Source organism: Pseudomonas parasichuanensis (genome assembly GCF_021601385.1).
Classification (GTDB): Bacteria; Pseudomonadota; Gammaproteobacteria; order Pseudomonadales; family Pseudomonadaceae; genus Aquipseudomonas; species Aquipseudomonas parasichuanensis.
Genome location: NZ_BQHO01000040.1, coordinates 1 through 45,527, shown reverse-complemented (window position 1 = coordinate 45,527; position 45,527 = coordinate 1). Strand labels below are relative to the sequence as shown.

General features: G+C 64.3%; 45 protein-coding genes, 4 tRNA genes and 1 pseudogene. 27 read left to right on the top strand and 23 right to left on the bottom strand.

What is annotated here, in order from left to right:
- Nucleotides 1-218: 218 nt before the first annotated feature.
- Nucleotides 219-674: a flavodoxin gene (locus L6D77_RS23980; RefSeq protein ID WP_232884900.1), complete on the bottom strand. Its 456-nt coding sequence runs from the start codon at nt 672-674 to the stop codon at nt 219-221.
- A gap of 174 nt (nt 675-848) precedes the next feature.
- Here L6D77_RS23980 and L6D77_RS23975 point away from each other — a divergent pair, with 174 nt between their 5' ends.
- The 5 genes from L6D77_RS23975 to L6D77_RS23955 all read left to right on the top strand — a co-directional run bounded on the left by L6D77_RS23975 (nt 849) and on the right by L6D77_RS23955 (nt 3,641).
- Nucleotides 849-1,466: a hypothetical protein gene (locus tag L6D77_RS23975; RefSeq protein WP_232884901.1), complete on the top strand. Its 618-nt coding sequence runs from the start codon at nt 849-851 to the stop codon at nt 1,464-1,466.
- Nucleotides 1,467-1,659: 193 nt separating this feature from the next.
- On the top strand, nt 1,660-2,232 hold the full coding sequence (locus tag L6D77_RS23970; RefSeq protein WP_232884902.1) for a putative antibiotic biosynthesis monooxygenase: 573 nt from the start codon (nt 1,660-1,662) through the stop codon (nt 2,230-2,232).
- Between the two features lie 76 nt (nt 2,233-2,308).
- A complete protein-coding gene (gene folM, locus L6D77_RS23965) occupies nt 2,309-3,001 on the top strand; it encodes a dihydromonapterin reductase (RefSeq protein ID WP_232884903.1) in 693 nt (230 codons plus the stop codon).
- A 9-nt stretch (nt 3,002-3,010) separates the two neighbouring features.
- The gene (locus L6D77_RS23960; protein WP_110991715.1) at nt 3,011-3,307 is read left to right on the top strand and encodes a DUF1244 domain-containing protein; all 297 of its coding nucleotides are present in this window, start codon (nt 3,011-3,013) and stop codon (nt 3,305-3,307) included.
- Nucleotides 3,300-3,641, top strand: a complete 342-nt coding sequence (locus L6D77_RS23955; RefSeq protein WP_232884904.1) for a HopJ type III effector protein — start codon at nt 3,300-3,302, stop codon at nt 3,639-3,641. The genes L6D77_RS23960 and L6D77_RS23955 overlap by 8 nt, the downstream gene beginning before the upstream one ends.
- A 142-nt stretch (nt 3,642-3,783) precedes the next feature.
- Here the strand turns inward: L6D77_RS23955 and L6D77_RS23950 are convergent, their stop codons facing one another.
- The 3 genes from L6D77_RS23950 to L6D77_RS23940 form a co-directional block, all read right to left on the bottom strand.
- A complete protein-coding gene (locus tag L6D77_RS23950) occupies nt 3,784-4,692 on the bottom strand; it encodes an alpha/beta hydrolase family protein (RefSeq protein WP_232884905.1) in 909 nt (302 codons plus the stop codon).
- 156 nt (nt 4,693-4,848) lie between these two features.
- The gene (gene fabV, locus L6D77_RS23945; protein WP_232884906.1) at nt 4,849-6,060 is read right to left on the bottom strand and encodes an enoyl-ACP reductase FabV; all 1,212 of its coding nucleotides are present in this window, start codon (nt 6,058-6,060) and stop codon (nt 4,849-4,851) included.
- A gap of 252 nt (nt 6,061-6,312) precedes the next feature.
- Nucleotides 6,313-7,173, bottom strand: a complete 861-nt coding sequence (locus L6D77_RS23940; protein ID WP_232884907.1) for a LysR substrate-binding domain-containing protein — start codon at nt 7,171-7,173, stop codon at nt 6,313-6,315.
- A 134-nt stretch (nt 7,174-7,307) separates the two neighbouring features.
- Here L6D77_RS23940 and L6D77_RS23935 point away from each other — a divergent pair, with 134 nt between their 5' ends.
- Genes L6D77_RS23935 through L6D77_RS23920 form a run of 4 tightly spaced genes read left to right on the top strand, consistent with a single transcriptional unit; the run spans nt 7,308 to nt 11,476 of the window.
- Nucleotides 7,308-8,363: an agmatine deiminase family protein gene (locus L6D77_RS23935; protein ID WP_232884908.1), complete on the top strand. Its 1,056-nt coding sequence runs from the start codon at nt 7,308-7,310 to the stop codon at nt 8,361-8,363.
- Nucleotides 8,360-9,256 (top strand): N-carbamoylputrescine amidase, encoded by an 897-nt coding sequence (gene aguB, locus L6D77_RS23930; protein WP_232884909.1) that lies wholly within the window; start codon nt 8,360-8,362, stop codon nt 9,254-9,256. The genes L6D77_RS23935 and aguB overlap by 4 nt, the downstream gene beginning before the upstream one ends.
- Before the next feature lie 2 nt (nt 9,257-9,258).
- Nucleotides 9,259-10,353, top strand: a complete 1,095-nt coding sequence (locus tag L6D77_RS23925; RefSeq protein ID WP_232884910.1) for an extracellular solute-binding protein — start codon at nt 9,259-9,261, stop codon at nt 10,351-10,353.
- 4 nt (nt 10,354-10,357) lie between these two features.
- Nucleotides 10,358-11,476 carry an agmatine deiminase family protein gene (locus tag L6D77_RS23920; RefSeq protein WP_232884911.1) on the top strand — a complete coding sequence of 373 codons (1,119 nt, stop codon included), beginning with the start codon at nt 10,358-10,360 and terminating at the stop codon, nt 11,474-11,476.
- Nucleotides 11,477-11,648: 172 nt separating this feature from the next.
- Here L6D77_RS23920 and L6D77_RS23915 read toward each other — a convergent pair whose 3' ends face one another.
- A complete protein-coding gene (locus L6D77_RS23915; protein WP_232884912.1) occupies nt 11,649-12,182 on the bottom strand; it encodes a cytochrome b/b6 domain-containing protein in 534 nt (177 codons plus the stop codon).
- Nucleotides 12,179-12,448 (bottom strand): PepSY domain-containing protein, encoded by a 270-nt coding sequence (locus L6D77_RS23910; RefSeq protein ID WP_232884913.1) that lies wholly within the window; start codon nt 12,446-12,448, stop codon nt 12,179-12,181. Before L6D77_RS23910 ends, L6D77_RS23915 begins: the two co-directional genes overlap by 4 nt.
- Before the next feature lie 198 nt (nt 12,449-12,646).
- Between L6D77_RS23910 and L6D77_RS23905 the strand changes: the two genes are divergently transcribed.
- Nucleotides 12,647-13,825, top strand: coding sequence for an acetyl-CoA C-acetyltransferase (locus tag L6D77_RS23905; RefSeq protein WP_232884914.1), 1,179 nt, complete (start codon nt 12,647-12,649; stop codon nt 13,823-13,825).
- A gap of 169 nt (nt 13,826-13,994) precedes the next feature.
- On the opposite strand, the gene L6D77_RS23900 is transcribed toward L6D77_RS23905, so the two are convergent.
- Nucleotides 13,995-14,702: an SDR family oxidoreductase gene (locus L6D77_RS23900; RefSeq protein WP_232884915.1), complete on the bottom strand. Its 708-nt coding sequence runs from the start codon at nt 14,700-14,702 to the stop codon at nt 13,995-13,997.
- A 76-nt stretch (nt 14,703-14,778) separates the two neighbouring features.
- Between L6D77_RS23900 and L6D77_RS23895 the strand changes: the two genes are divergently transcribed.
- Complete coding sequence (locus tag L6D77_RS23895) at nt 14,779-15,735, top strand: arsenic resistance protein (RefSeq protein WP_232884916.1); 957 nt, start codon at nt 14,779-14,781, stop codon at nt 15,733-15,735.
- 154 nt (nt 15,736-15,889) lie between these two features.
- On the opposite strand, the gene L6D77_RS23890 is transcribed toward L6D77_RS23895, so the two are convergent.
- Nucleotides 15,890-16,414 carry a histidine phosphatase family protein gene (locus L6D77_RS23890; RefSeq protein WP_232884917.1) on the bottom strand — a complete coding sequence of 175 codons (525 nt, stop codon included), beginning with the start codon at nt 16,412-16,414 and terminating at the stop codon, nt 15,890-15,892.
- Nucleotides 16,415-16,475: 61 nt separating this feature from the next.
- Nucleotides 16,476-17,522 (bottom strand): annotated as a pseudogene (locus L6D77_RS23885) (5-methyltetrahydropteroyltriglutamate--homocysteine S-methyltransferase); the annotation flags it as partial.
- Between the two features lie 319 nt (nt 17,523-17,841).
- Between L6D77_RS23885 and L6D77_RS23880 the strand changes: the two are divergent.
- Nucleotides 17,842-19,392: a methylenetetrahydrofolate reductase C-terminal domain-containing protein gene (locus L6D77_RS23880; protein ID WP_232884918.1), complete on the top strand. Its 1,551-nt coding sequence runs from the start codon at nt 17,842-17,844 to the stop codon at nt 19,390-19,392.
- 73 nt (nt 19,393-19,465) lie between these two features.
- Entirely contained in the window at nt 19,466-20,227 is a 762-nt protein-coding gene (locus L6D77_RS23875) for a S8/S53 family peptidase (protein ID WP_236170184.1), read from the top strand.
- Here the strand turns inward: L6D77_RS23875 and L6D77_RS23870 are convergent.
- Nucleotides 20,224-23,742, bottom strand: a complete 3,519-nt coding sequence (locus tag L6D77_RS23870; RefSeq protein ID WP_232884920.1) for a hypothetical protein — start codon at nt 23,740-23,742, stop codon at nt 20,224-20,226. The two genes, L6D77_RS23875 and L6D77_RS23870, sit on opposite strands and share 4 nt — an antisense overlap.
- A 22-nt stretch (nt 23,743-23,764) precedes the next feature.
- Nucleotides 23,765-25,372, bottom strand: coding sequence for a hypothetical protein (locus tag L6D77_RS23865; RefSeq protein WP_232884921.1), 1,608 nt, complete (start codon nt 25,370-25,372; stop codon nt 23,765-23,767).
- Nucleotides 25,373-25,710: 338 nt separating this feature from the next.
- Here L6D77_RS23865 and L6D77_RS23860 point away from each other — a divergent pair, with 338 nt between their 5' ends.
- The 3 genes from L6D77_RS23860 to L6D77_RS23850 are packed head-to-tail and all read left to right on the top strand — an operon-like array spanning nt 25,711 to nt 27,642.
- On the top strand, nt 25,711-26,730 hold the full coding sequence (locus L6D77_RS23860; RefSeq protein ID WP_232884922.1) for a hypothetical protein: 1,020 nt from the start codon (nt 25,711-25,713) through the stop codon (nt 26,728-26,730).
- Nucleotides 26,709-27,374 carry a hypothetical protein gene (locus L6D77_RS23855; protein WP_232884923.1) on the top strand — a complete coding sequence of 222 codons (666 nt, stop codon included), beginning with the start codon at nt 26,709-26,711 and terminating at the stop codon, nt 27,372-27,374. Before L6D77_RS23860 ends, L6D77_RS23855 begins: the two co-directional genes overlap by 22 nt.
- On the top strand, nt 27,367-27,642 hold the full coding sequence (locus tag L6D77_RS23850) for a hypothetical protein (protein WP_232884924.1): 276 nt from the start codon (nt 27,367-27,369) through the stop codon (nt 27,640-27,642). The genes L6D77_RS23855 and L6D77_RS23850 overlap by 8 nt, the downstream gene beginning before the upstream one ends.
- A 76-nt stretch (nt 27,643-27,718) precedes the next feature.
- Here L6D77_RS23850 and L6D77_RS23845 read toward each other — a convergent pair whose 3' ends face one another.
- Entirely contained in the window at nt 27,719-28,483 is a 765-nt protein-coding gene (locus L6D77_RS23845) for a carbon-nitrogen hydrolase family protein (RefSeq protein WP_232884925.1), read from the bottom strand.
- 133 nt (nt 28,484-28,616) lie between these two features.
- Here L6D77_RS23845 and L6D77_RS23840 point away from each other — a divergent pair, with 133 nt between their 5' ends.
- The gene (locus tag L6D77_RS23840; protein ID WP_232884926.1) at nt 28,617-29,210 is read left to right on the top strand and encodes a transglycosylase SLT domain-containing protein; all 594 of its coding nucleotides are present in this window, start codon (nt 28,617-28,619) and stop codon (nt 29,208-29,210) included.
- Between the two features lie 79 nt (nt 29,211-29,289).
- Here the strand turns inward: L6D77_RS23840 and L6D77_RS23835 are convergent, their stop codons facing one another.
- From L6D77_RS23835 to L6D77_RS23825, 3 genes are all read right to left on the bottom strand, one after another.
- Nucleotides 29,290-29,502 (bottom strand): hypothetical protein, encoded by a 213-nt coding sequence (locus tag L6D77_RS23835; protein WP_232884927.1) that lies wholly within the window; start codon nt 29,500-29,502, stop codon nt 29,290-29,292.
- Between the two features lie 801 nt (nt 29,503-30,303).
- Nucleotides 30,304-30,379: transfer RNA gene (locus L6D77_RS23830), tRNA-Thr, on the bottom strand.
- A 58-nt stretch (nt 30,380-30,437) separates the two neighbouring features.
- Nucleotides 30,438-30,848 (bottom strand): pilin, encoded by a 411-nt coding sequence (locus L6D77_RS23825; RefSeq protein ID WP_232884928.1) that lies wholly within the window; start codon nt 30,846-30,848, stop codon nt 30,438-30,440.
- A gap of 210 nt (nt 30,849-31,058) precedes the next feature.
- Here L6D77_RS23825 and L6D77_RS23820 point away from each other — a divergent pair, with 210 nt between their 5' ends.
- From L6D77_RS23820 to yacG, 4 genes are read left to right on the top strand one after another with little or no spacing between them, the layout of a single operon-like run.
- Nucleotides 31,059-32,267 (top strand): type II secretion system F family protein, encoded by a 1,209-nt coding sequence (locus tag L6D77_RS23820; protein WP_232884929.1) that lies wholly within the window; start codon nt 31,059-31,061, stop codon nt 32,265-32,267.
- A 2-nt stretch (nt 32,268-32,269) separates the two neighbouring features.
- Nucleotides 32,270-33,136, top strand: a complete 867-nt coding sequence (locus L6D77_RS23815) for a prepilin peptidase (RefSeq protein ID WP_232884930.1) — start codon at nt 32,270-32,272, stop codon at nt 33,134-33,136.
- Nucleotides 33,136-33,759 carry a dephospho-CoA kinase gene (gene coaE, locus L6D77_RS23810; RefSeq protein WP_232884931.1) on the top strand — a complete coding sequence of 208 codons (624 nt, stop codon included), beginning with the start codon at nt 33,136-33,138 and terminating at the stop codon, nt 33,757-33,759. Before L6D77_RS23815 ends, coaE begins: the two co-directional genes overlap by 1 nt.
- Complete coding sequence (gene yacG, locus L6D77_RS23805) at nt 33,756-33,956, top strand: DNA gyrase inhibitor YacG (RefSeq protein ID WP_046854173.1); 201 nt, start codon at nt 33,756-33,758, stop codon at nt 33,954-33,956. The genes coaE and yacG overlap by 4 nt, the downstream gene beginning before the upstream one ends.
- 253 nt (nt 33,957-34,209) lie before the next feature.
- Here yacG and L6D77_RS23800 read toward each other — a convergent pair whose 3' ends face one another.
- Complete coding sequence (locus L6D77_RS23800; protein ID WP_232884932.1) at nt 34,210-34,917, bottom strand: energy-coupling factor ABC transporter permease; 708 nt, start codon at nt 34,915-34,917, stop codon at nt 34,210-34,212.
- 86 nt (nt 34,918-35,003) lie between these two features.
- Here L6D77_RS23800 and L6D77_RS23795 point away from each other — a divergent pair, with 86 nt between their 5' ends.
- The 4 genes from L6D77_RS23795 to L6D77_RS23780 all read left to right on the top strand — a co-directional run bounded on the left by L6D77_RS23795 (nt 35,004) and on the right by L6D77_RS23780 (nt 37,805).
- Entirely contained in the window at nt 35,004-35,435 is a 432-nt protein-coding gene (locus L6D77_RS23795; protein WP_232884933.1) for a hypothetical protein, read from the top strand.
- A gap of 55 nt (nt 35,436-35,490) precedes the next feature.
- Complete coding sequence (locus L6D77_RS23790) at nt 35,491-36,120, top strand: DUF1780 domain-containing protein (RefSeq protein ID WP_232884934.1); 630 nt, start codon at nt 35,491-35,493, stop codon at nt 36,118-36,120.
- Nucleotides 36,121-36,251: 131 nt separating this feature from the next.
- Nucleotides 36,252-36,425, top strand: coding sequence for a DUF3094 family protein (locus L6D77_RS23785; protein ID WP_110991747.1), 174 nt, complete (start codon nt 36,252-36,254; stop codon nt 36,423-36,425).
- Nucleotides 36,426-36,509: 84 nt separating this feature from the next.
- Nucleotides 36,510-37,805, top strand: coding sequence for an NAD(P)/FAD-dependent oxidoreductase (locus L6D77_RS23780; protein ID WP_232884935.1), 1,296 nt, complete (start codon nt 36,510-36,512; stop codon nt 37,803-37,805).
- Nucleotides 37,806-38,029: 224 nt separating this feature from the next.
- On the opposite strand, the gene L6D77_RS23775 is transcribed toward L6D77_RS23780, so the two are convergent.
- The 7 genes from L6D77_RS23775 to rluD form a co-directional block, all read right to left on the bottom strand.
- The gene (locus L6D77_RS23775) at nt 38,030-38,566 is read right to left on the bottom strand and encodes a dihydrofolate reductase family protein (protein ID WP_232884936.1); all 537 of its coding nucleotides are present in this window, start codon (nt 38,564-38,566) and stop codon (nt 38,030-38,032) included.
- Nucleotides 38,567-38,668: 102 nt separating this feature from the next.
- Nucleotides 38,669-38,744 (bottom strand) — tRNA-Lys (locus tag L6D77_RS23770).
- 6 nt (nt 38,745-38,750) lie between these two features.
- Nucleotides 38,751-38,827, bottom strand: a tRNA-Pro gene (locus L6D77_RS23765).
- Nucleotides 38,828-38,831: 4 nt separating this feature from the next.
- A tRNA-Asn gene (locus L6D77_RS23760) sits at nt 38,832-38,907 on the bottom strand.
- Between the two features lie 448 nt (nt 38,908-39,355).
- A complete protein-coding gene (gene clpB, locus L6D77_RS23755) occupies nt 39,356-41,920 on the bottom strand; it encodes an ATP-dependent chaperone ClpB (protein ID WP_232884937.1) in 2,565 nt (854 codons plus the stop codon).
- Between the two features lie 266 nt (nt 41,921-42,186).
- Complete coding sequence (gene pgeF / locus L6D77_RS23750) at nt 42,187-42,927, bottom strand: peptidoglycan editing factor PgeF (RefSeq protein ID WP_232884938.1); 741 nt, start codon at nt 42,925-42,927, stop codon at nt 42,187-42,189.
- The gene (gene rluD / locus L6D77_RS23745) at nt 42,924-43,886 is read right to left on the bottom strand and encodes a 23S rRNA pseudouridine(1911/1915/1917) synthase RluD (RefSeq protein ID WP_232884939.1); all 963 of its coding nucleotides are present in this window, start codon (nt 43,884-43,886) and stop codon (nt 42,924-42,926) included. The genes pgeF and rluD overlap by 4 nt, the downstream gene beginning before the upstream one ends.
- A 149-nt stretch (nt 43,887-44,035) precedes the next feature.
- Here rluD and L6D77_RS23740 point away from each other — a divergent pair, with 149 nt between their 5' ends.
- Both L6D77_RS23740 and L6D77_RS23735 read left to right on the top strand, forming a co-directional pair.
- Nucleotides 44,036-45,055, top strand: coding sequence for an outer membrane protein assembly factor BamD (locus tag L6D77_RS23740; RefSeq protein WP_232884940.1), 1,020 nt, complete (start codon nt 44,036-44,038; stop codon nt 45,053-45,055).
- 94 nt (nt 45,056-45,149) lie between these two features.
- Entirely contained in the window at nt 45,150-45,380 is a 231-nt protein-coding gene (locus tag L6D77_RS23735) for a PP0621 family protein (RefSeq protein WP_153788160.1), read from the top strand.
- The last annotated feature ends 147 nt before the right edge of the window (nt 45,381-45,527 follow it).

Here is a 45,527-nt window from a genome sequence, read left to right as displayed (position 1 = left end):
CGTCCAGCACCATCTCGGCAGCTTGGACTTTGTATTCTCTTGAGTAAGATTTACGCACTGATTTTGCCTCCAATTGGGCGCCATCATAGCGCCCGAAGAAGGTGTCCAAAATCATTAGGCCAGTTCAAGGCCGCTCCTACAGAAAGCTGCGCAAATCAGCGGCCCTCGCTGGATGATGCGACCTATGAGGGTGCGACAGCTCGCCGTTGCAGGCGAAATCAGCCTTTCAGGGCAGCCGCAAACTCCGCCAGCCACGGCTCGGCATCGGTCTCCGGGGTCACGGTCTCGCTGGCATCCAGGCGCAGCATCGGCAGCACCTCACGCACGCCCAGCTCGGCAAACAGCTCGCGCAGCTGCTCGCCACCGCCGCAATAGGTATCGCCGTAGCTGGAGTCGCCCAGGCCGATCACCGCCCCCGGCAAACCACGCCAGGCGGCGGGCAGCACATCACGAATCACGCTGTACAGCGGCATCAGGTTGTCGGGCAGTTCGCCCATGCCGGTGGTCGAAGTCACCGCCAGCAAGGCTTGCGGGGCAAAACCCTCGATATCCTGCAGGGTGGCACGGCCTGCATGCCAGGCTTCATGGCCGGCAGCGTTGAGCAGCGAGGCGGCGTGACGGGCGACTTCATCGGCGGTGCCATAGACCGAACCGGAAATAATGGCGACTTTCATCGGTTGAGGATTCCGAAACTGAGTGAAAGCGTAGGATACTAGCACCCGACAGTGGCAAAAGGCCGCCTACCCCTAAAGTCACAACACGCCGACCAGTGACCTGAACCAAACGCATTCGCCATTGTCCACCGCCTTGACCTAATCACCGTTATCAACGGTACTTCGAGTTCGACCATGCAAGCAGACGCCCTTCTCTCCCAGGACGAACTGGATTTCATCCAGAACATGCAGCATTCGCCGCAGTTGAACCTGGCCGACCCGATGTCGAGCCTGCTGGTCAATGGCGACCGTCGTCTGAAGGACCTGCTCACCCGCCTGGTGGCCAATGAACAGGTCACGCTGCAGGCCAGCTTCAACAACCAGCAACTGAGCTTCCCCCTGCAACTGGTGGAAGACGAGTTCCACGCCCTGCACCTGCAACTGGGCTCACCGGACATCTACGAAGACGGGCCCATGCTGCGCCCGTGGCGCCTGTCGCTGGAGCAACCGGTGGCATTGCTGGATGACCACCACCAGGCCAGCGACCTGTGGGTACGGGATATTTCCTTCAAGGGCGTGCTGGTGGAGGTGCATGGGCAGAGCAAGGCACCGACGCATTTCGAGCTGCACTTCGCCGCCGAAGATATTCCGCCGATCGGCCTGCACGGCGTGTTGCGCCGGCGCATCGGCCCCAGGCTGGCGGCCTATGACCTGTCGCACACCCCGGCCGAAGAGATCGAGCGCCTGCGCGAGTACATTCTTCAGGCCCACCGCCAGGCGCACCCTGAGCTGCACGCGCAAGCGAACTTCTGACACGTTTTCACACGCTCCCAACCTGCTGGGGGGCGCCTTGCGCCCCGATCGCGGCACAAGGCCGCTCCTACAGTCATCGATGATCGGGCATAATCCGCGCCCGATTCTTGCAAGCATGCCTGCGCCGCCCACCACCCCGGGCCGCATGCCAAGGGGCCGGCTACCCGCCAGCCCCGTCGCCAGGAGATACACGATGTCTACCCACCCCGTCACCCTGATGGTGTCGCGCCGCGCCGCCCATGGCCGCTACCAGGACCTGCTGGCCTGGCTGCACGAAGGCGAACAGCTGGCCACCGACTTCCCCGGCTACCTGGGCTCAGGCATCCTCGCCCCGCCTGCCGAAGGCGATGACTTCCAGATCATCTTCCGTTTCACCAATGAACAAACCCTGCACGCCTGGGAGCATTCGGCCTCGCGCCGCACCTGGTTGCAGCGTGGCGACGGCCTGTTCGAACGCCCCAAAGAGAGGCGCGTAAGCGGTATCGATGGCTGGTTTGGCACCAACACGGTGCAAAAACCGCCGCGCTGGAAACAGGCCACGGCCATCTGGCTGGCGTTCTTCCCGGTCTCGCTGCTGTTCAACCTGCTGTTCGGCCACTGGCTGGCACCGCTCGACTTGCTGGCGCGGGTATTGCTCAGCACCCTGGCCCTGACACCGGTCATGGTGTACCTGTTCATCCCGCTGTCGACCCGCCTGCTGGCCGGCTGGCTGAACGCCGCGCCGCGCTCGGCCGCAGCCCGCGGCGAAGGCCTGCGCAGCCGCTGAGGCACGGGCTCGCAAGGCGGTGCAGTTCGGGTATGCTGGGGCATCACGCACGGACAGACGAACAGACCGCCCGAACATGAACAGCCCTATCCTCATTACCGGTGCCAGCCAGCGTGTCGGGCTGGCCCTGGCGCTGGAGCTGGCCCAGGCCGGCCATACGGTGGTCAGCGCCAGCCGCAGCCTCAATGCGCACGCGGCGCACCCGAACATCCAGCAGTTCCAGGCCGACCTCACCCACGCCGACGACCGCCAGGCCCTGATCGAGCACTTGCACAGCCACTACGACGGCCTGCGCGCGATCATCCACAACGCCTCGCTGTGGCTCGACGACGGCCTGGACAACCTCGACACCATGTTCCGCCTGCATGTCGAGGCGCCCTACCACCTCAACCTCGCGCTGGGTGAGCTGCTGGGCAAGGTAGACAAGGCCGACATCATCCATATCTGCGACGAAACCTCTTCGCGCGGCAGCAAGAGCCATATCGGTTATGCCGCGACCAAGGCCGCGCTGCAGAACATGGTGCTGTCGTTCGCCGAAAAGTACGCGCCCAAGGTGCGCGTCAACGGTATCCTGCCGGGCCTGCTGATCCTCAAGGAAGGTGGCGACGAGCACTATCGCCAGCAGACGCTGAAAAAAGCCCTGCTGGAGTTCGAACCCGGCGCCCGCCCGCTGATCGACGCCGTGCTGTTCCTGCTCAATAGCCAGTACAGCACCGGCAGCCAGGTGGTCATCAACGGTGGCCGCCATCTGAAGAACCGCATGACCTGAGAGACCGCCATGACTCCCCAGCAACAGCTCGAACTCGAAGCCGCCGCGTTCCGGCGCCTGGTCGACCACCTGCAAAAGCGCACCGACGTGCAGAACATCGACCTGATGAACCTCTCCGGCTTCTGCCGCAACTGCCTGTCCAAGTGGTACAAGGCCGCCGCCGACGAGCGCCAGGTCGACCTGAGCATGGACGACGCCCGCGAAGCGGTGTACGGCATGCCTTATGCCGAGTGGAAAGCCCAATACCAGAAAGAAGCCAGCGCCGAGCAACAGGCGGCGTTCGAACAAGGAAAACCCCGTGACTGACCTGAACACCCTGCGCAGCAGCCTCGCCAGCGGCGAACATGTGTTTGCCGACACCCTGGCGTTCATTGCCGCCAACTACAGCTACCAGCCGCAAGCCTTCGACAACGGTGATGTGCAAAACGCCGCCGGGCAGAACGAAGGTTCGTGCAAGACCCTGGGCATGGCCCTGCTGGAGGGTTTGAGCGACCAGGAAGCGCTGCTGGCCTTTGGCGAGCACTACCGCAGCGTGGTGGCCACGCCCGAGGGCAGTGACCATGGCAATATCCGTGCGCTGATCAAGCATGGGCTGGCGGGGGTGAAGTTTGCCGCGCAGCCTTTGGCGCGCCTGGCTTGAGACTGCTGGGGCCGCTTTGCGGCCCTTTCGCCGGCAAGCCGGCTCCCACATGGACCACGCCATCCTCAAGGGCTGCGCTGTACCTGTGGGAGCTGGCTTGTCGCAGCGGCGAACCGCAGCGATAGGGCCGGTACAAGCTACCTCAACTGACGATCTGACCGGTTACATCAGGCGCCAACCGCCCCTCCTGCAACCACCCCAACGCAATCGGCCAAAGGCTCTGGCGAAAGCGATCATGGAAGAACGCAAAATGGCCGATACCCTCAACGCCGACATCCACAGGCGCCACCCGCAGGTGCTTGCGCCCGCGCTCATCCAGATACCCCAATAACCGCTCGGTGGCCGCCACCGTGCCAAAGGGATCGTCCGTCAGGCTGATCGCCAGGGTCGACGCATTGACCTGGGCAAAAGGCCGCGCCTGCAGCAACCGCCCACTGGGCCGGTGCTCGAAGCGTGGCGTCGGCGTGCTCCAGTCATGCACCACCCCCGCCGGCGTGTCTTCCAGCCACCCCAGGCGCTTGCCGGGGAAATAGCCAAACACCCGGGTCAGCAGCGGCATCAGCACATGCCATTTGCCATACAGCTGCCAGCGCTGGTCTGTCGCATAGTCACGCCAGTAGGCGAACTGCGCGCCCACCAGCACTGCGTGCTTCACCTGCCCCGCCGAGGGCGCCAGCCCCAGCGCCCAACCGCCGAAACTGTGCCCCACCACATGCAGCGGCTGGCCCGGATGCTCGGCCGCGGCCAGTTGCAGCATGGCCTCGAAATCCAACCGCCCCCAGTCACTCCACGAGGCCTGGAAACCGCGCAGCGAGGCCGGGCGCGACTCGCCGATGCCACGGTAGTCGTAGCTCAGCACATCGAAGCCTTGGGCGAACAGGTAGTCGGCAAAACGCGAGTAGTAGCGGCAACGCACCGAGGTGGCGGCGTTGATGATCACCAGCGGGCGCTGGCTATCGGAGGTGGCGTGGCGCCAGCGGAAACCGCCGAGGCTGTAGCCGTCGGGGGCGTTGTGGCGAAAGGCGGTGGCGGGTTGGGTCAGGCTGCTCATGGCGCGCCTCTGTGTTGTTGTGCGCCAACGCTAGCAAAAAATCTGTCGTCTGTACCGGCCTCATCGCCGGCACGCCGGCTCCCACAGGATCACCACTGTCTTGAACATTGTGGAAGTCCCGTGGGAGCTGGCTTGCCAGCGATGGGGCCGACGCGATTACAGCTCGACGCAGTCGAACTTCACATCGGTGGCCACGTCTTCGTCGTAGTTGACGTCAGCGCGCTCGAAGCCGAACAGGTTGAGGAACTGCTTCTTGTAACCGGCGTAGTCGGTCAGCTCGAACAGGTTCTCGGTGCTTACCTGTGGCCACATGGCGATGCAGGCGTTCTGCACGTCGTCGCGCAGCTCCCAGTCGTCCAGGCGCAGGCGTTTTTCTTCGTCCAGTGCTGCCGGGGCGCCATCGGCGCGGTACATGCGGTCGCGGAACATGCGATCCAGCTGGTCCTGGGTGCCTTCGTGCAAGCCCTTCTCCTGCATGATCTTGAAGACCATGGACAGGTACAGCGGCATCACCGGGATGGCCGCGCTGGCCTGAGTGACCACCGACTTGAGCACCGCCACGTTGGCGCCACCTTTGATTTCGCCGGCCAGTTTCTCGTTCAGACGCTGGGCGGTTTGGTCGAGATCCTGCTTGGCCTTGCCCAGGGCACCGTGCCAGTAGATCGGCCAGGTGATTTCGGTGCCGATGTAGCTGAAGGCCACGGTGCGCGCGCCTTCGGCCAGCACGTTTGCACCGGCCAGGGCGTCGATCCACAGCTGCCAGTCCTGGCCACCCATGACGGTGACAGTGTCGGCAATTTCCTGCTCGGTGGCCGGCTCGATGCTGGCCTCGATGATGGTGTCCTTGTTGGTGTCGATGGCGGTCGACTTGTACGTCTCGCCAATCGGCTTGAGCGCCGAACGGATCAGCTCGCCGGTCTGCGGCAGCTTGCGCACCGGCGAGGCCAGCGAGTAGATGACCAGGTCGACCTTGCCGCCCATTTCGTTCTTGATCAGCTCGATGACCTTGGCACGGGCTTCGTCGGAGAAGGCGTCACCGTTGATCGACTTGCTGTACAGGCCCTCGGCCTTGGCGAACTTGTCGAAGGCGGCGGCGTTGTACCAACCGGCGGTGCCGGCCTTGGTCTCGGTGCCCGGCTTTTCGAAGAACACGCCCAGGGTGTCGGCCTTGAAGCCGAATGCCGCGGTGATGCGGGCGGCCAGGCCGTAGCCGCTGGAGGCGCCGATCACCAGGACTTTCTTCGGACCATCCTCGCGCACGCCCAGCTTGCGGGTGGCTTCGATCTGGTCACGGACGTTGAGCTCGCAGCCCTTGGGGTGAGTCGTGGTGCAGATGAAACCGCGAACCTTGGGATGAATGATGGCCAATGTCTGTACCTCGTCAGGTTTAGGCTGGGGCAGCACCCGGATCCTGGGGCTGCCGTTTGATCTTGAGGGTGAGACTACCCTCGCACGTTATCCGACACATAATACGGGGTGATTCGCGCCACTGCATGATTGAACTCATTACGTAGGAGCGGCCTTGTGCCGCGAAAGGGGTGCAAAGCGCCCCCAGCATTTGTGGCGCACCTCAAGATCGCCGGGGCCGCCATGCGGCCCTTTCGCGGCACAAGGCCGCTCCTACAGGGACGGTGTCAGTTGCAGGGCTTGGCGTAACCACTCCAGAAAGCGCCGCGCCTGCGGGTCATCCTGGCTATCGCGATGCACCAGGCAACTCCACGCCGGCCCACGCACGCGCTGGGCAGACAACGCCTGCAACCGCCCCTGCGCCACCAGCCGCTGCGCCAGCAGCTGGCTGACCAGGGCTATCCCCAACCCCTCGCCCGCGGCATCCAGCAGCAACCCCGGGTCGGAGAAATTCAGCCCCTTGCCCTGCTGCCCCACATCCTCGCCGCCTTCGACCTGCCAGTGGCTCCAGTCCATCTCCCGCTCGCCATGCAAGGTGGTGCGCCCCTGCTCGGCCAGGTCCGGGTGGCAGGCCGGATACAGCCGGTCCTGGTGCAACACACTGAAGCTGCATTCAGTCTGGGCGCCGATGTCATCACGGATCGCCAGGTCGATGGTCTCGCTGGCCATGTCCGGCGCCTCGAAGCTGGTGAACAGCCACAGGTCCACCTCCGGGTAACGCTGGTGAAAGTCCGCCAGGCGCGGCAGCAACCAGTGCCGGGCGAACGCCGGGGTGGTGTTGACCACCAGCTGGTTGGGCTTGCGGTACTGGTCCAGCCGGCGGATGCCCACCGCCAGCTGCTGCAGCAAGGTCTGGGTGGTGCTGAGCAGGTCATGCCCGGCATCGGTCAGGCTGACGCTGCGCCCGGTGCGGTGGAACAGCGGCTGCTCCAGGTAGCCCTCCAGGCTGCGGATCTGCTGGCTGATCGCCGACTGGGTGAGGTTGAGGGCCTCGGCGGCCTTGTGAAAGCTGCCCAGGCGGGCGGCGGCTTCGAAACCGCGCAGGGCGTTGAGTGGGGGCCAATGCTTGAGCATGCTGATAAGCCTGACTGATCAGAAATACGCTAAATCTATCGTTTGTCGCCCCAACTGCCCAGCCATAACATGGGCAACAACACCCGCGACGGCGGGCTTCGTTGATAACAATCCCTAATAGATCGGAGTTCACTATGACCCTGTCCCACGACAGCGGCTGGCGCATGCCTGCCGAATGGGCCCGCCACGCCGCCACCTGGATGATCTGGCCGCACAACCAACCGCTGTGGGAATCGGGCTGGGGCGTGACCCTGGCCGACGTGCAGCGCGACTATGCCCGGGTGGCCACCGCCATCGCCCGCTTCGAGCCGGTGAAGATGGTGGTCGACCCGTCCGCCATGGCCACCGCCCGCGAGCTGTGCGGCCCTGGCATCGAGCTGATCGAGCTGGCCGTGGACGACAGCTGGTGCCGCGACAGCGGCCCGAGCTTCCTGGTCCACCCGCAGCAAGGCGTGGCCGGCCTGAGCTGGCGCTTCAACGCCTGGGGCAACAAGTCCGAGCACGGCAAGGACCGCAGCCTGGCCCGGCGCATCCTCGATCAGCTGGGCTTGGAAGGTTTCAGCACCCCGCTGTGCAACGAAGGCGGCGCCATCCACGTGGACGGCGAAGGCACGCTGATCACCACCGAATCGGTGCTGCTCAACCCCAACCGCAACCCCGGCATCAGCAAGGCCGAGTTCGAGGACTGCTTCGCCCGCCTGCTGGGCATCCGCAAGACCCTCTGGCTGCCGGGCGACCCGCAGTACGTGACCGGTGACATGACCGACGGCCATGTCGACGGCGTGTGCGCCTTCGCCCGCCCCGGCGTGCTGCTGGTCGATGCCACCCATGACAAGGGCTCGGTGTACGCCGAGGTGGCCCGCGAGAACCGCCGTGCGCTGGAGCTGGCCACCGACGCCCAGGGCCGTAAGTTCGAGCTGCTCGACCTGTATGAGGCCACGGCGGCCGTGGACACCGACGCCGAGGTGTTCTGCGCCTCCTACACCAACTTCTACCTGGCCAACGGCGCGGTGATCATGCCGGCCTACGGCATCGACGCCGACCAGGCCGCCGCCGAGCAGCTCGCCCATGCCTTCCCCGGCCGCGAAGTGGTGCCGGTGCGCATCGACCATATCGCCCATGGCGGCGGCGGCATCCACTGCATCACCCAGCAGCAGCCGGCCTGGCCACTGCAAGGGGAACGCCCATGAGCACCCTGCGCATCGCCACCACCCAGATGGCCTGCAGCTGGGACGTGCCCGGCAACCTCGACCGCGCCGAGCAACTGGTGCGCCAGGCCGCCGCGGACGGCGCCCAGGTGATCCTGCTGCAGGAGCTGTTCGCAACGCCCTACTTCTGCATCGAGCAATGCCACAGCCACCAGGCCCTGGCCGAGGACTACCACGACAGCCCGCTGCTGCGCCGCTTCGCCGCCCTGGCCAAGGAGCTGGGCGTGGTGCTGCCGCTGAGCTGGTACGAGCGCGCCGGCAATGCCTTCTTCAACACGCTGACCGTGGCCGACGCCGACGGCACCCTGCTGGGCGTGTACCGCAAGAGCCATATCCCCAACGCCATCGGCTACCAGGAGAAGGAATACTTCAGCCCCGGCGACACCGGTTTCAAAGTCTGGGACACCGCCTTCGGCCGCCTGGGAATCGGCATCTGCTGGGACCAGTGGTTCCCCGAGACTGCCCGCTGCCTGGCGCTGATGGGCGCCGAAGTGCTGCTGTTCCCCACCGCCATCGGCTCCGAACCCGGCGCCGCCGGGCTGGACTCGCGCGACCATTGGCAGATCGCCATGCGCGGCCACGCCGCCGCCAACCTGTTGCCGGTGGTGGCCGCCAACCGGGTTGGCATGGAAGTGGCCAACAGTGACAGCAGCCTGTCGATGCGCTTCTACGGCTCGTCGTTCATCTGCGACCACAAAGGCGCCCTGCTCGCCGAAGCCGACCGCGCCAGCAGTGGTGTGTGGCTGCACGACCTGGACCTGGCGCAGATGCGCGAGGACCGCCTGAGCTGGGGCGTGTACCGCGACCGCCGCCCCGACCTGTACGCGCCGTTGATGACCCTCGACGGCCGCACCCCGCACACCGAGAGGGCCTGACCATGCCACGCCGTCCATCACAACTGTTGGCCATCGCCGCGCTGCTGGCCTGCGCCGGTGCCGCCCAGGCCGAGCAGGATGCCTTGCGCCTGTACAACTGGGCCGACTATTTCGCCGAAGACACGCTCAAGCGCTTCACCGCCGAAACCGGTATCCCGGTGATCTACGACGTCATGGACGGCAGCGAGGTGCTGGAGGCCAAGCTGATGTCCGGGCGCAGCGGCTACGACCTGGTGTTCCCCGGCGACACCGTGGCCGAACGGCTGATGCGCGCCGGCAGCCTGCAGAAACTGGACCGCAGCCAGCTGACCGCGCTGGACGATATCGACCCCAGCCTGCGCAAGCTGCACGACCAGTACCCCAAGGCCAGCCAGGCCACCGTGCCCTACACCTGGGGCACCATCGGCCTGACCATGGACGCGAAGAAGATCCGCGAGCGCATGCCCGACGCCCCGCTGGACAGCCTCGACCTGCTGTTCAAGCCGGAGCTGGCGGCGAAGTTCGCCGACTGCGGCATCTCGATGATCGACTCGCCCGACGAGGTGCTGGCCGTGGTGCTGCACTACCTGGGCCGCGAACCGCGCAGTGCCAAACCCGATGACCTGGCCGCCGCCAACGCGCTGCTCAAGGGCATCCGCCCCTATGTGAAGAAGCTGCAGTCGCAGCCGGTAACCGAGCTTGTCAACCAGAACATCTGCCTGTCGCTGGGCTACAGCGGCGACGTGATCCAGGCCCAGCGCACCGCCGAAGCCGCCGGCAAGGCCATCGACTTCCAGTACCGCGTGCCCCGCGAAGGCACCACGGTGTGGATGGACACCATGGCCATCCCCGCCGATGCCAAGCACCCCGAGTACGCCTATCGTTTCATCAACTTCGTCATGCGCCCGGAGAACATGGCCGCGATCAGCAGCACCACCGGCTACCCCACCGCCAGCGCCAAGGCGCGGCCGCTGGTGGACGCGCGGCTGCGCGACAACCCCGATATCTACCTTGACCCGGCCGCCTACGCCCGGCTGATCCCCGGCAAGGACATCCCCCAGGCCGACATGCGTGCGCGCATGCGCGTCTGGACCCGTTTCAAGACTGCACAGGACTGACCCCATGCCCACTCGCCGCACCTTCCTTCAACAGCTGAGCGTGGTCGCCGGCGCAAGCGCCGCCGCCAGCTTCGGCCTGCCCCTGGGCAGCGCCCGCGCCGCCGAGGCCGGCCGTTGGTTCATGCCCGACGAGGGTGAAAAACAGCAGTGCGCCTACATCGCCTTCGGTGCCCAGGACGCCATCTGGGAAGACTTCACCGAAGACGTGCAGGCCGCGCTGGGCCGTATCGCCCGGGCCATCGCCGCCTACCAGCCGGTGACGGTGTTCTGCCGCGCCAGCGAGCGCGACATCGCCGAAGAAGAATGCGGCAGCCACAACATCACCTATGTCGAAACCGAGCTGGACGACATCTGGATGCGCGACATCGGCGCCAACCTGGTGCTGGACGACGATGGCGCGCTGGGCGCGGTGGATTTCAACTTCAACGGTTGGGGCGGCAAGCAGCAGCACCGTTACGACGCCAAGCTGGCGGCCCGCGTGGCCAAGCTGGCCGGCGCCCAATACCAGCGCAGCGAGCTGGTGGGCGAAGGTGGCGGTATCGAGGTGGACGGCCACGGCACCGGGATCATGACCGAGAGCAGCTGGATCAACCGCAACCGCAACCCCGACTGGAGCAAGGCCGAGGTCGAAGAGGAGCTGAAGGCACGCCTGGGGCTGCGCAAGATCATCTGGCTGCCGGGCATCAAGGGCAAGGACATCACCGATGCCCACGTGGACTTCTATGCGCGCTTCGCGGCGCCCGGCGTGGTGGTGGCGAACCTGGACAACGACCCGGACTCCTACGACTACGCAGTGACCCGCAAGCACCTGGAGATTCTCAAGAACGCCACCGATGCCGATGGGCGCAAGTTGCAGGTGCATACGATGTCGCCGCCGTTGAAACCGCGCAGCAACAAGTTCAGCAAGGGCAACCCGGACTTTGCCGCGGGGTACATCAACTACTTCGTGATCAATGGCGCGGTGATTGCGCCGCAGTTTGGTGATCGCAGTGCCGATGAAAAGGCCCGGGCGTTGCTGGTGCAGTTGTATCCGGGGCGCACGGTGGTACAGCTGGATATCGATGCGATTGCGGCGGGTGGGGGTGGCATTCACTGCGTGACCAACCAGTGCCCGGCGGTGTAGATGCAAGCGTAGGGGCGAATGCCTGTCAGTTAGCGCTACATCACCATTTCGGGGGCTGCTTTGCAGCCCTTCGCGGGCAAGCCCGCTCCCACAGGTACAGCGCTCAATTCAACCTTTGCGCAATCCTGTGGGAGCGGGCTTGCCCGCGAAAGGGCCGCAAAGCGGCCCCTGCTCATGGATCCTCAGGCGACCGCCGCCGCCCGGTCACCATCGACAACGGCAGGTTCTCGCGCAGCCGCACACTCTCCACCACCGCCGCCAGCAGGTGCACGCCCACCAGCGCCAGCACCACGTCGGCCAGCCAGCTGTGCAGCGTCTCCAGCCACTCGGCGCCCCACAGGGCATCCACCTCCAGCATCATCCAGCCGGTCACACCCAGGCTGGCAATACCGGTCATCATCAGCACCATCACCAGCGCGCCGATCGGCGTATGCCCCAGGCGGTGATAGTGCTCACCACGCCAAAGCGCCAGCGCATGCACCTTCAACCGCGCCCGGGTGGGCCAGAAATCCACCCAGCGCGCACTGCGCGGCCCGACAAAACCCCAGGCAACGCGCAGCACCAGGCAGGCGCCGGCGTAGTAGCCCAGCCACTGGTGCCAGTCGTCACCGGCCTCGTTGAAGAAGTAATCGGCAAAGAACACCAGCGCCAGGGACCAGTGGCACAACCTGAGCAACGGGTCCCACAGCCGCACGCTGGCGGTCACTTATGGATCTCGGTCTTGATCGCCTTGCCGGTGACCGGGTCGTGGTAGATCTCGACCTTGCGCCCGTCCTTGTCGAAGCCGTAGATCTCGTAGCAGTTGCCCTTGGTGACCTGGAACTTGTTGATCTTGTAGCCCTGCTCCTTGAGCTGGGCCTGGAACTTGTCGGCATCCTGCCAGGTGCTGCGGTCGGCCGTGGTGCATTCGGTCTTGGCGAAGGTGTTGGCGCTGGCAAGCAGCAGGGTGATGGCAATCACTGAGTAGCGCATGGCAGGAAGCTCCGATCTGCTGGTTGGAAAACGCTCCCCCCCGAAGCTGATGCCAAGCTTAGTTGCGCGCGGCGCAGGCGTGGCCCGCCGCCGCTTATTCATTTGAATTTCGGATCAATGGCAAAGAAAAACAAACTTCCCAAATCAGCGCCTGGCAGGGATGCTGTGGCGATCATGACCGTACCCCGGAGAACAACAATGAACGAAGTCGTCATCGTCGCCGCCACCCGCACTGCCATCGGCAGTTTCCAGGGGGCGCTGGCCACTGTGTCCGCCGTCGAGCTGGGCGCTGCGGTGATCCGCCAGCTGCTGGCCCAGACCCAGCTGGACCCGGCCCAGGTCGATGAAGTGATCCTCGGCCAGGTGCTCACCGCCGGCGCCGGGCAGAACCCCGCCCGCCAGGCCGCGGTCAAGGCCGGCCTGCCCTATGAAGTGCCGGCGCTGACCCTGAACAAAGTCTGCGGCTCGGGCCTCAAGGCCCTGCACCTGGCCGCCCAGGCGATCCGCTGCGGCGACGCTGAAGTAGTGATCGCCGGCGGCCAGGAGAACATGAGCCTGGCGCCCTACGTGCTGCCCTCGGCCCGTACCGGCCAGCGCATGGGCCACGGCCAGCTGGTCGACAGCATGATCACCGACGGCCTGTGGGATGCGTTCAACGACTACCACATGGGCATCACCGCCGAGAACCTGGTGGAAAAATACGGCATCACCCGCGAGCAGCAGGACGCCTTCGCCGCCGAGTCCCAGCGCAAGGCCGTGGCCGCCATCGAGGCCGGGCGCTTCAGCGCTGAGATCACCCCGATCCACATCCCGCAGAAAAAAGGCGAGCCGCTGGTGTTCGACACCGACGAGCAACCGCGCGCCGGCACCACCGCCGAATCCCTCGGCAAACTGCGCGCCGCCTTCAAGAAAGACGGCAGCGTCACTGCCGGCAACGCCTCCAGCCTCAACGACGGCGCCGCCGCGGTGCTGCTGATGAGCGCCGGCAAAGCCAAGGCCCTGGGCCTGCCGGTGCTGGCCAAGATCGCCGCCTACGCCAGTGCCGGCGTGGACCCGGCGATCATGGGCATCGGCCCGGTGTCGGCCACCCAGCGTTGCCTGGACAAGGCCGGCTGGCAGTTGGGCGAGCTGGACCTGATCGAGGCCAACGAAGCCTTTGCCGCCCAGGCGCTGGCGGTGGGCAAGCAGCTGGAATGGGATGCGGCCAAGGTCAATGTCAACGGCGGCGCGATTGCCCTGGGCCACCCGATTGGTGCGTCGGGTTGCCGGGTGCTGGTGACCTTGCTGCATGAAATGATCAAGCGCGATGCAAAGAAAGGCCTGGCCACCCTGTGCATCGGTGGCGGGCAAGGTGTGGCGCTGGCGATCGAGCGGTAAGCCCACCTATTGGCGCCTTGCACGCACACTGTAGGAGCGGCCTCGTGCCGCGAAAGGGCCGCAACGCGGCCCCAGGATTTGCGGGGCTGCTCCGCAGCCCTTTCGCGGCACAAGGCCGCTCCTACAGAAACGCAGCGCACGCCAAAGGGGCCGACTTGACGGCCCCCGTTCAGAACCGCTCGTCGCGCAGCGCCGGCAGGGTGATATCGCGCACATAGCTGGCGGCGGACAGGCTCAGCATCATCCGGCACACCTGCACCACATCGTGCAGCGGGATCAGCGAACCTTCACCACGCTGCTCGGCCTGGGCCAGCGGCACATCCAACCCGTCCTCGGTATTGAGGTAGCCCAGGTTCAGGCAACTCACCCCCAACCCCTGCTCGCGGAAACCTTCGCGCAAGGTTTCGGCGATGCCGCGCAAACCGAACTTGCTGGCACCGAAGGTTACCTCCGGCCGCCCGCTGCCCGGCAACGCCGAAGTCGAACCGGTGAGGATGATCCGCGGCCGTGCGCTTTGCAGCAGCACGGGCAGCAGGCGCTTGATCAGTAAAAGCGGCGCGGTGAGGTTGGTGGCGACCATGCGTTCGATCTGCCCATCGTCATCGTCGAGGAAGCTGTAGCCCTCCTCGAACGCCCGCTCTTCCCAAATCCCGACGTTGTAGACCAATACGTCCAACCCCTCGCCGGCCACCGCCTCATGGATCGCCGCCGCGGCCTGGCGGGGTTGGCCGAGGTCGGCCTCGATCCAGCGTACCGACCCCGGCAGCGCCGCAGGCCGTGTGCGCGACACGCCGATCAGCGTATCGCCCGCCTGGCCCAGGCCCTCGACCAGTGCCTTGCCCAATCCCTTGCTCGCACCTACCACTAGAATTCGCATCGAATCACTCCCTATGGTTTGCGCCAGATAGTACCCTGCCCGCCCCAGTAATTCAGTCGGACATGCCAGGACGCCCGTGGACAGAGAGCAACTCGAACGCAACCAGATCCCCGTTTACTTCATCGCCGTGGTAATCGCCGCCGCTGTTGGCCTGCTGGCGCCTGCAGCGGCCCGGCCACTGGAGCTGCTGGTGACCCCGGCCATCGCCGTGCTGATGTACGCGATGTTTTTGCAGATTCCCTTCCTCGATTTACGCGCCGGGCTGGGCAATCGGCGCTTCATGGGCGCGCTGCTGCTGGCCAACTTCGTGCTGGTGCCGCTGCTGGTGTGGGCCGGCACCCGAGGGCTGGTTGACCACCCCGCCGTGCTGGTCGGCGCCCTGCTGGTGCTGCTGACGCCGTGCATCGACTACGTGGTGGTGTTCACCCACCTGGGCAAGGGCGAGTCGCGCCTGACCCTGGCTGCCACGCCAGTGCTGTTGCTGGTGCAGCTGGCGCTGTTGCCGCTGTACCTGGCGCTGATGCTCGGTGGCGCCCAGCAGGTGGATATCTCGGTGGCACCGTTTGTGGAAGCCTTCGTGCTGCTGATCGTGCTGCCACTGTTGCTGGCCGTGGCTACCAGCAGCGGGGCCCAGCGCTCGCCGCTGATTGCCAGATGGAACGACGCCTGGGCCTGGCTGCCGGTGCCGGCCATGGCGCTGGTGCTGATTGCGGTGATCGGTTCGCAGATTGGCGTGGTGGTCAGCCGGCTGGATGAGTTGCTGCCGGTGCTGCCGGTGTATGTCGGCTTCGCCTTGCTGGCGCCGCTGCTTGGCTGGGTGGCGGCGCGGCTGCTGCGGTTATCCACAGGCGAGGCCCGGGCGGTGACCTTCAGCGCGGCGACGCGTAATTCGCTGGTGGTGTTGCCGTTGGCGTTGGCGCTGCCGGAGCCGATCCGCGCGCTGGCGGCGGCGGCGGTGATTTGCCAGACGCTGGTGGAGTTGGTGAGTGAGCTGGTTTATATCCGCGTGGTGCCGGCGTTGGTGCGGCGGTAGGCCTGTAACTTCGCTCAATTCGAGTTTGCCGGGGCTGCTTCGCAGCCCTTTCGCTGGCAAGCCAGCTCCCACAGTGATTGCCCAGCACGGTCCCTGTGGGAGCTGGCTTGCCAGCGAAAGGGGCGCGAAGCGGCCCCAAGGCCTTACATGTTTATCACATGAGCTGCAGCCGCCACTGACCGTAACGACTGAACCGCACACGGGCCAGGGGCGGTACATCAATGCGCTGAAACGACGCCAACGGCGCCCCCAGCGCATGCAACATCGCGGCGCGGATGACAAAGGGATGGGTGATGGCGACCCACTCACCCTCGGCCAGGGCACTGTCCATCCACCGGGCCACACGCTCGCACAGCGCGGCGATTGATTCACCACCGTGGGGTGCGGCCTGCGGGTCGGTGAGCCACAACTGCAGCGCCTGCTCGTCCAGATGCTTGAGCGGCATGCCTTTCCAACTGCCCAGGTCGCAGTCGCGCAAACCTTCATCGACCGTCGCATCCAGCCCCTCGGCGGTTTGCCGGGCGCGTAGCTCGGGTGCGGTCAGGTAGCGGGCAGTTGTGGATAACTCGGTCAGCGGCCCCGGCGCATCACGCAGCGGCTCGTCATCCACCGCGAAGCGCCCCACCCGCTGCGCATCGGTGCGGGCGTGGCAAACCAGGGTGAGGTGAGTGGGCTTCATGGCAGGCCGCTATGGTCGCAGTGGAAAGTGCGATGGTGCCTGAATGATCGCGGGGCTGCTACGCAGCGCACAGGCGCGAGGCTTCGGCCTGGGCAAGCGCCGTCGTCAGCGCTGCCACCTCCTGGCACTGCTGCATGGCGAAGGCCAGCGGGCTGTGCAGCAGCGAACACGATGGCGCGACCCACAGGCGGTCACCCAGGCGCTCATGGGCATGGTGCAGTACATCCAGCGCCTGCTCCAGGTCGCCGTGCCCAGCCTCGCGGCCGTTGACCACGCCCAGCGACAGCACCTTGTAGGCCGGCAGGCGGTCGAGCAGGGTCTGGAGCTGGTCCGGGGCGCACACCAGGTCGACGTGCAGGCCATCGACCGGCAGGTTGGCGGCCAGGCCGAGGTTGGCATCCAGGCCACCGAAGTAAGTGGCGATCAACTTTTTCAGCGGGGCGCGCTGGAGGATGTTGTAGGTGCGCTCGTAGGCGTTCTTCCAGTCCTGCGGCAGGTCCAGGGCGAGGATTGGCTCATCGATCTGCACCCATTCCACGCCCTGCGCCGCCAGGCGGTTCAAGATCTGGTCGTACAGCGCCAGCAAGCGGTCGAGCAGGTCCAGCTTGTCGAATTCGCCGCCCTTGGCCTTGCCCAGCCACAGGTAGGTCAGCGGGCCGATCACTACGGGCTTGACCGCGTGGCCCAGGGCCTTGGCTTCTTCGACTTCCTCGAACAACTGCTCCCAGCTCAGGGCGAACTGTTGGTCGGCGGTGAATTCGGGGGCCAGGTAGTGCTCGTTGGTGTCGAACCACTGGGTCTCGCCTTGGGCGATGGCGAACAGGGTTTTCAGCGTCGGTTTGGCACCGTCCTCGGCCTTGAAGCGCTCAGGGATCACGCCGAAGGTCAGCGAGTGGGTCAGCACCTGGTCCTGCCAGGCAAAGTCGCCGACCGGCAGCAGCTCGATGCCGGCGGCCTTTTGCGCCTGCCAGTTGGCTGCACGCAGGGCACGGCCCACGGCACGCAGGCCAGCCTCGTCCAGCTCGCCCTTGCAGAACGCCGCCTGGGCTTGCTTCAGCTCATCATCGCGGCCGTTGCAGGGAAAACCCAGGTTGTGTGCCAGTGCCATGTTCGTGCCCTTAGATGCTTGAAATTGAATGAGGGCATTTTGCTGGGGCTGTGGAGGTGAGACAAACTCATAAAATTTGAGATGAACTCAAGAATTTCTCATGATCCTATGCCACGCCCGCCTCACAGGCCCTATCGCCGGCAAGCCGGCTCCCACAGGGGCTGTGAGGTCCTTGTGGGAGCCGGCTTGCCGGCGATGAGGCCAGTGGGATCAACCCCGAATGTCTCAAACAACACATTCCCCCGCGCAACCAGACATGCCCCCGCGCGCCGATCTGCGTCACACTGCCACCCTGCCCAAACCCGGTAGCCCGCCCACCATGAGCCTGCTGAAAACGACCCTGGACGCCAACGCCTTCGCCTGCATCCTCGAGTTCGTGCCCAAGCCTTCCGCCGAGCGTTTCACCACGCTGGACACCCTCATGGCCCGCACCCAGCTGTGTGGCTGGCCGCTGACCGTGGCCATCGGCGACCGCGTGGGCAGCGCCCTGGACATGTCGCCGCTGGACGCCTTCGCCAGCCTGGCCGAGCCCGTCCCCGCCCTGCTGCACTTCTCTGGCAAGGACCGCGAACGCCGCGACCTGCTCGCCCAGCTGCAACGCATGGACGCCGCCGGCCTGGACCAGTTGCTGGTGCTCACTGGCGACCGTCTGCCCGGCCACACTCCGGGTGAACGCCCGGTGCGCTACCTCGAATCCGTCGCCGCATTGCAGATCGTGCGCCAGGCCCGCCCGCACTGGCTGCTGGCCGCCGCGCTCAATCCGTTCAAGTACCAGGAGGCCGAGGGCGGCGCGCAGTACTTCAAGGCCGAGAAGAAACTGGCCGCAGGGGCCGACCTGTTCATCCTGCAACTGGGTTTCGACATCGAGAAACATCAGGAAGCGTTCGACTGGATGCAGCGCCAGCACCAGCCGAAACCCCTGATGGCCTGCATCATGGCGCTGACCGAAGGCCGCGCCGGCATGCTCGAGCACGTCGCCGGGGTGACCGTCACACCGTCGACGCGCGCCCTACTGGCCGCCGAGACGGCAGTGTCCAAGCAGTACGCCAAGGACCGCGCCAACCAGCGCCTGGCCCTGCAAGTGATCGGCTTGAAGTTGATGGGCTATGCCGGTGTGCACTTGTCCGGCATTCATGATGTCGCCCAGTTCGAAGCGCTGGAGCAGGCCATCACTGAGCTGCAACCGCTGTTCACCACTTTCAAGGATTGGACGCCCGCCTGGCATGCGGCCTGGCAGGAGCCTGGCCTGCCAGCCGTCACCTTCCACCCGCCCGGGCATGCCTGGCGCCTCGGGCAACGACAGATCACCGCGTCGACAAAAGAGCAGGCCCGCTATCACCTGCTGGAAGCGATGCACCATCAACTGTTCAGCCGCACCACGCCGCTGAGCAAGGCCTTTGGCTGGGCTGTGATGCGACCGCTATGGCGCAACCCGGCGGCAGCAAAATGGCTGCACCAGCTGGAACGGCGCATCAAGCGGCCGATGGTGGGCTGCGATACCTGCGGCAGTTGCCGGCTGGAGGACACCCTGTACATCTGCCCCGAGACCTGCCCCAAAGGGCTGGCGAACGGGCCTTGCGGCGGAACCCGCCTGGACCGCTGCGAGTTTGGCGACCGGGAATGCGTGCACAGCGCCAAGTACCGGCTGGCGGTGAGTGTGGGGCGGGCCGAGGTGTTGACTGAGCGGTTGATCCCCTGTGTGCAGGTGGAGAACCGGCATCGCAGTTCGTGGCCGGTGTGGTTCGAGTCGGGGACACCACAACCCTGTGAGCCCGCGCCGAGGAACGAAGCGGATGAGGCCCAGCATGCCACGACACCTGAGCGCCTGGCTGCGCCCCGGCGGGTGAAGGTTACGCTGGAAGATCTATAGCGCGCGGTGCAAGCCGCATCGGCACGATCACTCGGCCGTGATAGCCTGTGGCTTTCTCGCCCGCGCGTGCCCCATGATCTGCCTTATCGACGATGGAATCGCCCCCGACACGCTCCCCCACAGCTTCCTGGCAGGCGGCATCAATTTCTCCGACGAAGGTGCCGAGCACCAGTTCCAGGCTGGCCCGCACAGCCACGGCACCGCCATGGCGCAAACCCTCTTCGAAACCTGCCCGCAGGGGCGCGTGTTCGTGGTCAGGCTGCTGGACCGGTACGGTCATCTGAACGATGTCGAACGCCTGGCCCAGGTGTTCGACTGGCTGGCTCGGCAACGGGCAGCACTGGGCATCACGCTGGTGTGCGCACCGCTGGCAGACAACGCCTTGCACATGAGCGACGATGCCTTTCGCCAAACGCCGTTGGCCGAGCATGTGGCGCAGCTACGCAGGGCCGGCGTGCCAACCCTGATGCCAGCAGGAAACCGCAACGCATCGGCCAGCGCTATCGAACGGCCAGGCATGGCCTGGCCCGCCATCCTCAGGGACGTGATCAGCGTCGGCGCGTTGTCTGGCAATCACGGCCACACCTTGCACGCCACCAGCAAACGCCTGGCAGCCAGCGCCGGTAGCCCATGCGCGACCACGCTGTTCGCCCACCCCGGCGAACCAGGGCAGACCAGCGGTGCCACCGCACGGGCTGCCGGCCTCATGGCCGCCATGCAATTGCGCTATCCCGGCATCGATGTACAAGCCTGCCTGGACCACCTGCGCCACCCCTGGACCGACCAGCACGGCCAGTGCTGGCCCGTGCTGAGCGATACCAAGACGCCCGGCTAGATCCTGGGCGCCTCTGTGCCATGACGGATCATGCCCACCACGAAGTCGAAGGCGAAGGCGCCTGCGGTGGCAGCCGCAACCACCTTGCCGCGCGTCAGCGGCTCGGGATAGATCGTGCAGAACTTATAGGCCGACAGGGCGCTGTTGCGTGCCACGAACTGCAGTGTCTCCAGATATTGCGGGTCATCGTCGTAGGCCAGCGCAAGCACCTTCAGGCCGGACTGCAGCATCATGAAGCACATCTCCACCCCGTTGGCGGTTTCCGCCGAGTCGACGTTGTCCAGGTGGTAGCTCGACAGGTTCTCCTCACGGCCCTGGTAGAGGCGCCAGCCCTTGTAGGCGATGCCGCTTACCCCGACCCAGAAAACGATGTGCCTGAGCTGGTCCGCCGCGGTAAAGGGCGCATCACCCTTGCGCCAGGGGGTCTTGAGCATGTGCATCCCCGCCTTGCCCGCCAGCAGCAGGCAATCGAGCGGCTTGGTCGCCTTCTGTGCCTTGGACCCGGTCATGGCCGAGGCCATGCCCATGGACAACACCACCATCCCGACATAGGTGTTTATCACGTCCTTGAGGTAATCGAACGCCGAGGCATTGGCGCTGGACTGTGCGGCCAATGCACCGCTGATCGCAGGCCGGCTGGCAAGCACCGGCGCCAGGGGGCGGTCACCCATGAACAGTTTGTAGGTGACCGTGCCGAGCACCGAGGGCACGAACAGGATGATGTCGATCAGCCGCACACCGGTATCCAGGGGCTTGCCGGTCAGCAAGGCGAAGGTCTTCTCGATGAACGGGAAGCTGATGGTGGCGAACAGGATCCGTCGCAACAAGTCGACAAAGCCGGCCACCGACTCGATCAGCTTTTCGACCAGCTCCTGGGTCGCGAGGGTGACTTTCCTGGCGACGTTGAGCACCAGCGCGTAAATGATACGTGTCAGCTTGTCGAGGTCGAAGTCCGCCAGGGTGAAGCCCTGCGGCCCGAGGATGTGCTGGAAGCTCTCCTTCAAGGTCGGCCCGGAAGTGGAGAACGCCGACATCTGCTCGTCGAACGCCGCGGACATCCCTTCGAAGGTCTGGGCGGCCGGCATTTCCACCTTCACCACCAACGCGACGATGCTGCCGAGCAGGTCCATCATCCCCCCGCCTGGGCCACTTTGAGACACGTTCTGTTGCTGGTGCCTGGATTCGCGCTGCGCCTGGGTCACGCTGCCGGAGCCTGGCGGTACCGGTTGCTTGTGCCAATCGGCGATGAGGTTGAGCTCTACACTTTTTCGATCGATGGCCTTGATCGCCTCTTCGAACGCGGGCCTGGTCAACTTGCGCAGATCATGCACACGCGTGGCCAAGGTTTTCAGTTCTTCGTCGATGAAATCGGCCATGGTTTCGCGCACGGCCGAAATGTCGCCCCAGTCGAACAGAAACTTGGCGTAGCTCCAGACCTTGTCGATGCCGGTGCGCACCTGGCGCCACAACCAGCTGAAGAACCCGCCGATCTTCTCCAGGGTATCGAGCACGAAGCGCTTCACCTTGCCGGCCACTTCGCAGACGAACTCGACCACGCCCCTGACCTTGCGGATCAAGAAGGCCACTGGCGAGTCCTCGTGAAGCCACACCCCCTCCAGCAGGTCGGAAAGCGACTGGCCCAGGCCAGGCAGGATCACCGCAGCGGCCGTCGATGCCCCCGCCAGGGCCGACGCCGCCGGGGCCTGCAACTGCCCTTGGCGGCTGGAAACCGCCAGGCAGAAGTCGTCCGCCATGTGCCGGGTGTCGAGGGACGAGTGAAAGCCCTGGTCGCCATCACGCAAGCGCACGCCAGTGGCCTGGTCGCCGCCGACCAGCTGCGCGGCCTGGCGCAACACCGCCAGCAACGTCTGCACCGTGTGTGCGCCTTCCTTGCCACGCAACGCCTGCGGCAGCAGCTTGCCCTGCCCGCCGGGCAGTTCGGCGCCCTGCAGTTCTTCGGTGCTGATGCCGGTGAAACGCTGGTACAACGAAGCGGCTGGATTGATTTCCAGCACCTGCTCCAAGCCATCCAGCGTCAGCGCGTATGACGCCGGGGTGAACGACAGGGCCCGGTTGAAGATGCGCAGGTTGCCGCTGAGGTCTGTCTGCACCTGCACCGGGTCCTGCGGACCGACGAACAGGCTGCGGCCATTGACCACCAGGGTGGACAGCACCGAGGTACGCAGCTGCAGTGTGGCCTCGCCACGGGGAATGCCCGCAGGGTCGAGCACGCTGATGCTGGTGGAGAAGCAGGTGATGCAGGCCGACGCTTGGGGGTCGGCCACATGGATCAAGGTTTCTTGCCAGTGCCCCTCGGCATCGCGCCATTGGTGGGCCGCCTGGCCGTTCTCGTAGACCAGCAGCACGCTGCCGGTCAGCTTGTCGTCGCCCACCACCGGCGCAAGGTCCACCACATGCCGGCGCAGCGCGACCGGCTCGCCCCAGGCGGCGGACAGGCCGGCGCGCTGGGCGACCAACAGTGTGCCGTCACTTTGCAGCGCCCATACGCTGGTGGCCCCGTCCGCGGCTTCGCAGACGCTGAGCTGGAGCACATCCTGCGCAAGGCTGGCCGGGATGACCGGCTCGAACTCGGCATCGTCCTGCTCGGGGAGGCTTTCGGCCGGCAGGCGCCAGACGCCCTTGCCCCCCACGTACAGGTCAGTGCCCATCCAGCGGGTCTGCCCCATGGCCATCACCCGCGCGCCCGACGGGCAGAGGAACGCAGACCCCGAGGTGATTTCGGGGCGGCCGTCCTTGAACTGCGGCAGCTTGCGCGCATTGAGCAACAGCTGGCGGTCGCTGATCCCCAACCCCAGGGTATGCAACGCGGGCCGGCCCTCGATCATGCCCACAGCGAAATCCAGGATTTCGCCGATATCACGCGCAACGCTGAACAATACGCAGTGTTCTTTCAAGGACGCGGGTGTGTTGCTGCGCACCAGGTAAACATCCTGCCCCGCAGAACCTGCGGCGCTGATGAGCACCGTCCACACGCCATCGTCCCCTTGCTGCACGCGCAAGGCGTCGATCGCCAGGCCATCACGGGTGCCATGGTCACGCCAGGGCAACTGCTGCCAATCGACGGCCTGCGCATCGAAACCGTAGGCCACCAGCAGCCGCGAAGCCCCGACGCCCTCATCGAGGGCCACGGCCAGGGTGGTCAGCTCCTTGCCATCGACCATGGCCCAACCGGCGGCGAAGGCGACTACCTTGTCGTGCAAGGACAGGCTCTGCCAACCCGCGGAGCTTGCATCGTCGCGGCGTACCAGCGACAGCTGCTGCCCCTTGCCCAAGGTGAGGACCATGGGCTGCACGGCCGCGCCACGGCGGTCTGGCAGCGCCACCATGCGCTGCTGGAAGCGGCCCTTGGTGGTCGGGTCGATCAGGTCGTCCCGGCCAAAGGTGCGGGCGGGCTCGATGTAGTCGATGATGTCGCTGCCTACGGTGAAGCTTGCTTGCACGGTGTTGTGGCCATCGAGCGCGTCGAGGTGCACCACTTGAGGTGTTCTTTGCATGGACAGTGCTCCTTGAGGGCGCTCAGACATCGCGATGGAAGACGTTGATGACCAGGTCCAGATGCTGGTTGAAGCGCGGCTTGCGGAAGAAGAAGGTCTCCTCGCCTGGCGGGACGAAGGCCAGGTTGCCCATCTGCACGTTGACGTCCCGGAACACCCCCTCGAGCATGCCGATGATCGCGTCGCGCGATGCGCTCAGCCAGTCGCCGGCGATCCCCACGTCCCAACTGTTGTTGATGCGCGTGAAGAACTGGGTGATGGCCCAGGTGTCGCCCTGGTCGTCGTTTTTGCCAGCGACCGGGGTGAAGGTGGGCGCGAACACCGGCACCAACGAGCATTTGGCAGTCTCGCCTTGGGTACTCAACGACATGCTGCCGCCGATGTCGGTATTGCGGGTGGCCGTGGCGCGGGAGTGCATGTCCCACGAGGTGGTGCGGTCGCGGTCCAGATGGCCGTAGAGTTGGCCGTCAAGCACGAACAGGTTGCCCTCGACGAGCTTGATCTCAAGCTTCAGGTGTTTGTCCAGGGCGAGCTTGAGGTCGCCGTCCTTCCACTGGTAATGCTTGCTGCCCTGCAGGAACAGCGAGTTGCCGTCACGCTCGAAACTCAGCACTTCGAGAAAGTCCAGCTCGGGGTGCTTGAGCCTGCCTGAGTTGGCTTGCACGCTGTTTTCCTGGGCCATGCGGTCCACTTCGCGCTTGAGTGCCTGCCTGAGACTGTTGAGCAGGTGCTGGATGAACAGGTCCTTGCGCAGCACCATCACGCCTGCGAACAAGCCATCGGAGCCGTTCGCGAACATGTGGCTGGGCCAGATCCCCTGAAGGCGGCACAGTTCATTCTGCTTGGCGACATCGTCGGGCAGCCTGTGCCCTCCTTCCGTGACGCACAGGTAGTCGATGGTGTGCGTAAGGTCGGGTTCGACACCCGCGACATGCTCCCTGACCAAACGGAACAGGTAGTCCTCCATGAACAGGCTGGGAGGCCGCTTGGCCACCCGCGGCACAACCGAAGCCATCAGCAGCAGGCCATTGGGGCCACTAATGCCGCTGTCGGCGATCCAGGTCTCGATACACCCCATCAGCTGGAAGCGGGCCTCGATCGACAGCGTGACACCCCCGGGTGCATGCAGCTGCGGGATCATCAGCGCTTCGGGCCGGGTCAGCGTGAGGAACAGGCATTGGATGGAAAACTGCCCCTCGGCCAGACTCAAGTGCTCCAACTGCCGGTTCACCTCCTCGGCGCACTTTGGATTGTGCTTGTACAACTGCTCTCGGCTGACCGTGCGCTTATTCACCATCGAGCGGATCGACAGGGAATACTCATGGATGGGCAGTTCGATGGCGTCGCTGCCACTCATGTAGGTCAGCTTACCGTCGAGCAGCTCGAAGGTCGTCAGCACCTCCTGGCTCGCCATGCGCTGCGCATCCAGTGACAACACTGGGCTGCCGAGCTTGGCCTGGAGGTGGGTGGTGGAGGGTTCCTGCCGAGAGTTGAGTGGCGTGGCCAGGATTCTGAACGGCGTGCGGGCCCTGCGGTTCCATACCCGCCAGGCCTCTTCGAACTGACAGCAGAGCCCGCGCTGGTTCAGTGACACAGCGATATCGAAATCTTTCAGAGGGGTCGTGTCCATGTAGCTTGCAGCCTCGATTGCTGAGTGAGCACAGCAAGGAACCCGGGCAAACCACCTGTCGCGCCCACGTCCATGCGTTCGCCGAAAATGGCCAGTAGCCATCACTCGGCAGCGTAACTCAACCGATTGGCTTTTTGTATGACGATCTGACAAGCCGTTTGAAGAGGTGCGCGAAGCCCGGTACGGCCTGGAGGCTGCGGGCATGGGCGCTGCAGGCGCGGGATTGCAAAGCTTGCTGGTCTATCGGCAGCAGCAACAAGCCCATGCAAGCTAATTTTTGATTTGTTACCTATGCAGGATTACAGTGTAAAAAACCACTTAACACGGCACTCATTCAAATGGCTATCCAGCCCTTGGACATCCAACGCTATCTTGAGACCATCCTGGGAGTGCCCACTGATCTGAAGCGGGTCAAGCTCAAGCTGCCCTACCACCTTCAGGACGCCTACACCTTCATCGTGCTCACGCTGCGGTTCGACCCTACGCCCCTGGAGATACTGCTGTTGGTACCTGGCGACCCCATCTACCCCGGTGCCGTCACCCTTACCAAACACATCGCCCAGGTACGCAAAGCTGCGCTCGCAACACCTGTCTATCTGTGTCAGGCCTTGTCTCCAGCGGACCGGCGCAGCCTTATCAATCACCAGCTCAACTTCATTCAGCCCGGTTACCAGCTGTTTGTCCCCGAACTGGCCATGGACCTGCGCGAACGCGTGCGCCAACGCCAGGCCCAATCCAAAATCACCGCCCTGCTCCCCGCCGCCCAGGCCATGCTGCTCGCTCGCCTTCATGAAGGCTGGAACAACGACACACCCTTCCCGGCCAGCACACTCATGGGCGACCTGAGCTACAGCCGAGTGACCCTCTCCAAGGTCGTGGAACAACTGCTCCTGACCGGGCTGCTTCACGCCACCGGGTTCAAGGGCGCGAACCAAACCTACAGGTTCAGCGGCAGCGCAACACAAGTGTTCAAGCAAGCACGCCCGTACCTGCGCTCGCCGGTGAAACGCAAAGTCGCAATTTCTACTGAGCTCGCGCCACAACACGGGACATTCCTCGCCGGTGAAACCGCCCTGGCCAGCCTCACGCTGCTGGCCGCTCCGGCGCAGCCCGTCTACGGCATGACCCGCGCCCATTTAGACGGGCTGCTTGCGCAGGGCTCGATACAGCTCAGCACGTCGGTGGATGACACCAAGGCGTGGGTGGAAATCTGGTCCTATGACACGCTGGATACATCCGGCAACCGTGCCGATGAAGCCTCCCTGCTCCTGAGCCTGGACAATTGCCAGGACGCGCGCATCCAGATTGCGCTCGATGAACTCAGGGAGCGGGTTGAATGGTTGGGGTCAGAGGATTAGCGCTTTTCGGGCAACACTTTTGCAGTTACCGCGATCAGTACGTGTTGATTGGTGGAGTGGCCTCGTCACTGACAATGGACGAGGCCGGCATTGCCTTCAGAAGCACCAAGGACCTGGATATCGTGCTGGTCATCGAAGCGCTGGACAGCCAGTTCGTCGCTGCGTTTTGGGCGTTCGTCCACAGTGGCGGCTACCAGATCAGGCAAGTTGGCAAGACGCATCCCGTGTTCTACCGATTCCAAAACCCCACTGACGGTAGCTACCCCGCACAGCTCGAACTGTTCTCCCGGGCACCTGATGGCTTTGAGCTCCCTGAACACGCCACCTTGACACCCATCCCCACCGACGAATCCGTTTCCAGCCTTTCGGCGATTCTGCTCGATGAAGACTATTACGCCTTCCTGCTTGAAGGTCGCCAGCACCTGATGTTGATCGGGTTGTTGACCGGAGACCGGGTGGAATTACCCGAGAGCATTGCCAGTGATATGGCCAAGTTTCTAACGCGCTTGGCCGAGGAAGACAGGGATACGAGAGCCATGGGTTCAGGTGCCTCACAGGGGGAAATCATTGAGCGCCTGAGGCTGGCTTTCGGTATTGAGGCACTGGAATCACTGCAACCAGAAAAGGAGCGCCGTGATGATTGAATCACTGAAGTCAGTGCCAGCCACAGTGATGAAGAGAACGCTCAAATCGCGGTTGGCTGAAGTGGAAAACAACGAGTGCAAAGGCTTCCTGATTCACAGGAGCCACAAGCCGGTAGCAGTGTTCTTGAGTGTCCAGACATTTGAAATGCTACGTGATCAAATCAATGATCTGCTCGCAGACCGCCTTGCGACAGAACGCCAACTCCGCAAAGGTGAAACAAAAACCGTGAGCCTGGAGGCTATGGAGGCGCGCTTCGACTGCCCATGAGTTTTGCTCACCATGGCTGTGGGAGCCGTGCTCAGAACATCGAACCTCCACCCGAGATCCGGCAAGCGCCTCACGATCACGCGGGAAGCTCAGCCACCAAGAACTCACGCCCCTGCCAACCTTCAACCTGCCTGGTAACAACCAACAACCGGTTGCCCGTACCAGAGATAGCCGCCACGCACCGCCCTTGCTCATCCCAGCAGGCGCTGCGCCCGGCCGCGGCCCAGCCGCCCGTCACACCGCCATGGTTGGCCATGAGCACCACCATGGCATGCCGCTGTGCATAACTTTGCAACAAGGCGCTATCCGCCGGATAACCCGTTTCGCCAATGAGCACGCCGGTCGCATACACCTGCGCGCCGCGCTGTGCCGCATGGGCGGCATGCTCGGGGTGGGTGAAATCGGCGCACACCGACAAGGCCACGGATACACCGGCGACCGACAGCAACTCGCCCCCGCTCCCCGCGCCGAAGAACAGGTCTTCGCCGGTATGCAGGTGTTGCTTGGTGTAAGCGCTGATCGAGCCATCCGGGTGGAGGGTGCACGCCGCGATGCGAGGCTTGTCCTGGCCCGGCACCTTGAGCGGCATGCCGACCACTGTGGTCATGCCCGCCTCTTGGGCGAACTGCCGCAGCGGCGCCAGCAGTGGCGTGTCCAGGTCCTGGGCCAGGGTACTGGCTGTCTTGAGTTCATATCCGGTGAGGGACAACTCGGGGAACAGCAGCAGCGTTACGCCGTGCTCATGGGCCTGGCGCATGAAATCCAGGTGCAAGGCCAGGTTGGCGGTGATATCGCCATCGCGAATGGCGCATTGGGCGGCGGCGAAAATGACTTGCGGCATGGGTGTCTCCTGACAAGGTAGGCAGACTCTGCGCAACCGTTATCCAGAAGACAACCCCCCGGCCTGGTTTGAAAGCCTGTATAAAGCGCCCGCCACCTGCGATCCCGACGTCTGCAAAAAGGAAACCCCGCCCATGCTTCGGCTCTCGATGCCAGCCCTGCTCCTGGCGCTTGCCGGCTGCGCCACCAAGCCGCCCGCCAACCCCGAAAACCTCTGCGAGATCTTCCGCGAGAAACCGAAATGGCACGAAGCGGCGCTGAAGATGCAGGCGCGCTGGGGTGCGCCGGTGCAGGTGCCGATGGCCATGATGTACCAGGAATCCTCGTTCAAGCACGACGCCCTGCCGCCGCGCTATTACTTCCTCGGCATCATCCCCTGGGGCCGGGTCAGCACCGCCTACGGCTACGCCCAGGCCAAGGACGAGACCTGGGCCGACTACAAGCGCGAAGCCGGCGGCTGGGGCGCCAGCCGCGACGACTTCGCCGATGCCCTGGACTTCATGGGCTGGTACATGCAGAAGAGCCAGCGGGTGAATGGCGTGTCCAAGTGGGACGCCTTTGGCCAGTACCTGAATTACCACGAAGGCTGGGGTGGCTACCGTAACCGCAGCTATGACGCCAAGCCGTGGTTGGTGAACGTCTCGCAGAAGGTTCAGGCGCGGGCGTCGGTGTTTGGGGCGCAGTATCGGAGTTGCGAGCAGGAGCTTTCGCGGGGTGGGTGGTTTTGATAGGCGCGGCCAAGAGGCGCTAAGCGAGAGGGCCGCAAAGCGGCCGCTGTGACGCGTAGCTTCAGACTTTCAGATCCCCCTACTCTCTCATCGCCTCCAGCTTGCCGACCTGCTCGCTGGCCAGCCGGCTGATGATCCGGATCGCTTGGTGAATCCCCGCTGTGCTGCGGAAGCTCAGTTGCGGGTTGTGTTCGCACTCCAGCATTTCGTCGTGCTGGACCAGTGCCTCGCCTAGCAGTTCGAGGGTCCAGGCGTAGCTTTGGATAGTGGATAGGCGTTCGTGGTCAGTCATGGGGCACCTCACGGGTGGCGAGGGACTGGCTGTCGATTGGGTAAAAGGTTGGGGATGGAGTGGCCGCGGGGGTTGGGCGGCGGAGAGCGGATGCGAGGATCCTGTACAGACGTGTGAAAGTCATGCATGAGACTCCAAGTTAAGTTGGAACCACCACGCACTGTCGCCAAACAATGGGTGGCAGCTGTACGCAGGTTGGCGAACCGGGAACTTGGAACCCGGCAGACCCGAAGGTCTCCCGCGCACAGCCACCATGGCACGAGGTTGCAGGCACAAAAAAAGCGCCTGCAATCGTGTGGGGCGCTGCTGCGCCAAGTTTACCCGGGTCGCCAAACCCGGTCGCGGAATTTGCCGCGACTGGAGGGGAATTTATTCTCTGGGGCTTTCTTGGGCAAGGTTCCTGGGGCTAAGAAATGGCTTTGAAATGTGTAGGAAATGACTCGAGCGAAGGCGTTGGGAGGCAGCAGTACGTGAGTTGGCCGACCGGGACGAAAGGAACCGGCACACCTGAGGTGTCCCACGGACTGCCGCCATGATTGAGGCCTGCTCAATTTGATCGGTGTTCTGAGTGATGAGGGTAGCAGCTGGACGCAGTTGGCGAACCGAGGAAAAGATAACCCGGCAGACCTGATGGTCTCCTGTGTGCAGCTGCAATATCTGGCTAGTGATCAGACCAGGTGAGATAGCTAGAGATATAATCTTTGCTGGTTCTCAACAGAGGGTCGTGGAAACGAAAAACCGGCCAGATGGCCGGTTTAGAGGGTTTCCAAAGCATTCAGCGGAATGCAGTGGAGCTGGATGTGGTGCCGGAGACAGGAATCGAACCTGCGACCTTCGCGTTACGAGTGCGCTGCTCTACCGACTGAGCTACACCGGCGTGTTGCGCAACGTACCACTGCCGTGTGCGTTACGCAAACCCCTGTTTCACCTCACTTTCACTGCGCCTTGCAGCCGTTCGGGGCGAGGTCTTCCTCGACCGTGGTGGTGCAGCTCCAGCCGGCCTGGGTGCGGGTGAGCGTGAGGGTTTTACCGAGCACGTTGGCGGGGGCTTCGGCCAGGGTGCAGGCGATGCTGCCGGTGCCGTCGGCAGCGGTGCCGGTGGCGACGATGGCGCAGTGGGCGGTGGTCGCCTGGCCGCCGAGGCTGGCGACGTCGGGGACATTCTTGCCGTCGTTCAGGCGCACGTCCATCGGGGTCTTGAGGGCGGTGATTTCCAGCAGGGCGGCCGCGGTTTTGGCGCGGGCCTGGTGGTTGGTGTACATCGGGATGGCGATGGTCGCCAGGATGCCGATGATCGCGACGACGATCATCAGTTCGATCAGGGTGATGCCGCGTTGCCCTTTCATAGGCGGTATTCCTTCGTCATGCGTGGAGGCGCGGGGCGCTGGGGCCCTGCCGGCAGGCGCGCAGTAGGCCTGAACCGACACCTTTTGTCACCCCTCGGTGGCGGGGTGGGCTTGGTGCTCAACTACTCTAGTGACCGTCATGGAATCGCGCCCGCTGTCGGGCCCGGCAAGCTGTTACGGGGCTTGTCGCTTCACTGCAAAGGACTTTGCATGCCACCGTCTACCCGCCTCTACGCCTGGGAGGGCATCGATGCCGCCGGGGTTCGTCAACAGGGCCAGCAAGCTGGGCGCAGCCCGGCGTTCGTGCGGGCGTGGCTAAAGCGCCAGGGCATTCGCGCAATACAGGTGCGGCCGGCGGGGGGCTGGCGGTGGCGCTGGCCACAGCGCCAGGGCAAGGCGGATGCGCCGGGGTTCAGCCGGCAGTTGGCGACCTTGCTGACGGCGGGGGTGCCGTTGTTGCAGGCGTTCGAGGTGATGGTGCGCAGCAACGCTGGCAGCGGGATGAGTGGGCTGCTGGTGCGGTTGAAACAGGATGTGGCGGCGGGCCTGGGGCTGGCGGATGCCTTGCAGCGCCACCCGGCGTGGTTCGATGCGCTCTACTGCAACCTGGTGCGGGTGGGTGAGCACGCCGGCACGCTGGACCGGCAACTGGAACAGATGGCGACGATGCTGGAGAAGCGCCAGGCGCTGCGGCAGAAGGTGCGCAAGGCGATGCTGTACCCGGCGCTGTTGCTGCTGACCGGGCTGGGGGTGGCGGCGTTGTTGCTGCTGGAGGTGGTGCCGCGGTTCCGGAGCCTGTTCGCCAGTTTCGACAAGGCACTGCCGGCGTTCACTCAGTGGGTGATCGACTTATCCACAGTGCTGGGCAATCACGCCGCTTGGTTGGTGGTGCTGATAACGGCATTAGGGCTGGGCACGCGTGAGCTGTATCGGCGGCACTTGCCTGCGCGCTTGTGGCTGTTGCGGCTGGCCTTGCGGGTGCCGGTGGTCGGGCCGCTGTTGGGCCAGGCGGCGTTGGCGCGGTTCGCCCGTTGCCTGGCGACCTCCTACGGGGCGGGGGTGGCGTTGCTGGATGCGTTGCAGACGGTGGCGCCGGTCAGTGGTGACAGCCTGCACGAGCGGGCGATCCTGGCCCTGCGCCAGGGTGTGGCGAACGGGCTGGGCTTGCACCAGGCGATGGAGGTGGACGCGCTGTTCCCGCCGTTGCTGCGCCAGCTGGTGGCGGTGGGCGAGGCCAGCGGCACGCTGGACCTGATGCTGGACAAAGCCGCGCTACATTATGAGGAGCAGGTGAGCCAGGGGCTGGAGCAGTTGACCACGCTGCTGGAGCCGGCCATCGTGCTGATTCTCGGGCTGCTGGTGGGGGGCCTGGTGGTGGCGATGTACCTACCCATTTTCCAGTTGGGCAGCCTGATCTGAACATGAATGCCTGGTCCTTAGTCGTCGAACATCCACCGTTTTTCTACAGCCTGGCCGTGGTGCTGGGGTTGTTGGTGGGCAGTTTTCTGAATGTGCTGGCCTACCGGCTGCCGATCATGCTCGATCGCCAGTGGCAGCGGGAGGCGCAGCAGGTGCTAGGGTTGCCGGGGGCCGCGCACGAGCGCTTCGACCTGTGCCTACCGGCCTCGCGCTGCCCCCATTGCCAGCACCAGATTCGTGCTTGGGAGAACATTCCGGTACTGAGTTACCTGGCGTTGCGCGGGCGCTGCTCGGCGTGCAAAGGGCGCATCAGCGCGCGCTACCCCTTGGTGGAGCTGGGGTGTGGGTTGCTGTCGCTGCTGGTGGCGTGGCACTTCGGGCCCGGCATCGAGGCGCTGCTGGTCATGGTGCTGACTTGGGGCTTGATCGCCCTGAGCCTCATCGATGCCGAGCACCAGTTGCTGCCGGATGTGCTGGTACTGCCGCTGTTATGGCTGGGGCTGGTGGTCAATGCCTTCGGGCTGCTGGTGCCGCTGGCCGATGCGGTATGGGGCGCGGTGGCGGGGTACTTGAGCCTGTGGTCGGTGTTCTGGGTGTTCAAGCTGTTGACCGGCAAGGACGGCATCGGCCAGGGCGACTTCAAGCTGCTGGCGATGCTCGGCGCCTGGGGCGGCTGGCAGATCCTGCCGATGACGCTGATGCTTGGGTCGTTGGCCGGGGCGCTGATCGGGCTGATGCTGGTGCGCCTGCGCCGGGCGCAAATGGGCGTTGCGCTGCCGTTCGGGCCTTATCTGGCCATTGCGGGCTGGATCGCAGTGCTCTGGGGTGATGAAATAGTCGCCTCATACCTGCAACTGCTTGGAACCTGATGAGCACAGCGCCCTTCACCCCCTGGATTCTCGGTTTGACCGGCGGTATCGGCAGCGGCAAGAGCGCCGCCGCCGAGCGCTTCGTCGAGCTGGGCGTGCACCTGGTCGATGCCGACCAGGCCGCGCGCTGGGTCGTCGAACCCGGCCGCCCTGCCCTGGCCCGTATCGTCGAGCGCTTCGGCCCTGGCGTGCTGCAGGCGGACGGCCAACTCGACCGCGCCGCCCTGCGCCAGCTGATCTTCGCCGACCCTGCGCAGCGGCAGTGGCTGGAGCAATTGCTGCACCCGCTGATCGGCCAGGAGATCTTCAGCTACCTGGCCAAGGCCGAGTCGCCCTATGCGGTGTATGTTTCGCCATTGCTGATCGAGTCGGGGCAGTTCAACAAGGTGCAGCGCATCCTGGTGGTCGATGCCCCTACCGAATTGCAGGTGCAGCGTACCCTGCAGCGCGACAACACCAGCCCCGAACAGGTGCAGGCGATTCTCAAGGCCCAGTTGGCCCGGGAAGAGCGCCTGCGCCATGCACATGATGTGGTGGTCAATGATCGTGACCTGCAAACGCTGCACGACGAGATCGACCGCCTGCACCACTTCTACCTGACTTTGCGAGGAGGCCAGCCATGAGCCAGCCGATGACCGTTGATTGCCCGACCTGTGGCGCGCCTGTGGAATGGGGGGAGCAGAGCCCGTTCCGGCCGTTTTGTTCTGATCGCTGCAAGTTGATCGACCTGGGGGCCTGGGCGGCTGAGGAGCACAAGATTGCGGGGGCGGAAGAGTCTGAGGACGAGCTGTATTCGGGGGATCTGGAGCCTAGGCACTGAGCCTGGATTTTTGATTGCCTGTGCCGGCCTCATCGCTGGCAAGCCAGCTCCCACAGGTACCGGGTCAGCCTTGGAACTGTGGGAGCCGGCTTGCCGGCGATGGGGCCGCTCCAGGGATCTGGAGCCTCGGCACTGAGCCTGGATTTTTGATTGCCTGTGCCGGCCTCATCGCTGGCAAGCCAGCTCCCACAGGTACCGGGTCAGCCTTGGAATTGTGGGAGCCGGCTTGCCGGCGATGGGGCCGACCCTGTTTTCACCGCTCATCATCCTTCCACGGCGCCTGCAGGTAGCGGGTGCGGTTGAACGTCTCCAGCCACTCCGGGCTGAACACCACCAGCGCACTGATCACCATGCCGTTGATGAACGCCTCGGGGAACATCATCAGCCACAGGTAGCCGACGAAGTCGCTCAGCCAATACGGCATGACGAAGCGTTCGTCCATCCACAGCAGCCCCAGCCCGGCCATCAGGCACACCAGCACGGTCAGGGCGGCGGGGAAGAAGCCACAGCAGAAGATATAGACGAACAGGTTGCGCGGCTGAGCGCGCTCGACCAGGATCGCGCACACCTCGGTGACCAGTACCGGCAGGCCGACGATCAACAGGCCGTTGACGCCGAGCGCAGCCAGGTCCTGGCGGCCAAGCAACAGCAAACCGAGTTGGGCGAGAAAACCGCCAAGCACAGCCAATGGCCAGTCCAGCAGCAGGGTCACCGCAGTCATGCCGATGAAGTGATAAGAGACGCCAGTGTCGAAATCGCGGCGCACCAGCCACAGCGCAAACAACCCGAACACGGTGCCGAACAGCAGGTGCTGGCGGCGGGTGTCGGTGAACAGCTCGACCCAGCGGGTGCGGCTGATGGCCCAGACCAGCAGGGGTACGTAACCGAGCCAGCCAAGGGTAAGGCTGGTGCTGGACAAGACCTGTGCGCTGATCACCTGAGCAATATCCCTGTCGGCCATGTGGACAAGCCTGAGTCTACACCCATTCTCCCATTCGCCCGGTTGCTATAGGCTGACACCACCATTTGATGCAGGAAGCGTCCGCGATGCCTGAAGGGCTCAATCTCCCGTTACTGCTGGGCGCGGCATTCAGCGCGGTCGCGGGCCTGCTGCACCTGGCGATCATCCTGGTCGGGCCGCGCTGGTACCGCTTGTTCGGCGCGGGCGAGCGCATGGCCAGGGCCGCCGAGCAGGGGCGCCGCTACCCGGCATTGGTCACCACGGCGATTGCAATGGTGTTGCTGGCCTGGTCGGCCTATGCGCTGTCTGCTGCCGGGCTGATCAAACCCCTGCCGTTCCTGCTGCCGGTGATCTGCCTGATCACCCTGGTGTACCTGGCCCGCGGCCTGCTGGGCCCGGTGCTGCTGGCCGGCACCGGGCGCACTCGGCGATTTATCGCGGTCAGTTCGGTGATCTGCCTGGGGGGCGGGCTGCTGCATTTGCTCGGGGTGGTTCAGCAATGGTTGATGCTGGGCTGATTCCCACGCACAAACAGCATCTTACCGTCATGGTTTAGCGACTAAGCTTGTCCCCATGGATGACTCCGACTACTTGCGCCTGCTTACCATCCAGGCCGAACAAGCCAATGCCTTTCTCTCCAATGCGCGCAAATGGGAGCGCGAGCGTTGGGTGTGCCAGCGCCTGCTGCAAGGGCTGAACATTCCCTACCGCAGCGAAGACTTCACCCCGGCCGGGCAGGAGCCGCCGGATGTGCTGTTCCGCGATGCGGCGTTCGAGGTGTTCTTCGTGCTCGACGAGGGCCGGCGGCTCAACGATGAATGGCGCGAGGAGCTGCAACGCCGGCGCAGCGCGTTTTCCCTGAGCCAGCTGGTGCGCCGCGAGGCACGGCCACGGCGCATCCCCGCCCAGGAGCTGCTGGCGCGCCTGGCGCCGACCTTGCGCAAAAAGGCGCACAACTACCGGGAGCGCGGGCTGGACCTGGGCGAGCTGGACATCATCGCCTTCGCCAGCCTCAAGCGCGAGGTGCTCGACCTCAACAGCCATTTCCCGCCGCCCACCGAATACCTGCGCCAGGGCTGGCGGTCGCTGTCGCTGGTGGGGCCGACCTTCGCCCGGGTGCTGTTCGCCCACCCCGATGCGCCGGACTTCTTGCGCGGCAACCTGGGGCGCAGCATCGTGTTCGATGTGGGCATCAGTCTTTGATCCAGTGCCGAGAGTCTTTGCGATAACGTACACTCGGCGCCAGGGATAGAACGGATTATCATTCGTTCCACGCGTTTGCGTGAACGCTGTGGCGTACACGCAGTCACAAACGTCTATCTACGAGGCCCACCATGACCAGCCGCCTGAATCCTGAAGATCAGCGTCGCGTCGATGAGTACTTGAGTGCCCCCCAGCATCGTGTCGAGCGCAGGCCCTTCCGGCCATTGCTGCTCCTGTTGCTGGTGGTGGCCGTGACCATCGGTCTGGGCCTGTTGAGCCGCCTGTTGAGTGGACTGGTGCTATGAGCTGCCTTGCGCTCGCCCTCCCCTCTGCTGTGTTGCGGCCGGGCCTTGTGCCCAGGAATTTCGTAAAACTTGTGAGATATCCCCATGACTCATCGCATCGTGATTGTCGGCGGCGGCGCCGGCGGCCTGGAACTGGCGACCCGCCTGGGTAAAAGCCTGGGCAAGCGCAAACAGGCCGAGATCACCCTGGTTGATGCCAACCTGACGCACATCTGGAAGCCACTGCTGCACGAAGTGGCGGCCGGTTCGCTGAACTCCTCGGAAGATGAACTGAACTACGTGGCCCAGGCCAAGTGGAACCACTTCAACTTCCAGATGGGCCGCATGAGTGGCCTGGACCGCGAAAGCAAAATGATCCAGCTGGCGGCGACCCTCGATGACGAGGGCCGTGAGCTGCTGCCTGCGCGCACCATCGGCTACGACAGCCTGGTGATCGCCGTGGGCAGCAACACCAACGACTTCGGTACCCTGGGCGCGGCGCAGCACTGCCTGTTCCTCGACAGCCGTAAGCAGGCCGAGCGCTTCCACCAGCAACTGCTCAACCACTACCTGCGCGCCCACGCGGGCGATGTGGCCAGCGAGAAGATCAGCGTGGCCATCGTCGGCGCCGGTGCCACCGGTGTCGAGCTGGCGGCCGAGCTGCACAACGCCGCCCATGAGCTGGCGGCCTATGGCCTGGACAAGATCCAGCCAAAGGACATGCACATCACCCTCATCGAGGCCGGCCCGCGCGTACTGCCAGCGCTGCCAGAGCGCATCAGCGTGCCCGTGCACAAGACCCTGGAAAAACTCGGGGTGACGGTAATGACCAACGCCTCGGTCAGTGAAGTGACCGAAGATGGCCTGAAAACGGCGTCCGGCGAAGTGATCCAGGCCAGCCTGAAGGTGTGGGCGGCGGGTATTCGTGCGCCGGGCTTCCTGAAGGACATCGACGGCCTGGAAACCAACCGTATCAACCAGCTGGTGGTGCGCCCGACCCTGCAAACCACCCGCGACGACAATATCTTCGCCTTTGGCGATTGCGCCGCCTGCCCGCAGCCTGGCAGCGACCGCAACGTGCCGCCACGGGCCCAGGCCGCGCACCAGCAGGCTTCGTTGCTGGCCAAGAGCCTGAAGGCGCGTCTGGAGAACAAGGCGCTGCCGACCTACGAGTACAAGGACTATGGCTCGCTGGTGTCGCTGTCGCGCTTCTCGGCGGTGGGCAACCTGATGGGTAACCTGATGGGCAGCGTGAAGCTGGAGGGCTGGCTGGCGCGGATGTTCTATGTGTCGCTATATCGCATGCACCAGATGGCGCTTTACGGGACCTTCCGGACCTTGATGCTGATACTGGGGAGCAAGATTGGGCGCGGGACTGAGCCGCGGCTGAAGCTGCACTGAGGATTCAAGATCCTGGGGCTGCCTTGCAGCCCTTTCGCCGGCAAGCCGGCTCCCACCCCGACCGCATGAGCCCAAACCAGCCGATATCCCTGTGGGAGCTGGCTTGCCAGCGATGAGGCCAGTACTAGCAACTCAAGACAGTTGCTCCCACATGGACCGCGCCATCCTAAAGGCGTGTGCTGGACCTGTGGGAGCTGGCTTGCCAGCGATGGCCTTGACGCGATCTATCTGACCACGCGATACGTGCTCTGCACGAACCCACTCTCGTAACTGGTCGTCTTCATGTGCTGCAACAGCACATCCTTCGCCAACTCGCCAAACAGCGGTATCCCCTGCCCCAGCAGCACGGGAATGCGGGTAATGGTCAGCTCGTTCACCAACCCCTCACGCAAGAACCCCTGAATCAGCTTGCCGCCATCCAGGTACAGGCTTTTCGCGCCCGTGGCCTGCAGGTGCTCAAGTAGCTCAGGGATCGGCCCGGGATGCAGCTCGACTTGCCCCGGTGCATTGGCGGGCAACGCTGCCAGGCTGGCGCTGACCACCACCACGCGGGTTTCCGGATAGGGCCACTGGCCAAAGGTCATGACCTTGTCGAAGGTGCCACGCCCCATCACCAGCGTATCGACGCCGGCCATGAACCCCGCATAGCCATGGTCATCGGCCGACTCGGTCGCCCCCATCAACCAATCAAGGCCGCCGTCTTCACGGGCGATGAAGCCATCCAGGCTGGTGGCGATGAATACGCTGGCTTTCAAAGGCATGCTGCGGCGCTCCTGCGGGCAAAGCACACAGGGTAGCAAGGGCGGGGCTATAAATCGCGGGCAAAAGAAAAAGGGCATCTCTTTCGAGATGCCCTCTTTACATGGTGGGTCGTGTAGGATTCGAACCTACGACCAATTGGTTAAAAGCCAACTGCTCTACCAACTGAGCTAACGACCCTGAAAATGGTCGGGGTGAGGGGATTCGAACTCCTGACATCCTGCTCCCAAAGCAGGCGCGCTACCGGACTGCGCTACACCCCGAGATTGGCTCCGCGACCTGGACTCGAACCAGGGACCCAATGATTAACAGTCATTTGCTCTACCGACTGAGCTATCGCGGAACTGAACTTCGGTACAACTTCGAAGCTTGTGTTAGCTTCGATCTCTTTAGCTATCCGCTTTCGCGTTGTCGCTGCTGAGGCCGGCTATTCTACATTCTTCGTTTTGCTTGTCAACCACTTTTTTTCATTCAACTTACTGATTTCTAAGTTGTTTTGCGGTCACCGGTGTTGCTGGTGATTCGCTTAGTGCCTGACAGCGGGGCGAATATTAGGGGCACTCCGAATTTTGTGCAAGCGTTTTTTTCAAAATTTTCAGCAAGTTATGTCGATGGCCTGAAAACCGGGGGTTTTGCGGTGCCTGCACCGGCCTCTTCGCGGGTAAACCCGCTGCTACAGGTAATGCGCATAACCTGTGGGAGCGGGTTTACCCGCGAAGAGGCCGAGGCTGATTCGCAAAAAATCTCATAAAAAAGCCCCGCTTTCGCGGGGCTCATGATTACAACCGTGATCAGGCAAAGACGATTTCGTCGCCTTCCACCTTGGCGGTGATCGCCGCACCAGGCAGGAACTGCCCACCGAGGATCAACTGCGCCAGCGGGTTTTCGATCCAGCGCTGGATCGCACGCTTGAGCGGCCGTGCGCCATACACCGGGTCGTAACCCACGGCGATCAGCTTGTCCAAGGCCTCCGGGCTCAGGCTCAGGCTCAGCTCGCGCTCCAGCAGGCGGCTGCGCAGGCGGCCCAGCTGGATCTCGGTGATACCGGCGATCTGCTCGCGGCCCAGGGGTTCGAACACCACCACTTCGTCGATCCGGTTGATGAACTCGGGCCGGAAGTGCGCGCCCACCGCATCCATTACCGCCGCACGCTGCGCTTCGCGATCACCCACCAGCTCCTGGATCTGCGCCGAGCCCAGGTTGGAGGTCATCACGATCACCGTATTGCGGAAGTCCACGGTACGGCCGTGGCTGTCGGTCAGGCGGCCGTCTTCGAGTACCTGCAGCAGCACGTTGAACACATCCGGGTGGGCTTTCTCCACCTCGTCCAGCAGCACCACCGAGTACGGCTTGCGGCGCACGGCCTCGGTCAGGTACCCACCCTCTTCATAGCCCACATACCCTGGTGGGGCACCGATCAGCCGCGCCACGGAATGTTTCTCCATGAACTCGGACATGTCGATGCGCACCATGGCCTCTTCGGTGTCGAACAGGAACTCGGCCAGGGCCTTGCACAGCTCGGTCTTGCCCACGCCGGTCGGGCCGAGGAACAGGAACGAGCCGCTGGGGCGGTTCGGGTCGGACAGCCCGGCGCGGGAACGGCGCACGGCGTTGGCCACGGCGGTGACCGCTTCGTGCTGGCCGATCACCCGCTGGTGCAGCAGCTCTTCCATCTTCAGCAGCTTCTCGCGCTCGCCTTCGAGCATCTTGGCCACCGGGATGCCGGTCCACTTGGAGACCACTTCGGCGATTTCTTCCTCGGTCACCTTGTTGCGCAGCAGCTGGTTGTCGCTCTTGCCGTGCTGGTCGACCATCTGCAGGCTGCGCTCCAGGTCGGGGATGACCCCGTACTGCAGCTCGGCCATGCGGCTGAGGTCGCCTTTGCGGCGGGCGGCTTCGAGCTCCTGGCGGGACTGCTCGATCTTTTGCTGGATCTGTGCCGAACCCTGCACCTCGGCCTTTTCGGAGGCCCAGATTTCTTCGAGGTCGGAGTACTCACGCTCCAGCCGCTCGATTTCTTCGGTCAGTTTTTCCAGGCGTTTCTTCGCCGCTTCGTCCTCTTCTTTCTTCAGCGCCTGGGATTCCACCTTCAGCTGGATCAGACGGCGGTCGAGGCGGTCGAGCACTTCGGGCTTGGAGTCGATCTCCATGCGGATGCGGCTGGCGGCTTCGTCGATCAGGTCGATGGCCTTGTCCGGCAGCTGACGGTCGGTGATGTAGCGGTGGCTGAGCTTGGCCGCGGCGATGATCGCGCCATCGGTGATCGCTACCTTGTGGTGCACTTCATAGCGCTCTTTAAGGCCGCGCAGGATGGCGATGGTGTCCTCCTCGCTCGGCTCTTCGACCAGCACCTTCTGGAAGCGGCGCTCGAGGGCGGCGTCCTTCTCGATGAACTGGCGGTACTCGTTGAGCGTGGTGGCACCTACGCAGTGCAGCTCGCCACGGGCCAGGGCCGGCTTGAGCATGTTGCCGGCGTCCATGGCGCCCTCGCCCTTGCCGGCGCCGACCATGGTGTGCAGTTCGTCGATGAACAGGATGATCTGGCCTTCCTGCTTGGACAGCTCGTTGAGCAGGCCTTTGAGGCGCTCTTCGAACTCGCCGCGGTACTTGGCACCGGCGATCAGCGCGCCCATGTCCAGCGCCAGCAGGCGCTTGCCTTTCAGGCCGTCGGGCACTTCACCGTTGATGATGCGCTGGGCCAGGCCTTCGGCGATGGCGGTCTTGCCCACGCCGGGCTCGCCGATCAGTACCGGGTTGTTCTTGGTACGGCGCTGCAGCACCTGCACGGTGCGGCGAATTTCATCGTCACGCCCGATCACCGGGTCGAGCTTGCCTTCTTCGGCGCGCTTGGTGAGGTCGACGGTGTACTTGTCCAGGGCCTGGCGCGACTCCTCGGCGTTGGCGTCATTCACCGCCGCGCCGCCGCGCAGGTTGTTGATGGCGTTTTCCAGGGCCTTCTTGGTCACGCCCTGGCCGAGCAGCAACTTGCCGACCTTGCTGTTCTCGTCCATGGCGGCGAGCACCACCAGTTCGCTGGAGATGAACTGGTCGCCCTTCTGCTGGGCCAGGCGATCAGCCTGGTTGAGCAGGCGCGCCAGGTCCTGGGACATGTTCACGTCGCCGGTGGGGTTCTGGATTTTCGGCAGCTGGTCGAGCTCCTTGGTCAACGCCTTTTTCAGGCTGTTGATGTCGAAGCCCACCTGCATCAGCAGCGGCTTGATCGAGCCGCCCTGCTGGTCGACAAGCGCCTGCAGCAGGTGCAGGGGCTCGATGGCCGGGTGGTCCATGCCCACGGCCAGGGATTGGGAATCGGATAACGCTAATTGCAGCTTGCTGGTCAGTCGGTCTATTCGCATGGGGATACCTTCCTATAAAGGGCAGGCGGAGCGATGGACAGCACCTGTATGAAGAACCTGCCTGAGATGACCACTAGATAAGGGTGATTCTGGAAGATTCAAGCGTAGCGGGATTGACGAAGGTCAGTAGAGGCGGTGGTGGGATTGAGATTGCCGGGGCTGCTGCGCAGCCCAATCGCCGGCAAGCCGGCTCCCACAGGGGCAGTACAGACTTTGGCATGTGGGAGCTGGCTTGCCAGCGATTGGGCCGCGAAGCGGCCCCAGGCTTAGCGAGGGCTGAGCCACACCAGCGAAGCAAAGCGCCCACCCTGCGGGGTGCGGCGGTAGGAGAAGAAGCGTTGATCGCTGACCGTGCAGAACCCACCGCCATACACGGCAGTTACGCCCCGTGCAGCTAGGCGGATCCGCGCCAGCTTATAGATGTCAGCCATCAATTTGCCCGGCCGTTCGCCGTCGACAAAGGCTGATGCAGCCTCGGGGTGCACAGCCGTGAACGCATCACGCACTTCCAAACCCACTTCAAATGCCTGCGGGCCAATGGCAGGCCCCAGCCACACCAGTACCTCTTCAGGCGGCACGGCCAAACGGTCCAGGGTCGCCTCCAGCACGCCACCGGCCAGCCCGCGCCAGCCGGCATGGGCGGCGGCCACTCGGGTGCCGGCACGGTCGCAGAACAGCGCGGGCAGGCAGTCGGCAGTCATCACGGTGCAGGCAATGCCGGGCTGGTCGGTCCAGCTGGCGTCGGCCTCGGCGACTACCGCCGGATTGGCGTCCGCCACCGCCAACCCATGCACTTGCTTGAGCCAGGCGGGCTGGATGGCGAATTCATCACTGAGGCGGCGACGGTTCTCGGCAACCGCCTGCGGGTCATCACCCACATGGTCGCCAAGATTGAAGGAGGCGTAGGGCGGCAGGCTGACGCCGCCCTCGCGGGTGGTGACACAGGCGCGTACCGAGGCCGGGGCCGGCCAGTCGGGGAAGATCAGCGACTGCGTCAGGCCACTCATCCGATGAAGCTCTCGCGGTCCTGCTCGAGCAACGACAGCAGCCACTTGAAGTCGTCCGGCAGCTCCGACTTCCATTCCATACGCTCACCGGTGGTCGGGTGATCCAGGGCCAGGAAACGTGCGTGCAGGGCCTGGCGCGGGAAGTTCTTCACCGCCTCGACCATGGTCACGCTGGCGGCCGGTGGAATGCGAAAACGCACGCCGTAGGTCTGGTCGCCGACCAATGGATAACCGACATGGGCCATGTGCACGCGGATCTGGTGGGTCCGGCCGGTTTCCAGCTTGACCCGCACATGGGTGTGCGAACGGAAGCGCTTGAGCACCCGGTAGTGGCTGACCGCCGGCTTGCCACCGTCGGTGACCGCCATGCGCTGGCGCAGGCCGCCGTGACGGCCGATCGGCGCATCGATCTTGCCGCCGGCAATCACCACGCCCACCACGATGCATTCATAGATGCGGCTGACGGAGCGGCTCTGCAGCTGCTCGACCAGCTTGGTCTGCGCCTGCAGGGTCTTGGCCACCACCATCAGGCCGGTGGTGTCCTTGTCCAGGCGATGCACGATGCCCGCGCGCGGCACATTGACGATGTCCGGCACATGGTGCAGCAGGGCGTTGAGCAAGGTGCCATCGGCATGGCCGGCCGCCGGGTGGACCACCAGCCCGGCGGGCTTGTTGATCACCAGGATCTGGTCGTCTTCATAGACGATGTCCAGCTCGATATCCTGGGCCACCCATTCACCCTGGGCTTCCTGTTCGGCCTGAAGGGCCAGGAGGTCGCCACTGTGAACGGTGTCGCGCGGCCGCAGTACCGCGTCATTGACGGTCAGGCGGCCGTCCTTGATCCACGAAGTCAGGCGCGAACGCGAGTACTCGGCGAACAGTTGGGCGGCGACCTGGTCGAGGCGTTGGCCGCCCAGTTCGGACGGGACCTCTGCGCTAAGTTGAATGATCTCGGACATGCTCAATTCGGCGGACGTACAGCCTTTGGTTTCGGCTGCGTGCTTGTGGTTAAATACGGCTTCTTTTGCCCCGGGGTTTGGCCGGGGGCGCTCATCATAACAGGACGGCACCGCCCAAGACAGCGGCCGTCAAAGGGACGCAAGCCGCCATGCAAGTGAAACACCTGCTGCTGATCGCCATCCTCGGGCTCACCGCTGCCTGTTCCTCGAACAAGGAAGTCATTGACGAGAACCTCAGCGAGGCCGAGCTGTACCAGCAGGCCCAGGCTGATCTGGACAACTCCAGCTACACCAGCGCCGTGAACAAGCTCAAGGCCCTGGAGTCGCGCTACCCGTTCGGCCGCTACGCCGACCAGGCCCAGCTCGAGCTGATCTACGCCAACTACAAGAACTCCGAGCCAGAGGCCGCCAAGTCCGCCGCCGAGCGCTTCATCCGCCTGCACCCGCAGCACCCGAACGTCGACTACGCCTACTACCTGAAAGGCCTGACCTCGTTCGACCAGGACCGCGGCCTGCTGGCGCGCTTCCTGCCGCTGGACATGACCAAGCGTGACCCGGGCGCCGCCCGCGACTCGTACAACGAGTTCGCCCAGCTGACCAGCCGCTTCCCCAACAGCCGTTACTCGCCAGACGCCAAGCAGCGCATGATCTACCTGCGCAACCTGCTGGCCAGCTACGAAATCCACGTGGCCAACTACTACCTGAGCCGCGAGGCCTACGTGGCTGCCGCCAACCGTGGCCGCTACGTGGTCGAGAACTTCCAGGAAACCCCATCGGTCGGCGACGGCCTGGCAGTGATGGTCGAGTCGTACCAGCACATGCACCTGGACGAACTGGCCGCCACCAGCCTGGAAACCCTCAAGCTCAACTACCCGAACCACCCGAGCCTGGTCGATGGCCAGTTCGTCGCCACCCAGGATGAAAACGGCAACCGCTCCTGGCTGTCGAAGGCCACCCTGGGCCTGATCGAGACCGAGACGCCGCTGCCACCAGGCGAGACCCGCGCCAACCAGGACGTGGTTCGCCAGTTCCAGGACGCCCGCTCCGAAATGCCGGCCGACCTGCTGCCTAAAGACGAAAACGGCGACCCGATCCTGCCGGAAGGCCCGAAAGAGGCCGAGAAAGACCGCTCGTGGTTCAGCTACATGACCTTCGGTCTGTTCGACTGATCCACCGCACGACGAAGAAGGGAGGCCCGAGGCCTCCCTTTTTTATTGGCCGCGCCCTAGACTGTCGGCTTCTTCTCTCGACAAGCTGGACACCATGGTTCGCCTACTTTTCTGGATCGCCCTGATCGCCGCCGCGTTCTGGCTGTGGCGCAAGTTCAAGACCAGCCAGCAATCCCCCGCCGAGCCGCGCCTCGACGACCCGCTGCGAATGGTGCGTTGCGCCCACTGCGGCGTGCACCTGCCCAATGACCGTGCCTTACAGCTGGGCAAGGACTGGTATTGCAGCCAGCAGCACCTGGAGCAGGGGCCTGGGCGCCAGGGCTGAACACAAAACCCTGTGGGAGCGGGTTTACCCGCGAATGCTTTAGTGAAGCCACCGACGCATCCGCGGGTGAACCCGCTCCCACAGGGCATGCGGTAGATTCACCCTCGCACTTATCCCTCCCCGACCCTTTCTCACTATTTACGACCC

Coding starts and splice junctions, on each gene's coding strand:
- L6D77_RS23870 (WP_232884920.1), bottom strand. CDS start 23,742: ATGCAAAGAACACCTCAAGTGGTGCACCTCGACGCGCTCGATGGCCAC.
- L6D77_RS23960 (WP_110991715.1), top strand. CDS start 3,011: ATGACTCCCCAGCAACAGCTCGAACTCGAAGCCGCCGCGTTCCGGCGC.
- L6D77_RS23820 (WP_232884929.1), top strand. CDS start 31,059: ATGCCACCGTCTACCCGCCTCTACGCCTGGGAGGGCATCGATGCCGCC.
- L6D77_RS23865 (WP_232884921.1), bottom strand. CDS start 25,372: ATGGACACGACCCCTCTGAAAGATTTCGATATCGCTGTGTCACTGAAC.
- L6D77_RS23855 (WP_232884923.1), top strand. CDS start 26,709: ATGGTTGGGGTCAGAGGATTAGCGCTTTTCGGGCAACACTTTTGCAGT.
- yacG (WP_046854173.1), top strand. CDS start 33,756: ATGAGCCAGCCGATGACCGTTGATTGCCCGACCTGTGGCGCGCCTGTG.
- L6D77_RS23880 (WP_232884918.1), top strand. CDS start 17,842: ATGAGCCTGCTGAAAACGACCCTGGACGCCAACGCCTTCGCCTGCATC.
- L6D77_RS23920 (WP_232884911.1), top strand. CDS start 10,358: ATGCCCACTCGCCGCACCTTCCTTCAACAGCTGAGCGTGGTCGCCGGC.
- L6D77_RS23905 (WP_232884914.1), top strand. CDS start 12,647: ATGAACGAAGTCGTCATCGTCGCCGCCACCCGCACTGCCATCGGCAGT.
- aguB (WP_232884909.1), top strand. CDS start 8,360: ATGAGCACCCTGCGCATCGCCACCACCCAGATGGCCTGCAGCTGGGAC.
- L6D77_RS23740 (WP_232884940.1), top strand. CDS start 44,036: ATGCAAGTGAAACACCTGCTGCTGATCGCCATCCTCGGGCTCACCGCT.
- rluD (WP_232884939.1), bottom strand. CDS start 43,886: ATGTCCGAGATCATTCAACTTAGCGCAGAGGTCCCGTCCGAACTGGGC.
- L6D77_RS23815 (WP_232884930.1), top strand. CDS start 32,270: ATGAATGCCTGGTCCTTAGTCGTCGAACATCCACCGTTTTTCTACAGC.
- L6D77_RS23910 (WP_232884913.1), bottom strand. CDS start 12,448: ATGCGCTACTCAGTGATTGCCATCACCCTGCTGCTTGCCAGCGCCAAC.
- L6D77_RS23775 (WP_232884936.1), bottom strand. CDS start 38,566: ATGCCTTTGAAAGCCAGCGTATTCATCGCCACCAGCCTGGATGGCTTC.
- L6D77_RS23825 (WP_232884928.1), bottom strand. CDS start 30,848: ATGAAAGGGCAACGCGGCATCACCCTGATCGAACTGATGATCGTCGTC.
- L6D77_RS23925 (WP_232884910.1), top strand. CDS start 9,259: ATGCCACGCCGTCCATCACAACTGTTGGCCATCGCCGCGCTGCTGGCC.
- L6D77_RS23875 (WP_236170184.1), top strand. CDS start 19,466: ATGATCTGCCTTATCGACGATGGAATCGCCCCCGACACGCTCCCCCAC.
- L6D77_RS23790 (WP_232884934.1), top strand. CDS start 35,491: ATGGATGACTCCGACTACTTGCGCCTGCTTACCATCCAGGCCGAACAA.
- L6D77_RS23970 (WP_232884902.1), top strand. CDS start 1,660: ATGTCTACCCACCCCGTCACCCTGATGGTGTCGCGCCGCGCCGCCCAT.
- L6D77_RS23840 (WP_232884926.1), top strand. CDS start 28,617: ATGCTTCGGCTCTCGATGCCAGCCCTGCTCCTGGCGCTTGCCGGCTGC.
- L6D77_RS23860 (WP_232884922.1), top strand. CDS start 25,711: ATGGCTATCCAGCCCTTGGACATCCAACGCTATCTTGAGACCATCCTG.
- L6D77_RS23735 (WP_153788160.1), top strand. CDS start 45,150: ATGGTTCGCCTACTTTTCTGGATCGCCCTGATCGCCGCCGCGTTCTGG.
- L6D77_RS23835 (WP_232884927.1), bottom strand. CDS start 29,502: ATGACTGACCACGAACGCCTATCCACTATCCAAAGCTACGCCTGGACC.
- pgeF (WP_232884938.1), bottom strand. CDS start 42,927: ATGAGTGGCCTGACGCAGTCGCTGATCTTCCCCGACTGGCCGGCCCCG.
- L6D77_RS23780 (WP_232884935.1), top strand. CDS start 36,510: ATGACTCATCGCATCGTGATTGTCGGCGGCGGCGCCGGCGGCCTGGAA.
- coaE (WP_232884931.1), top strand. CDS start 33,136: ATGAGCACAGCGCCCTTCACCCCCTGGATTCTCGGTTTGACCGGCGGT.
- L6D77_RS23800 (WP_232884932.1), bottom strand. CDS start 34,917: ATGGCCGACAGGGATATTGCTCAGGTGATCAGCGCACAGGTCTTGTCC.
- L6D77_RS23785 (WP_110991747.1), top strand. CDS start 36,252: ATGACCAGCCGCCTGAATCCTGAAGATCAGCGTCGCGTCGATGAGTAC.
- L6D77_RS23950 (WP_232884905.1), bottom strand. CDS start 4,692: ATGAGCAGCCTGACCCAACCCGCCACCGCCTTTCGCCACAACGCCCCC.
- L6D77_RS23850 (WP_232884924.1), top strand. CDS start 27,367: ATGATTGAATCACTGAAGTCAGTGCCAGCCACAGTGATGAAGAGAACG.
- L6D77_RS23980 (WP_232884900.1), bottom strand. CDS start 674: ATGAAAGTCGCCATTATTTCCGGTTCGGTCTATGGCACCGCCGATGAA.
- L6D77_RS23845 (WP_232884925.1), bottom strand. CDS start 28,483: ATGCCGCAAGTCATTTTCGCCGCCGCCCAATGCGCCATTCGCGATGGC.
- L6D77_RS23900 (WP_232884915.1), bottom strand. CDS start 14,702: ATGCGAATTCTAGTGGTAGGTGCGAGCAAGGGATTGGGCAAGGCACTG.
- L6D77_RS23935 (WP_232884908.1), top strand. CDS start 7,308: ATGACCCTGTCCCACGACAGCGGCTGGCGCATGCCTGCCGAATGGGCC.
- L6D77_RS23890 (WP_232884917.1), bottom strand. CDS start 16,414: ATGAAGCCCACTCACCTCACCCTGGTTTGCCACGCCCGCACCGATGCG.
- clpB (WP_232884937.1), bottom strand. CDS start 41,920: ATGCGAATAGACCGACTGACCAGCAAGCTGCAATTAGCGTTATCCGAT.
- L6D77_RS23940 (WP_232884907.1), bottom strand. CDS start 7,173: ATGCTCAAGCATTGGCCCCCACTCAACGCCCTGCGCGGTTTCGAAGCC.
- folM (WP_232884903.1), top strand. CDS start 2,309: ATGAACAGCCCTATCCTCATTACCGGTGCCAGCCAGCGTGTCGGGCTG.
- L6D77_RS23795 (WP_232884933.1), top strand. CDS start 35,004: ATGCCTGAAGGGCTCAATCTCCCGTTACTGCTGGGCGCGGCATTCAGC.
- L6D77_RS23975 (WP_232884901.1), top strand. CDS start 849: ATGCAAGCAGACGCCCTTCTCTCCCAGGACGAACTGGATTTCATCCAG.